Origin of the sequence: Ornithinibacillus bavariensis, from assembly GCF_050433565.1 — a bacterium.
Lineage (GTDB): Bacteria > Bacillota > Bacilli > Bacillales > Amphibacillaceae > Ornithinibacillus > Ornithinibacillus bavariensis.
Genome location: NZ_JBNPWZ010000015.1, coordinates 1 through 50,679 on the forward strand (window position 1 = coordinate 1; position 50,679 = coordinate 50,679).

The 50,679-nt window shown below is 36.6% G+C and carries 56 protein-coding genes and 1 other annotated feature; of the genes, 36 read left to right on the forward strand and 20 right to left on the reverse strand.

Translation table 11 applies throughout. From position 1 onward, the window contains the following. Positions 1-159: 159 nt before the first annotated feature. Complete coding sequence (gene ehuA, locus HNR27_RS16930; protein ID WP_429340565.1) at positions 160-975, reverse strand: ectoine/hydroxyectoine ABC transporter ATP-binding protein EhuA; 816 nt, start codon at positions 973-975, stop codon at positions 160-162. Between the two features lie 315 nt (positions 976-1,290). Here ehuA and ytzI point away from each other — a divergent pair, with 315 nt between their 5' ends. From ytzI to HNR27_RS16975, 9 genes are all read left to right on the forward strand, one after another. Further along, positions 1,291-1,443 carry a YtzI protein gene (gene ytzI / locus HNR27_RS16935; protein WP_212920678.1) on the forward strand — a complete coding sequence of 51 codons (153 nt, stop codon included), beginning with the start codon at positions 1,291-1,293 and terminating at the stop codon, positions 1,441-1,443. Between the two features lie 183 nt (positions 1,444-1,626). Next, on the forward strand, positions 1,627-2,253 hold the full coding sequence (locus HNR27_RS16940) for a glycerol-3-phosphate acyltransferase (RefSeq protein ID WP_429340566.1): 627 nt from the start codon (positions 1,627-1,629) through the stop codon (positions 2,251-2,253). 3 nt (positions 2,254-2,256) lie between these two features. Next, a complete protein-coding gene (locus HNR27_RS16945) occupies positions 2,257-2,742 on the forward strand; it encodes a DUF456 domain-containing protein (RefSeq protein WP_429340567.1) in 486 nt (161 codons plus the stop codon). A gap of 139 nt (positions 2,743-2,881) precedes the next feature. Next, a complete protein-coding gene (locus tag HNR27_RS16950) occupies positions 2,882-3,313 on the forward strand; it encodes a DUF2512 family protein (RefSeq protein WP_429340568.1) in 432 nt (143 codons plus the stop codon). Positions 3,314-3,395: 82 nt separating this feature from the next. Beyond that, positions 3,396-3,615, forward strand: a binding site (T-box leader). Between the two features lie 59 nt (positions 3,616-3,674). Next, the gene (gene proS, locus HNR27_RS16955; RefSeq protein ID WP_429340569.1) at positions 3,675-5,111 is read left to right on the forward strand and encodes a proline--tRNA ligase; all 1,437 of its coding nucleotides are present in this window, start codon (positions 3,675-3,677) and stop codon (positions 5,109-5,111) included. A 166-nt stretch (positions 5,112-5,277) separates the two neighbouring features. Beyond that, positions 5,278-6,438, forward strand: coding sequence for a M20 family metallopeptidase (locus HNR27_RS16960; RefSeq protein ID WP_429340570.1), 1,161 nt, complete (start codon positions 5,278-5,280; stop codon positions 6,436-6,438). A 62-nt stretch (positions 6,439-6,500) separates the two neighbouring features. Continuing rightward, positions 6,501-7,268 (forward strand): substrate-binding periplasmic protein, encoded by a 768-nt coding sequence (locus tag HNR27_RS16965; RefSeq protein WP_429340571.1) that lies wholly within the window; start codon positions 6,501-6,503, stop codon positions 7,266-7,268. Positions 7,269-7,298: 30 nt separating this feature from the next. Continuing rightward, entirely contained in the window at positions 7,299-7,958 is a 660-nt protein-coding gene (locus tag HNR27_RS16970) for an amino acid ABC transporter permease (RefSeq protein WP_429340572.1), read from the forward strand. Further along, positions 7,951-8,673 (forward strand): amino acid ABC transporter ATP-binding protein, encoded by a 723-nt coding sequence (locus HNR27_RS16975; RefSeq protein WP_429340573.1) that lies wholly within the window; start codon positions 7,951-7,953, stop codon positions 8,671-8,673. The genes HNR27_RS16970 and HNR27_RS16975 overlap by 8 nt, the downstream gene beginning before the upstream one ends. Positions 8,674-8,707: 34 nt before the next feature. Here HNR27_RS16975 and HNR27_RS16980 read toward each other — a convergent pair whose 3' ends face one another. Further along, a complete protein-coding gene (locus HNR27_RS16980; RefSeq protein ID WP_429340574.1) occupies positions 8,708-9,184 on the reverse strand; it encodes a glutathione peroxidase in 477 nt (158 codons plus the stop codon). A 175-nt stretch (positions 9,185-9,359) separates the two neighbouring features. Continuing rightward, positions 9,360-10,334, reverse strand: a complete 975-nt coding sequence (trhO, locus tag HNR27_RS16985; RefSeq protein ID WP_212920668.1) for an oxygen-dependent tRNA uridine(34) hydroxylase TrhO — start codon at positions 10,332-10,334, stop codon at positions 9,360-9,362. Positions 10,335-10,581: 247 nt separating this feature from the next. On the opposite strand from trhO, the gene HNR27_RS16990 reads away from it, so the two are divergent. Further along, positions 10,582-10,797 carry a hypothetical protein gene (locus HNR27_RS16990; protein ID WP_429340575.1) on the forward strand — a complete coding sequence of 72 codons (216 nt, stop codon included), beginning with the start codon at positions 10,582-10,584 and terminating at the stop codon, positions 10,795-10,797. Between the two features lie 34 nt (positions 10,798-10,831). Here the strand turns inward: HNR27_RS16990 and HNR27_RS16995 are convergent, their stop codons facing one another. Beyond that, positions 10,832-11,611 carry a helical backbone metal receptor gene (locus HNR27_RS16995; RefSeq protein ID WP_429340576.1) on the reverse strand — a complete coding sequence of 260 codons (780 nt, stop codon included), beginning with the start codon at positions 11,609-11,611 and terminating at the stop codon, positions 10,832-10,834. 300 nt (positions 11,612-11,911) lie between these two features. Here HNR27_RS16995 and cspD point away from each other — a divergent pair, with 300 nt between their 5' ends. From cspD to HNR27_RS17010, 3 genes are all read left to right on the forward strand, one after another. Then, positions 11,912-12,109: a cold-shock protein CspD gene (cspD, locus tag HNR27_RS17000; protein ID WP_188385451.1), complete on the forward strand. Its 198-nt coding sequence runs from the start codon at positions 11,912-11,914 to the stop codon at positions 12,107-12,109. Between the two features lie 115 nt (positions 12,110-12,224). Continuing rightward, on the forward strand, positions 12,225-12,905 hold the full coding sequence (locus HNR27_RS17005) for a class I SAM-dependent methyltransferase (protein ID WP_212920665.1): 681 nt from the start codon (positions 12,225-12,227) through the stop codon (positions 12,903-12,905). Between the two features lies 1 nt (position 12,906). Then, a complete protein-coding gene (locus HNR27_RS17010; RefSeq protein WP_429340577.1) occupies positions 12,907-13,209 on the forward strand; it encodes a hypothetical protein in 303 nt (100 codons plus the stop codon). Here HNR27_RS17010 and HNR27_RS17015 read toward each other — a convergent pair. Further along, entirely contained in the window at positions 13,206-14,174 is a 969-nt protein-coding gene (locus tag HNR27_RS17015; RefSeq protein WP_429340602.1) for an NAD(P)-dependent oxidoreductase, read from the reverse strand. The two genes, HNR27_RS17010 and HNR27_RS17015, sit on opposite strands and share 4 nt — an antisense overlap. Between HNR27_RS17015 and HNR27_RS17020 the strand changes: the two genes are divergently transcribed. From HNR27_RS17020 to HNR27_RS17030, 3 genes are all read left to right on the forward strand, one after another. Beyond that, on the forward strand, positions 14,169-14,618 hold the full coding sequence (locus tag HNR27_RS17020) for a GNAT family N-acetyltransferase (protein ID WP_429340578.1): 450 nt from the start codon (positions 14,169-14,171) through the stop codon (positions 14,616-14,618). The two genes, HNR27_RS17015 and HNR27_RS17020, sit on opposite strands and share 6 nt — an antisense overlap. 95 nt (positions 14,619-14,713) lie before the next feature. Next, positions 14,714-15,385 carry a TraR/DksA C4-type zinc finger protein gene (locus HNR27_RS17025; protein WP_429340579.1) on the forward strand — a complete coding sequence of 224 codons (672 nt, stop codon included), beginning with the start codon at positions 14,714-14,716 and terminating at the stop codon, positions 15,383-15,385. A 90-nt stretch (positions 15,386-15,475) separates the two neighbouring features. Further along, positions 15,476-15,682, forward strand: a complete 207-nt coding sequence (locus tag HNR27_RS17030) for a zinc ribbon domain-containing protein (protein WP_212920660.1) — start codon at positions 15,476-15,478, stop codon at positions 15,680-15,682. Positions 15,683-15,740: 58 nt separating this feature from the next. Here the strand turns inward: HNR27_RS17030 and HNR27_RS17035 are convergent, their stop codons facing one another. Together HNR27_RS17035 and HNR27_RS17040 are read right to left on the reverse strand one after the other, a co-directional pair. Further along, complete coding sequence (locus HNR27_RS17035; protein WP_429340580.1) at positions 15,741-16,619, reverse strand: zinc ribbon domain-containing protein; 879 nt, start codon at positions 16,617-16,619, stop codon at positions 15,741-15,743. Positions 16,620-16,725: 106 nt separating this feature from the next. Beyond that, entirely contained in the window at positions 16,726-18,036 is a 1,311-nt protein-coding gene (locus HNR27_RS17040) for a S1C family serine protease (protein WP_429340581.1), read from the reverse strand. A gap of 162 nt (positions 18,037-18,198) precedes the next feature. Here HNR27_RS17040 and HNR27_RS17045 point away from each other — a divergent pair, with 162 nt between their 5' ends. The 4 genes from HNR27_RS17045 (at position 18,199) to HNR27_RS17060 (ending at position 23,325) form a co-directional block, all read left to right on the forward strand. Next, on the forward strand, positions 18,199-18,885 hold the full coding sequence (locus HNR27_RS17045) for a response regulator transcription factor (protein WP_429340582.1): 687 nt from the start codon (positions 18,199-18,201) through the stop codon (positions 18,883-18,885). Further along, entirely contained in the window at positions 18,882-20,228 is a 1,347-nt protein-coding gene (locus HNR27_RS17050) for a sensor histidine kinase (RefSeq protein WP_429340583.1), read from the forward strand. The genes HNR27_RS17045 and HNR27_RS17050 overlap by 4 nt, the downstream gene beginning before the upstream one ends. A 75-nt stretch (positions 20,229-20,303) precedes the next feature. Beyond that, positions 20,304-22,133, forward strand: a complete 1,830-nt coding sequence (gene typA / locus HNR27_RS17055) for a translational GTPase TypA (RefSeq protein WP_429340584.1) — start codon at positions 20,304-20,306, stop codon at positions 22,131-22,133. 121 nt (positions 22,134-22,254) lie between these two features. Continuing rightward, entirely contained in the window at positions 22,255-23,325 is a 1,071-nt protein-coding gene (locus tag HNR27_RS17060) for a PQQ-dependent sugar dehydrogenase (protein ID WP_429340603.1), read from the forward strand. Positions 23,326-23,371: 46 nt separating this feature from the next. Here HNR27_RS17060 and HNR27_RS17065 read toward each other — a convergent pair whose 3' ends face one another. Together HNR27_RS17065 and HNR27_RS17070 are read right to left on the reverse strand one after the other, a co-directional pair. Next, on the reverse strand, positions 23,372-23,554 hold the full coding sequence (locus tag HNR27_RS17065) for a hypothetical protein (protein ID WP_212920656.1): 183 nt from the start codon (positions 23,552-23,554) through the stop codon (positions 23,372-23,374). A gap of 237 nt (positions 23,555-23,791) precedes the next feature. Continuing rightward, on the reverse strand, positions 23,792-24,226 hold the full coding sequence (locus tag HNR27_RS17070; RefSeq protein ID WP_212920655.1) for a DUF4064 domain-containing protein: 435 nt from the start codon (positions 24,224-24,226) through the stop codon (positions 23,792-23,794). A 148-nt stretch (positions 24,227-24,374) separates the two neighbouring features. On the opposite strand from HNR27_RS17070, the gene HNR27_RS17075 reads away from it, so the two are divergent. Both HNR27_RS17075 and HNR27_RS17080 read left to right on the forward strand, forming a co-directional pair. Further along, a complete protein-coding gene (locus HNR27_RS17075; protein WP_429340585.1) occupies positions 24,375-25,526 on the forward strand; it encodes a thiolase family protein in 1,152 nt (383 codons plus the stop codon). A 184-nt stretch (positions 25,527-25,710) separates the two neighbouring features. After that, positions 25,711-26,886 (forward strand): CapA family protein, encoded by a 1,176-nt coding sequence (locus HNR27_RS17080; protein WP_429340586.1) that lies wholly within the window; start codon positions 25,711-25,713, stop codon positions 26,884-26,886. A 49-nt stretch (positions 26,887-26,935) separates the two neighbouring features. Here the strand turns inward: HNR27_RS17080 and HNR27_RS17085 are convergent, their stop codons facing one another. Together HNR27_RS17085 and HNR27_RS17090 are read right to left on the reverse strand one after the other, a co-directional pair. Continuing rightward, the gene (locus HNR27_RS17085) at positions 26,936-27,628 is read right to left on the reverse strand and encodes a DUF1129 family protein (RefSeq protein ID WP_212920652.1); all 693 of its coding nucleotides are present in this window, start codon (positions 27,626-27,628) and stop codon (positions 26,936-26,938) included. Further along, on the reverse strand, positions 27,625-27,960 hold the full coding sequence (locus HNR27_RS17090) for a PadR family transcriptional regulator (RefSeq protein WP_212920651.1): 336 nt from the start codon (positions 27,958-27,960) through the stop codon (positions 27,625-27,627). The genes HNR27_RS17085 and HNR27_RS17090 overlap by 4 nt, the downstream gene beginning before the upstream one ends. A 182-nt stretch (positions 27,961-28,142) precedes the next feature. Here HNR27_RS17090 and HNR27_RS17095 point away from each other — a divergent pair, with 182 nt between their 5' ends. Both HNR27_RS17095 and HNR27_RS17100 read left to right on the forward strand, forming a co-directional pair. Next, positions 28,143-28,970, forward strand: coding sequence for a DUF368 domain-containing protein (locus HNR27_RS17095; RefSeq protein WP_429340587.1), 828 nt, complete (start codon positions 28,143-28,145; stop codon positions 28,968-28,970). A 56-nt stretch (positions 28,971-29,026) separates the two neighbouring features. Next, on the forward strand, positions 29,027-29,347 hold the full coding sequence (locus HNR27_RS17100) for a thioredoxin family protein (RefSeq protein WP_212920649.1): 321 nt from the start codon (positions 29,027-29,029) through the stop codon (positions 29,345-29,347). A gap of 46 nt (positions 29,348-29,393) precedes the next feature. On the opposite strand, the gene HNR27_RS17105 is transcribed toward HNR27_RS17100, so the two are convergent. After that, positions 29,394-30,035, reverse strand: a complete 642-nt coding sequence (locus HNR27_RS17105) for a VOC family protein (protein WP_429340588.1) — start codon at positions 30,033-30,035, stop codon at positions 29,394-29,396. A gap of 143 nt (positions 30,036-30,178) precedes the next feature. On the opposite strand from HNR27_RS17105, the gene HNR27_RS17110 reads away from it, so the two are divergent. From HNR27_RS17110 to HNR27_RS17120, 3 genes are all read left to right on the forward strand, one after another. After that, positions 30,179-30,865: a response regulator transcription factor gene (locus HNR27_RS17110; RefSeq protein ID WP_429340589.1), complete on the forward strand. Its 687-nt coding sequence runs from the start codon at positions 30,179-30,181 to the stop codon at positions 30,863-30,865. 1 nt (position 30,866) lies between these two features. After that, positions 30,867-32,204 (forward strand): sensor histidine kinase, encoded by a 1,338-nt coding sequence (locus HNR27_RS17115; protein WP_429340590.1) that lies wholly within the window; start codon positions 30,867-30,869, stop codon positions 32,202-32,204. A gap of 90 nt (positions 32,205-32,294) precedes the next feature. Further along, on the forward strand, positions 32,295-33,020 hold the full coding sequence (locus HNR27_RS17120; RefSeq protein WP_429340591.1) for a PepSY domain-containing protein: 726 nt from the start codon (positions 32,295-32,297) through the stop codon (positions 33,018-33,020). Between the two features lie 78 nt (positions 33,021-33,098). On the opposite strand, the gene HNR27_RS17125 is transcribed toward HNR27_RS17120, so the two are convergent. From HNR27_RS17125 to HNR27_RS17145, 5 genes are all read right to left on the reverse strand, one after another. Next, complete coding sequence (locus HNR27_RS17125) at positions 33,099-34,679, reverse strand: bifunctional metallophosphatase/5'-nucleotidase (protein ID WP_429340592.1); 1,581 nt, start codon at positions 34,677-34,679, stop codon at positions 33,099-33,101. 72 nt (positions 34,680-34,751) lie between these two features. Next, the gene (gene phnE, locus HNR27_RS17130; protein WP_212920643.1) at positions 34,752-35,552 is read right to left on the reverse strand and encodes a phosphonate ABC transporter, permease protein PhnE; all 801 of its coding nucleotides are present in this window, start codon (positions 35,550-35,552) and stop codon (positions 34,752-34,754) included. Further along, entirely contained in the window at positions 35,552-36,364 is an 813-nt protein-coding gene (phnE, locus tag HNR27_RS17135) for a phosphonate ABC transporter, permease protein PhnE (RefSeq protein WP_429340593.1), read from the reverse strand. Before phnE (HNR27_RS17135) ends, phnE (HNR27_RS17130) begins: the two co-directional genes overlap by 1 nt. Further along, positions 36,364-37,137 carry a phosphonate ABC transporter ATP-binding protein gene (gene phnC / locus HNR27_RS17140; RefSeq protein WP_212920641.1) on the reverse strand — a complete coding sequence of 258 codons (774 nt, stop codon included), beginning with the start codon at positions 37,135-37,137 and terminating at the stop codon, positions 36,364-36,366. The genes phnE (HNR27_RS17135) and phnC overlap by 1 nt, the downstream gene beginning before the upstream one ends. A gap of 117 nt (positions 37,138-37,254) precedes the next feature. After that, entirely contained in the window at positions 37,255-38,196 is a 942-nt protein-coding gene (locus HNR27_RS17145; RefSeq protein WP_429340594.1) for a phosphate/phosphite/phosphonate ABC transporter substrate-binding protein, read from the reverse strand. 238 nt (positions 38,197-38,434) lie between these two features. Between HNR27_RS17145 and HNR27_RS17150 the strand changes: the two genes are divergently transcribed. The 4 genes from HNR27_RS17150 (at position 38,435) to HNR27_RS17165 (ending at position 41,845) form a co-directional block, all read left to right on the forward strand. Further along, positions 38,435-39,133 carry an ABC transporter ATP-binding protein gene (locus HNR27_RS17150; RefSeq protein ID WP_212920639.1) on the forward strand — a complete coding sequence of 233 codons (699 nt, stop codon included), beginning with the start codon at positions 38,435-38,437 and terminating at the stop codon, positions 39,131-39,133. Continuing rightward, the gene (locus HNR27_RS17155; RefSeq protein WP_429340595.1) at positions 39,130-40,530 is read left to right on the forward strand and encodes a hypothetical protein; all 1,401 of its coding nucleotides are present in this window, start codon (positions 39,130-39,132) and stop codon (positions 40,528-40,530) included. Before HNR27_RS17150 ends, HNR27_RS17155 begins: the two co-directional genes overlap by 4 nt. Before the next feature lie 85 nt (positions 40,531-40,615). Continuing rightward, positions 40,616-40,987, forward strand: a complete 372-nt coding sequence (locus HNR27_RS17160) for a YppG family protein (protein ID WP_212920637.1) — start codon at positions 40,616-40,618, stop codon at positions 40,985-40,987. A 135-nt stretch (positions 40,988-41,122) separates the two neighbouring features. After that, positions 41,123-41,845 (forward strand): alpha/beta hydrolase, encoded by a 723-nt coding sequence (locus tag HNR27_RS17165; RefSeq protein WP_429340596.1) that lies wholly within the window; start codon positions 41,123-41,125, stop codon positions 41,843-41,845. Positions 41,846-41,922: 77 nt separating this feature from the next. Here HNR27_RS17165 and HNR27_RS17170 read toward each other — a convergent pair whose 3' ends face one another. After that, positions 41,923-42,777 (reverse strand): DegV family protein, encoded by an 855-nt coding sequence (locus HNR27_RS17170; RefSeq protein WP_429340597.1) that lies wholly within the window; start codon positions 42,775-42,777, stop codon positions 41,923-41,925. A 70-nt stretch (positions 42,778-42,847) separates the two neighbouring features. After that, positions 42,848-43,756 (reverse strand): DMT family transporter, encoded by a 909-nt coding sequence (locus HNR27_RS17175; RefSeq protein ID WP_212920634.1) that lies wholly within the window; start codon positions 43,754-43,756, stop codon positions 42,848-42,850. A 628-nt stretch (positions 43,757-44,384) separates the two neighbouring features. Here HNR27_RS17175 and cshA point away from each other — a divergent pair. From cshA to HNR27_RS17190, 3 genes are all read left to right on the forward strand, one after another. Continuing rightward, positions 44,385-45,857 carry a degradosome RNA helicase CshA gene (gene cshA / locus HNR27_RS17180; protein WP_244853508.1) on the forward strand — a complete coding sequence of 491 codons (1,473 nt, stop codon included), beginning with the start codon at positions 44,385-44,387 and terminating at the stop codon, positions 45,855-45,857. A gap of 64 nt (positions 45,858-45,921) precedes the next feature. Further along, positions 45,922-46,401, forward strand: coding sequence for a PH domain-containing protein (locus tag HNR27_RS17185; protein WP_212920633.1), 480 nt, complete (start codon positions 45,922-45,924; stop codon positions 46,399-46,401). Continuing rightward, positions 46,391-47,821 carry a PH domain-containing protein gene (locus tag HNR27_RS17190; protein ID WP_429340598.1) on the forward strand — a complete coding sequence of 477 codons (1,431 nt, stop codon included), beginning with the start codon at positions 46,391-46,393 and terminating at the stop codon, positions 47,819-47,821. The genes HNR27_RS17185 and HNR27_RS17190 overlap by 11 nt, the downstream gene beginning before the upstream one ends. A 114-nt stretch (positions 47,822-47,935) precedes the next feature. Here the strand turns inward: HNR27_RS17190 and HNR27_RS17195 are convergent, their stop codons facing one another. Beyond that, positions 47,936-48,694, reverse strand: coding sequence for a rhomboid family intramembrane serine protease (locus HNR27_RS17195; protein WP_429340599.1), 759 nt, complete (start codon positions 48,692-48,694; stop codon positions 47,936-47,938). 138 nt (positions 48,695-48,832) lie between these two features. Between HNR27_RS17195 and acpS the strand changes: the two genes are divergently transcribed. Together acpS and HNR27_RS17205 are read left to right on the forward strand one after the other, a co-directional pair. Beyond that, the gene (gene acpS / locus HNR27_RS17200; protein ID WP_429340600.1) at positions 48,833-49,186 is read left to right on the forward strand and encodes a holo-ACP synthase; all 354 of its coding nucleotides are present in this window, start codon (positions 48,833-48,835) and stop codon (positions 49,184-49,186) included. Between the two features lie 336 nt (positions 49,187-49,522). Further along, on the forward strand, positions 49,523-50,545 hold the full coding sequence (locus HNR27_RS17205; protein ID WP_429340601.1) for a LolA family protein: 1,023 nt from the start codon (positions 49,523-49,525) through the stop codon (positions 50,543-50,545). The last annotated feature ends 134 nt before the right edge of the window (positions 50,546-50,679 follow it).

Consider the following 50,679-nt stretch of genomic DNA (forward strand, 5'->3'; position numbering starts at 1 on the left):
AAGGTGTCCTTTTTGTGTGCATAAAAAGAGTGGTATTCACCTGTTTAGGTAAGTACCACTCTTTTTTTATTTACTGGGGTTTTGTCCCAGCCTCTCTCTTAAAAGTAATATCCTCTATAATTAATTCATTCTTCATTAATCCCATAACAAACAGGTCAACTAGCTCCGAAAACGATGTAAAAATTGTTGTAATCGTTCATTATTCGATTCCTCAAGTACTTCACTTGGTGTTCCTTCTTCTGCAATAACACCATTATCCAAGAATATAACTCGATCAGCCACATCAAGTGCGAAATCCATTTCGTGCGTTACGAGCACCATTGCCATTTCGCCCTCTTTAGCAATATCACGAATAACCTCTAGTACTTCTCCAACTAGTTCTGGGTCAAGGGCAGATGTAACCTCATCGAATAGCATAATTTTTGGTCGCATTACAAGTGCTCTTGCCATAGCGACGCGTTGCTTTTGTCCACCAGATAATTGGCTAGGATAGCTATCTAGCTTATCGCCAAGTCCTACCTTTTCGAGCATTTGTATGGCACGTCTTTTGACACTGGATCTTTCTTCCTTTTTTACATGAACTGGAGCAGTCATACAGTTTTGTAATATCGTCATATGCGGGAAAAGGTTAAAATGTTGAAACACCATTCCGATATCTCCACGAATCGCTCGTAAATGTTTTTCATTTGCTTTGGCAAGTCTACCATTCTTCTCCATCTGCCAAAGGTTCTTACCATCAACGATAATCTCTCCGGAAGTTGGTTGCTCTAGCGTCATTAGCATTCGTATTATTGTTGTTTTTCCTGAGCCACTTGGTCCGATGAGGGCAACCTTTTCTCCTGGGTGAATAGCAAGATTAATCCCTCTTAATACTTCTGTATCACCATAGGATTTACATATATTTTTGTAAGACACAATGGGCTTCTTTTTTGATTTCAACGAGTGGATATGTTCTTTCTCCGTTACCGATACCATTACATGACAGCTCCTTTATATTCCTGTAGCTATGGGCTATTATCATAACGACGATTTATCGTTCTTTTCTTGATTGAAATTGCGGAAGGATAGCTATTACCGGTGCAAAGATGTACCTAAATAATTATCAGCACTATTTTAACATTAATACTGTTAAGATGAAAAGAAAGGCATTATCGTATATGTGTAAAGCGAAAGATTTTTTAAAAACATCCTATAATTATTTGGCTAGCAATATATCTGTTTCGTGTTAGAATATAGTTAATATACTAACAAGGGCTTTTTCTATGGTAGGGGGGGAGAAAGATTATTACGATGATTTGGGTAGTTGCGATTGTATGTATAGTTATTACGATTATCGTCGTTGCCTTATCAATCTTAACACTGGACAAAGGGTATGGGTATAAACATACAATAGATCCACTACCATCGGAAAGTGATAAGGGAAGTAATCGGAATCAAAGTTAATGAGTAGCTGTTGGAATTTAGATAAGTGGACGGAAGCTCGCATGAAATTATGCGGGCTTTTTGTATTTAAAGGTATTAATCTAGTCTTCATTCAGTGCCCTTTTTTCTAAAAATACTGTATCCAATACCACTGTCTTATATTAGAATAAAAATAACAAATGAAGAACATGAAGGGGGAAAAACATGTATTTCCTTATCAGTATTCTAATTGGTTATGCGTTTGGATGTATACATGGTTCTCAATTAGTTGGTAAATATAAAAAAATAGATATAAAAAATTCAGGTGTTAAAAATGCTGGGGCTTCCAATACTACTATTCTATTAGGATGGAAATATGGAATTTTAGTTGCACTTATTGATATTTTTAAAGGTACCCTTGCTATCTTATTCATGCTTTACATTTTAAATGAAAACAGTATAACAGGTGATACTCAAATTTTATTAGTGTATGTTACGGCGATGGCAGTTATACTTGGTCACAATTTTCCAATTACAATGAAGTTTAATGGAGGAAAGGGAACAGCATCACTTGTCGGAATTTTACTAGCAATAGATTGGAAAATTGCACTGATCGGTATTGCCATTCTATTCATTTTTACTTTCGCAACAGATTATCTTGTTATTGGTGTCTTGATGATGTATATTTCTTTTTTAGTAACAACGTATTATTTTTTTGGAGAAGAGCCAACAATGATTGTAGTTCTTCTATCTGTCTTAAGTGTTGTGAAACATTTAGAGAATTATAAACGTATTATTACGAAAGAGGAAAGAAAGCTTTCTAGTATGTTTCAGAAAAGAGTAAAGGAGTAACTGATGATTGAGATCATTATTTGGATTTTAATTGTAGCATTATTTATCCTAAGCTTTGTTGGAGTAATTTATCCAATTATTCCATCTGTACTACTCATTTGGATTGGCTTCTTATTGTATCAATTCGGTATTAATGGGGACGAATTAGGCTTCATCTTTTGGACGATAATGGTTATTTTTACTATTATTCTTTTTGTGGCGGATATTGTAGCAAACAGCTACTTTGTGAAGAAGTTTGGGGGTAGTAAGTGGGGCGAACGTGGTGCGGCTATTGCTGTCATTATTGGCTCATTTGTTATACCACCATTCGGGATAATTATTATACCTTTTGTCGCTGTTCTAATCATTGAAATGCTTCAGAAGCGAACCTTTCAGGAAGCTTTTAAGGCATCTATTGGCTCGTTGTTAGGATTTTTAAGTGGAACATTTGCTAAGGTTTTCGTGCAAATCATCATGATTATTTTGTTTATTATCAATATAATATTTTAAGAGACAAGGCAGCTTTATAAATGACAAAAGCTGCCTTCTGTTTTACCCCTATTTATGTGTATGTAACATTACCTTATAAGTAAATAACACAAATTAGGTCAAAATATAGGTAATGATGTAAAGAAGGGGTGTATGGAATTTGAATCATTTAAAAATCCTTGGAATTAAATTTGGTGCGGTACTTTTTACTGTCTTTGCTCTCTACAGTGTATTTCAAGAGACGAGTCTCATGGATATTATTCTGATTAGCCTATTTACTACAATTGTTTCTTATCTCATTGGAGATTTAATTATTTTAAGATATGCAGGAAATATTAATGCGACGATATCAGACTTTGGGTTAGCCTTTGTGCTATTACTTATTTTCAGCTATGTGTTCATAGGATATGATATTCCATTGATTACATTGGCATTATTAGGTTCTTTTTTTATCTCTTGTTGTGAGCCTTTTCTACATGGATATATACTAAATAAAATCCCCCCAGCAGTTAGGAGGGATCACCGAACATTAAATCAACTACAGACTGAAATTGCAGATGAACCCGATATTCATAAGCTAAAAAAGGAATAAATAGTTGAGAAGACGCGATTCGTATTGGGGATACTTGACATTCGTAAGGAAGCACTTTATATTTAAGTTTAATATAAGAAATATGGAAACGTTGAAAAGGATTAGTACAATTTAAACAGTCTATTCAGAGAGGAAATGGTTGGTGAGAATTTCCATAGACAAAAATTGGAACCTGCCTTGGAGTTCGCCATCGGATGATACGTCATGAAGATGTGCGCGGTCATTGACCGTTATCAAGTCAAGTGTACTACCGGTCTATCGGTAGTAAACAAGGGTGGTACCACCAATCCTCGGTCCCTTATGTGGATTCCGAGGTTTTTTTGTGTTCTCAAAAATTAATTTATTTAAAGAGGTGCTGTTCATGAGCAAGAAAAATAAGGAGTTTGTTGAAAAAATTACAGCCATGGAGGATGACTTTGCCCAGTGGTATACCGATGTGGTGAAGCAAGCAGAATTAGTAGAATATGGTCAAGTAAGAGGAACCATGATTATTAAGCCATATGGCTATGCTATCTGGGAAAATATTAAAAATGAGTTAGATCGTATGATTAAGGAAACCGGTCACTCCAATGTTGCGTTCCCATTATTTATTCCAGAGAGCCTACTACAAAAGGAGGCAGATCACGTAGAAGGATTCGCACCTGAAGTAGCTTGGGTTACTCATGGTGGCAATGAAGAATTAGTGGAAAGAATTGCAGTTCGTCCTACATCAGAGGTTCTTTTCTGTGATTATTATTCCAAAAACATTCATTCTTATCGTGACTTACCGAAGCTATATAATCAGTGGGCAAATGTAGTCCGTTGGGAAAAGACGACCCGTCCATTTTTACGTTCTTCTGAGTTCCATTGGCAGGAAGGACATACAGCACATGCAACAGATGAGGATGCGAAGCAGGAAACAGATCGTATGTTGAATGTTTATGCCGATTTAGTGGAGCACTACTTAGCTATTCCAGTACTTCGTGGTCGTAAAACCGATAAAGAGAAATTCGCTGGTGCTAAGTATACTTTAACAATTGAAGCACTAATGCATGATGGAAAAGCGCTACAATCTGGAACATCCCATCATTTTGGAACAGGTTTTGCAGAAGCATTTAATATTACGTACCTTGATGAAAATGGAAAGAGCCAATTTGTTCATCAAACCTCTTGGGGAGTTTCTACTAGAATCATGGGTGCATTAATTATGGTACACGGTGATAATCGTGGCTTGGTAGTGCCACCAAGAATTGCACCAATTCAAGCTATGATTGTACCTATTGCACAGCACAAAGAGGGAGTTCTCGATAAGGCATATGAATTACGTGACCAGTTGAGATCCCTGGTACGGGTTGATATTGATGCAAGTGATAAGATGCCAGGATGGAAATTTAATGAGTATGAAATGAAGGGTATTCCAGTTCGTATTGAAATGGGACCAAAGGATATTGAAAATAAGCAGGTTGTATTAGTTCGCAGGGATACTGGCGACAAAGAATTTGTTGCACTAGATGACTTACAAGAACGATTACCAGCTTTACTTGAGGAAGTTCAGCAAAATCTTTATGATAAAGCATTGACACACCGCAATGAAATGACTAGAGAAGCTAAGAATATGGATGAATTCAAACAGGCAGTAGAAAAAGGTGGATTTATCAAGGCAATGTGGTGTGGTGACCTTGCATGTGAGGAAAAAATTAAAGAAGAAACAACTGCAACCTCTCGTTGCATACCGTTCGAACAGGATAAGATTGCTAATAGCTGTGTCTGCTGTGGAAAAGAAGCAAAAGAGATGGTGTATTGGGCAAGAGCATATTAATTCGTGGATAGATGAGGGCCTAGTTTTTTTACTAGGGCCCTCTTTTTTATGGATTTAGAGCTGTCGGGTGAATTCGATATTTTTTCAAAAAAAATGTTGAATATTTATTGAAATAATGTTATAAATATACACATGAGTTAATAAATATGCATAAAAGGAGTATACTATGAAAAATTTGTTGAAAAAGGAATTACATAAAATAGAAAATGATTTATGGTCAATTGCTAACAAGATGTATGAAAATCCAGAATTAGGTGACCAGGAATTTGAATCTATGAAACTACTTGTTGATTTATTAAGTAAGCATGAATTTGAAGTAGAGGTGGGCATAGTAGGAAGACCTACAGCATTTCGAGCAGAATACCATAGTGATAAGCCTGGCCCAAAGGTAGCCTTTCTAGCCGAATATGATGCCTTACCGGTTGTAGGTCATGGATGTGGACACAATTTGATTGGCACGATAAGCGCCGGTGCAGGGATAACCTTGAGTAAAATAATCCAGGAAATTGGTGGGAGTGTTGTCGTACTAGGAACCCCGGCAGAGGAAACAAATGGTGCAAAGGTGCCTATGAGTGAAAAGGGGATATTTAATGATATCGATGTTGCTATGATACTTCATCCGGGTGATCAATCCCATATTAGTGGAGATTCCTTAGCAATGGATGCTATTCAATTTGCTTATACTGGAAAAACCTCACATGCTGCTGCTTCACCTGAGGAAGGAATTAATGCACTTGATAGTGTTATTCAATTATTTAATGGTATCAATGCATTAAGGCAGCACCTATTACCTGATGTACGAATTCATGGAATTATCTCTGAGGGTGGGAAAGCTGCTAACGTTGTACCAGATTATGCAGTTGGACAATTTTATATACGTGCAAAAGAACGTTCCTATTTAAATCAAGTAGTAGAAAAAGTGAAAGCTATTGCTGAAGGTGCAGCACGTATGACTGGTGCAATACTAGAAATTTCCAATTATGAGCTAAGCTATGATGAAATGAAAACGAATCAAGCATTATCAGCTGCTTTTACTAATAACTTAGAACAGACTAGTAAACTACCAATATTGTCTGCAAAAGAAACCTATGGATCAATTGATATGGGAAATGTCAGTCAAGTTGTTCCAGCAATTCATCCGTATATTGGAATGAATAAACCAGGACTAATTGCACATACAAAGGAGTTTGCCAATCAAACGATAACAGAAGATGGCTTTGAGGCATTGAGGTCAGGTGCCCTCGCATTAGCATATACAGGCTTTGATGTGATTACAGATACGAAGTTATATGAATCGATACAAGCTGAATTTAAAGGTAAGAAGTAATTTTTATACACCAAAATGAATATTTATTTAATTGCAATTATATTTATAAGGGAGAGTTCAACATGAAAAAAGCGAAAATAGGAATTTTATTTATCTTATTACTGAGTCTATTAGCTGCCTGTAGCTCTGGAGAGGCAAATTCAATGGATAAAGAAGGAAAAAAAATATTAAAGGTTGCAACCTCAGCTGACTTCCCACCCTTTGAATCCTTTGATGACAAGGGTAATATTATTGGCTTTGACGCCGATTTAGCAAAGAAAATTGCTGATGAATTAGGTTATGAAATAAAGATAGAAGATATGGAATTTGATGGTTTGATAGGTTCCTTACAGTCTAAGAGAGTAGATATGGTGCTTTCTGGTATGAGTGCAACAAAGGATAGACGCAAGAATGTAGACTTTTCTGAGTCATATCATCATTCAGGAGAAATGTTTATTACGAAGGCTGAGGACGCTTTTCAGGATTTAGAAAGCTTAAGAGGGAAAATAGTTGGTGTACAGCTTGGAACAATTCAAGAGGAAGGTGCAGAGAAATTAGCAGAAGAATATGGGTTTGAAATAAAGAAAATAGATAATGCTAGTATTCTTATTCAGGAACTAAATACGAATCGTATTGATGTTGCTTATATGGATAAGACTGTTGCAATAGGTTATATCAAATCACAAGGCTTTGTTGGCTTTGATGATCCAACAACTAGCTCACCAGGTATGGCAATAGCGTTTCCAAAGGGAAGTGAATTAGCTGCTGATGTTAACAAAATACTGAAGAAGCTTGAAGAAGATGGAACTATACAGGAACTAAAGGATAAATGGTTATCAGAATATGAATAACTTTATTGCTAGAAGGTGAGGTGTGAAGGCATGAATTTGGACTTTAGCCAAATCGTGCCTTCAATTCCTTTTATTTTAGAAGGAATTGGAGCAACGTTAAAATTTGTCAGTGTATCCATCCTATTAGGTTTAATTTTAGGAACAATATTTGCATTATGTAAAATTAGTAATAAAAAATGGTTAAAGTGGCCTGCAGATGCTTATACTTCGATCTTTCGTGGTACACCATTAATCTTACAATTGATGATTATTCATTATGCAGTGCCACAGCTATTTCAATATGATATTCCAGTGTTTTTAAGTGCTGTATTAGCTTTTGGCTTGAATTCGGCTGCTTATGTATCGGAGATCATTCGTGCGGGAATTATGGCTGTCGATAAAGGACAGGTTGAAGCGGCTGAAGCATTAGGAGTTGCTTATAGACCAATGATGCTGAATATTATTCTGCCCCAGGCAATTAAGAACATCTTGCCTGCATTGATGAATGAATTTGTTTCCTTAACAAAGGAGTCGGCATTAGTTTCAACAATCGGCTATCTAGACATTATGCGAAGAGCAGAGATAGTTGGTTCGCAATTATACCGTAATTTCGAACCGTTACTGTTTGCCGGTCTAATTTATTGGGTGATGGTTTTTATTCTATCTACTATTGGTAGATGGGTTGAACGGAGGATGAGGCATAGTGATTAAGATAAATAATCTTTCTAAAAGCTTTAGTGATAACTTAGTTTTAGAAAATATTACAACAACGATTGAACATGGAGAAGTTGTGGCAGTGATTGGTCCATCAGGTTCAGGGAAATCTACCTTTCTGCGCTGTATAAATTTACTGGAATCCCCGTCAAGTGGTCAAATTTTATTACATGAAATGGACATTACCAAACCCAAGATAAATAAACTTGAGATCCGGAAGAATATTGGAATGGTTTTTCAACATTTTCATTTGTTTCCCCACATGACAGCATTAGAAAATGTTATGTACGCTCCAATGAAGGTAAAGCATCAGAAGAGAGGGGAAGCAGAGAAAATTGCAAAGGAATTATTGATTAAAGTTGGTTTAACAGAGAAAATGGACACCTATCCAAACCGCTTATCCGGTGGTCAGAAACAGCGTGTGGCGATTGCTAGGGCACTTGCCATGGAACCAGAAATCATGTTATTTGATGAGCCGACTTCTGCACTAGATCCAGAGATGGTTAAGGAAGTCTTGGATGTAATGAAGGATCTGGCTAAAAGTGGAATGACTATGGTTGTTGTGACTCATGAGATGAATTTTGCAAAGGAAGTGGCAGATAGAATTATCTTTATGGATGGTGGACAACTGATTGAAGAAGGAGAGCCAATATCCTTTTTCGATAATCCACAAACAAAGCGAGCAGGAGACTTCTTAGCAAAGGTTCTTTGATAAAAAAACTCGATGGCTATCCATCGAGTTTTTTTTATTGGAGAAGGTGTTCAATATCCTTTTCAATTTTGTCTGGAGTGGTTTGTGGTGAATACCGTTTTATTACACTTCCGTTTTGATCAACTAGAAACTTCGTGAAATTCCATTTGATTTCCTTCGTTACAAACCCTTTTGCTTCTTCTGTTAGAAATTTGAATAGGGGATGTGCATTTGGCCCCTTCACGTCTATCTTTTGGAACATCTGAAAGGTAACACCATAATTTACTTTACAGAAGCCATCAATCTCTTCATTCGTTCCAGGGTCCTGATTCCCAAATTGATTACAAGGGAAACCAAGGACTTCAAATCCTTTACCATGATATGTTTCATATAGCTTTTGTAAACCATCTAATTGGGGTGTAAACCCACATTTACTTGCTGTATTTACAATTAATAGTACCTTTCCCTTGTATTGGGATAGATGAATGGTTTCTCCTTTAATTGATCCAACGGAAAAATCATGTACATTCATTAATAATTCCCCCTTTCCACTTGAGAATAGCATAAATTATCACAGGAAACTATTAAATGCTCAAATGCCTACTCGGCAACAATCATACGATAATGGCCATAAAAAAACTGCACCTCCAATTGTTATTTGTGTCTAACAATTGGGGTGCAGTTCAATGATGATCGTCTTTTTTTTCTTACGCTTCTTGAGCAACTTGATTTTCTTTAGCAATAACATCTAATCGATGTTGAATCTCTTCTTGTGAAAGGTTGTGTTCTTTAATATATAAGTTACGTGGGTGTACACGACATTCGTGTGAGCATCCGCGCATATATTTATGTTCATTCTCTTCTGAGCAGAGTATTTGTCGATTACATTCTGGATTTGCACAATTTACATAACGCTCGCAAGGTTTGCCATCAAAGAAGTCTTTCCCTACAACAACATGTTCCTTACGATTTATTGGTACAGAGATGCGCTCATCAAATACATAACATTGTCCATCCCATAGCTCACCCTGTACTTCTGGGTCTTTACCATAGGTTACAATTCCCCCATGAAGCTGTGCAACATCTTCAAATCCTTGCTTAATCATCCAGCCAGTGAATTTCTCACAGCGAATTCCACCAGTACAGTACATCAAAATCTTTTTACCTTCAATCAAATGTTTGTTTTTTTGTACCCATTCTGGTAAATCACGGAAATTATCAATATCCGGGTTAAGTGCGCCACGGAAATGTCCTAATTCATATTCATAGTCGTTACGTGTATCAAAAATAACGACGTCATCACGTTGCATTGCTTCATACCATTCTTTCGGAGATAAAAACTCACCAGTTAATTCCTTAGGATCAACATTCTCTTCTTCATCCAAACGAAGGGTTACAAGCTCTTTACGTGGTCTAACATGCATTTTCTTAAATGCATGACCATCACTTTCGTCTACCTTGAAAACTAAATCAGCAAAGCGAGGGTCGTTGTGCATCATTTCCATATACTTCGTGGTAGCCTCGACAGTACCAGAAACAGTACCATTGATTCCCTCTTTCGCTACTAGAATTCTACCCTTTAAACCAGCGTCTTTACAAAAAGCTAAATGCTCTTTTGCAAAGATTTCAGGATCCTCGATGTCTACATACTTGTAGTACAATAATACTCGATATTTTTCCATTTCATTACCACCTATCATTCATATTTGCAAGATATAAATGTTGGTAGTCGTTATTTACTTTTTTATAATCTTGCAAGAGTATAGTTTAACAAGTTTTTACCAAAAATTCAACAGGATAATGTTAGTAGATAGGAAGAGAATAGTAACTTTTCGAAGTGTTTTAGAAGGGAAAGAAACGATAATAGGACATTTTGCTTTCGGGTATATTAAGAGGGTAGGATATTATGAAAAAGAGGAGGCAGCAGCCGTGACTCAGCGTAATACTGGAAGGGAAACGACTCCCCATTCTGATGGAAAACGGGAAAGCATTATTAATTCTTCTGCAGGAGTTCAATTTGGTATAAAATCTAACGTACAGCATGATGAGAACTCTTCCTCTCATCAGAAAACAAAAGATGATCAGTTAATGCGTTTTGAAAAGCTAATGAGAGGTACCCCAGTTAATCACAAGGACAAAAAATAAAGTTGCTTGGTCACTCTACGAAGACCAAGCAATATTAAAGCTTCTGGAAGAGATTATTAAAATATTTCCCGCTTTGCAGCATCTTAGCCCCGTACCAAAACATTTCCCCATCAACTAATAAAGGGGTAACATTCGGTAGTAACTCTAACCATTCCTTCAGGTGTTTTTCACGAAACGGATACGGTTCTGTAGCTAACAGGACGTAGTCTAGATTTTCCTTTAGAAAGTCCTGTTCAAAGACGGTTGGATATCGTCCGTCATATAAAGTAAATGGGTTAATAAGGCCCATTTTGTCGAGTAAGGATTGAATATATGTATCTCTGCCGACGACCATATAGGGATTTTTCCAAATAACGTATGCGGCCCGTTTGTTATGAACATGAGGTAAATTTTGTAATACGTTTTGGATTTGTTTAGTTAAATTATTAGCTTTAATCTTTGTGTCCGTTAACAACCCTAAATCTTCGATCATACGAAAAACATCTAACGTATTTTGTACCTCAAATACAAAAACAGGATAATACCTTTCCAGTGTCTCTACGATTTCTTTTGTATTTTCCTCTTTCTCAGCAATGATAAGATCTGGTTTTACTTGATGGATACGATCAATATTAATATCCTTTGTGCCGCCAATATTTTTAGCAAGGAGCACTTTATCTTTAGGGTGAATACAAAACCTTGTTCTTCCGACAATCTCATCTTCAAGTCCTAAATAATACATGGTTTCAGTGATTGCTGGAACAAGAGAGACAATTCGTTTAGGTGGATAATCGAATTGAATTGTTCTTCCGAGGTGGTCAGTAAAGGTTTGCATGTCAGTTCCCCCTTATAAAAACCAATAATTGTTATTAGTTTAGTTTACCCTACTGGAGATTACCTGTCATTTCCAAAAGTAAAGCAGAATATTACAAATAAGTTATATTTGTAACACGGAATTTAATTTTTTTCTTAAATATATCTGAGATACTTGCTTTTTTCTTCTTAAACAGGTACATTATAAATAGCAAAAGGAAATTGAAGTTTGTAATACTTTACGATCTCTTTATCAGAGTTTGGGTAAAAGTATTAATGATTCAATTATACTTTGCAAGCTATTGATAAGGAGGTCATATAAATGACTGGTAAAGTAAAATGGTTTAACGCAGAAAAAGGTTTCGGTTTCATCGAGCGCGAAGACGGTGACGATGTATTCGTACACTTCTCAGCAATCCAAACTGATGGTTTCAAAACTCTTGAAGAAGGTCAAGACGTTGAATTTGAAATCGTTGAAGGTAACCGTGGACCACAAGCAGCTAACGTTGTTAAACTATAATTAAACCACAACCACAAGGCTTATCTCATCTGAGATAAGCCTTTTTATGTCTTACACACCATATTTTTACGATTCTTGTGAAGTTTTACTTTATCTTATATTAGGAGGTAGTTTCATGAGTAAGTTTGATTGGGTAAAGAAAGCAAAAACGCAATGGGATCAAACAGCGGAGTTCTGGAGTGAACGCAGTAAACAGATGTGGGATAAGGGAAGCCGGAAAGAAATTATTCCTTTTTTAGATAAACATCTAAATCAAGGCGCAAAAATATTGGATGTTGGCTGTGGTGATGGTTATGGTACATATAAATTACACTCACTAGGCTATCAGGTTATGGGAATTGATTTATCAGAGGAAATGATTGTAAAGGCAAAGGAACGATTACAAGCCATTCCATTTCAGCAGGCAGATGTAGTCGATTTACCAATAGAATCGCATTCCTTTGACGGTGTATTATGTATCAATGTTCTTGAATGGGTGGAAGTGCCATCACTTGCCCTAACGGAAATTCGTAGGATATTGAAACCCAGTGGATTACTTTGTGTTGGAATTTTAGGTCCAACTGCCGGGCCAAGAGGTAATGACTATCGAAAGGTGTACGGTGAACATACAATTTGTAATTCGATGATGCCTTGGGAGTTTCTTCAGCTTGCTAAGGAAATGGATTTTCAAGTGGTTGATGGCTTCGGAGTGTATAAAGAAGGAGTTAAAAAACAACATCATGAAGGATTATCACAAGAATTAAAACAAGCGTTGAGCTTCATGTGGATTTTTTTACTTCAAAAAGTAGGTGACTAAAATGGATAAAAAAGCAATGGAAGATTATATTATTGAAAAATATCAGCACGATGAAAAAATGATGATATTAGTTTTTGCACAGTGGTGTATCAATCGTGATTTAGACCCAATGGAACTATATCACGCTGCATATCCTAGTCAGGGAAAAAAAAAGGTGTTGGAAGAAATGATAGAATTAACCGTTCCCAAAAAGGATTCTGAAGAAATAGCAGATGAGACAGTGTTAGCGGTACTTCAGCTTTTCGGGAACGATAGCCTAGCATTTGTCGTTCAACAAATAATTGATAACCAGAAGAATAATTAAAGTGTAGCTGCAAATAATTTAATCAATGCTTGTGTTCCACTATCAGCTTCACCTTTCTCGGCAAGCTCTTGATAGAGCTTAAGTGATAATTCTAAGCCTGGAGTTGATAATCCTAGTTCCTTTGCTGATTCAATTGCAATGGTCATATCCTTGATGAAATGCTTCACATAAAAGCCAGGTGCAAAATCTCCCTCAATCATACGGGGTGCAAGCTTGGATAAAGAGAAGCTCCCAGCTGCGCCAGTCGTAATACTGTCTAAAACTCTTACTGGGTCAAGTCCAGCTTTTTTCGCATAGGCAATAGCTTCACAGACACCAATCATATTGGAGGCAATTGCTATCTGGTTACTTAGCTTTGTATGTTGTCCTGCACCAGCCTTTCCTTGAAGGATAATGTTGCTACCCATCACTTCAAATATCGGGAAAACTGTATCAAAGGCTTCCTGTTCCCCTCCAACCATAATGGCAAGTGTACCATTTTTCGCACCAATGTCTCCTCCTGAAACGGGAGCATCTAGGGAGTATAAGCCCTTTTCTTTTGCTTTCTTAAAAATCTGCATTGCTAAAGACGGCTTTGAGGTTGTCATATCTATTAGGTATGCACCCTTTTTCGCGTTTTCAATAATTCCACCGCTTCCTAGATATACTTCCTCTACATCCTTTGGATATCCAACAATGGAAATAATAACATTCGCTTCTTGAGAAAGCTCTTTAATGCTATCCTTCCATAACGCTCCATTGTTCAATAATTCCTGAGCTTTTTCTTTTGTACGATTAAAAACATGAACAGAATAACCAGCCTTTAGCAAATTCAGGGCCATACTTTTTCCCATTACACCTGTTCCTATAAAGCCGATTTTTGTATTTTGTGTAAGCATTATGTAGCACTCCCTTCCTGATTCTACTATATAATTATTTTCAACATTATAAAAGCAAATTTGCAATTGGAGTGATAGTGCATGCATTGGCAGTTGAAAAGCTTTAATGAATTGACCGTCCAAGAATTATACGCAATTTTAAAGGCTAGAACAGATGTATTTGTTGTTGAACAAGAATGTCCATATCCAGAGTTAGATAATTATGACCAAAAATCATTACATTATTATTTAACGGTTGAGGGGGAGATTGCTGCATATGTTCGACTTCTCCCTAAAGGACTTGTCTATAAGGAGACTCCAGCAATTGGGAGGGTCCTGGTAGTAGAAAAGTTTAGATCACGTGGCTATGCTCGAGAAATCATGGAAAATGCACTCCATATTATTGATGAAAAGTGGCAAGAAAGCACTGTTAGAATTCAAGCACAGGCTTATTTAAAAGGATTTTATGAATCCTTGGGGTTTCAGCAAATCTCTTCTGAATATTTGGAGGATGGTATTCCACATATTGACATGTTGTTAGAAGGAAATTAAAGAATCAATATAATTCTATTACACATAGTAAGATTAGCTACCTTTTATCACAGGTTCAGGGGAAGTAAAACCCCAACGAATAAGGAGGCTAATACATGTTATCGAATGAACAGAAAAGTGAGTGTAAAAATGCATTGCTACTGAGGCAGAATGAATTAATTGAACACGTTCAGGATCATTTTGGTCTAAATTATGAATTAATAAAGGAATCGATGAGTGAGCTATCCAATTACGATAATCATCCAGCTGACCATGGAACCGAGCTTTATGAACGAGAGAAGGATATAGCACTTAATGAGCATGCTGAAAAGGAATTAGAAGAAATAAATAAAGCATTGCACGCTATTGAGGAAGGAACGTATGGGATTTGTAAGGAGTGTGGAATGGACATTCCTTTTGAGCGACTACAAGCAGTGCCTACGACTGATCGTTGTATAAACCACGCAAACAATATTACGTTTGAGCGAAATAGAACGGTTGAAGAGGAAGTATTCAGTCCGAATATTAACCCTGATGAGGCTACCGATGAGACTCAGGTAGGCTACGATGCAGAAGATGCTTGGCAGGAAGTAAGTAGGTATGGTACTTCTGAAACAGGTTCAGACCTATATGGAGATCAGGAAAATTATGATGAGATGTACCCAAACAGCGACGAAAATATTAGCAGTGTAGAGGATATAGAGGAATTTGTTGCTGCTGATGAACGGGGGTATTTTACTGGAGTAACACCAAATCATAACCGCTATGAGAATGAGTTAGAGGAATAAATTGTACACAGCCATTTTAGCTATGGCTGTGTTATTTTTTGAAACATTATAGTTAGGCAAACCGTAATAAAATGAAGGAGCGTGATGAAGATGAGTGAGAATAGAGGCTGTATGAAATGTGGTAGTATGGATGCTTCAAAGAAAGAAGTAGCGATGACAGGAACAGGGCTATCAAAAATGTTTGATATCCAGCATAATCAATTTGTTGTTGTCTATTGTAATAACTGTGGATATTCCGAGTTCTATAATAAAAATAGCTCAGCCGGAATGAATATACTTGATTTATTTTTAGGTTAATAAAAAAGCGGGAACCCGTAAACGAATTAAGTTTGGTCCCGCTTCTGTAATAATTTACCTATCTTAGAAAGTAGAAGACATCTCTCATAAATGCACCGATTAAAGAATTTGCCACAAGGAAGATAAATAAGAAGGATACAAAATACTGACCAAGTAATGTATAAATTCGATCTAATCCAGTAGCCTCTTTTTCATATAATATACAAGCTGGTATTACAAATATAGGTCCCATAATACTAATGGTAAAGAGAATTGTAGGTAAAAATGGTAAATGTCCAATCGACAGTACAGCACCTACTAAATATAGAAGGGCATATGGTAATAAATACGCTCCGTACTTACCAATTACGTCTAAATATGTAAAATCTACTTTAGTAATTTTAGCTGCTACATAGGTTAATGAAGCAATGCCGGCTAATAAAATGATAACTAATAATAATGGCATAAATAATTCATAAAATATAGATGGTGCAGGCATGAACCATGTACTTCTTGCAATAAAAGCATGTGGTAAGAAGAGTGTAAATGCAACAATTAATGCGAAAGCAACAATTGTAATAAGTGATGAAAATAAATCTTTATGGTTTGCCTTTCGCGCCATAGTTGGTTGCTTTACTAATGTAAGGAAAAAGTGTCCAAAGTTAGCAAAAACTAAAGTAAGCTGATCTGTGAAATCTGATTTGTTCTCTTGCTTCTTCGTTTGTTCTTTTTGAGATTGATTAGAATTCGTATGGAGAGCAGTTAGGGAACCCGTTGAATCATTTAATTCAACTTGTTCGTTAACACTTTCAGTCTGCTCTATCTCCATTGATTCATATGGAACCGTTTCTTCAACTTTCGGCTGTTCTTGTACCAGTTCGCTATGCTCCAGCAATCCCCCACAGTTGGAACAGAACCTGCCGCTCTCTGATTCATGGCCACAATGCTGACATTTCATACTAACACTCCTTTAAATCATACAGTTAAATCATATTATATATAATATCGATAAAAAAGAGCAATGAATAAAAAATAGGAAGGGGGGATGTCCCTTCCTATTTAGATTAATCGTTTCTTTGTGTCAGCTTAAGTTCAATAATCTGTTTTTTACCATTACGATAGATCTCTAGTTTTACGGAATCTCCTACTTGCGTTTTTGTATACATATATTTTCTTAGCTCTAATGCTGAAGGAGTATCATGACCGTCTATTTTAGTAATGACATCAAATTGCTGTAAGCCTGCCTTATCAGCTGGTGAGCCTGCCTCTACACTTGCAACCACCATACCATCCTCTACTTCTTCAGGGAGGATGATGTTGTGACGGTATTGCATTGGTACTTGATTAATGGAGGCCATGCTAATTCCGATAAATGGTCGCTCTACTTTGCCATTTGATTCTAATTGTTCAACAATAGGAAGTGCTGCGTCTATCGGGATTGCAAACCCAATTCCTTCTACCTGTGTCATAGCAATTTTCATAGAGTTGATTCCAATAACCTTACCGCTAGAATCTACTAGGGCACCACCGCTGTTACCAGGATTAATAGCGGCGTCTGTTTGAATAACCTCAGTAACCCAATCTTCTGCACCATCTCCATCCGTATCCATTGATACAGAGCGATTTAATCCGCTTATAATACCTTTTGTTAAGGAATTAGCAAACTCCATACCAAGTGGGTTTCCGATGGCATACACGGTTTCTCCAACTTGTTTTCCATCTGTCGTGCCAAGTGTTGCAACTCGGTCGATTTTGCTACCGTCAATTTCAAGTACTGCTAAATCAGATAAGTCATCAGAGCCAAGAACCTTTGCTTTCATTCGTTCATCATTGGATAAGACAACTTCAACCTCTTCTGCTCCTGCTACAACATGATGATTTGTAATGACATAAGCCTTGCCATTTTCTTTTTTATAAATAATACCCGAACCAGTTCCGGTCTCCTCACTTTGCGTCCAAATACTTTGTCTCTTCATATTTGAAACACCAACAACTGCTTCGGAAACCTCGGCCAAATTAGTAGATGCCTCTGCATCATCTGTAGCCATTGTTGTCACTACATTTTGCTTATTCGTATCACTTTTATCAGCTATAGCTCCTCCTGATGTATCATTCTCGAAAGTTGGGATGAGATTATTCATGATTAGTATTAACACAATTACTGCAGGTATTAGCCCCCCTAACATACCGGCAAAAAATGCCCGTATGCTTGATGGGCTTTTTCCTTTAACTCTTTTCTCTTTAACGACTTTATTTGGTTTTGTTAAGCCAGGATCCTCACTTTCTTCTGAAAGATTGGTTATTGCTTCAGAAGTTGAAGTACTATCATTTTGAGTTGTTTCCATTGTATCGTCGTTTCGCTCATTATATTCCATACGATTCTTCCTTTCATAAAAGGTTATTTATAGCATATCCTAAAGCCTCGGAATAGCTTTGGTATAAATGTGGAATAAGTGTGGAATTAAGGGAAATATATTGTTTCCTAACTTATTTTTTGTGAAAATAGAAGCAAAGAAAATAGCAAAGCGGTGAGATGTATGAATTATCATATTGCTGTTATTGAGGATGACCCTAACATTCAAAATATTATTTCTGCCTTCTTAAAAAAAGAGGGCTATCAGGTTTCTGTAGTAGAAAGTGCTGAAAAAGGTCTATCACTTTGGAAAACGAATCCACCTGATATGTGGATTGTAGATATAATGCTTCCCGGTATGGACGGTTATGAATTTTGTAGGCTGGTACGAAATGAAAGTGATGTTCCAATCATTATTGTATCTGCTAAGGATGAAGAGATTGATAAGATTCTAGGGCTTGAATTAGGTGGAGATGATTACTTAACGAAACCATTTAGTCCTCGGGAGCTTATCGCCAGAGTGAAAAGAGTATTTAAACGATATCGTCCAGACGAAGTGAAACAGGAAATTACAGAACAGGTTGTAGTGGATGGACTCGTTATTAATAAGAGTGACCGTAGGGTCTTTTGGAATGGAATAGAACAAGATGTAACCACGAAAGAATTTGATATGTTAATTCTGTTTGCTGAAAATGTAAATCGAGCTTTTTCCCGTGAAGAATTATTGATGAAGGTTTGGGGGGAAGACTACTTTGGTAGTGACCGGGCGGTAGATGATTTAGTGAAAAGAATTCGAAAAAAATTTCAAGAATTACCACTAGAAACGGTATGGGGGTATGGTTACCGTTTACGAGATAAAGAGGAATCATGATGAAACTTCAATATCAATTAAATGCTGCCTTTACTGCTTTACTATTAATAATTATGGCTGTCACAGGCTATGTGATATACTCACTAATTTTGAATTTATTAATTCAGGATGAACAGAGACAGCTGGAACAAAAAGGTGAGATTTTAGTTAACGTTTTAGACGATGCATTTATTTCAAGACAGAATCTCATTGGCTTTAATGAGTTTCTACAGGACCAGGATTTACAATTGTTTTTATATGATAGGGAACAAAATACAGTACTATACTCCACTTTACCAAAGCAAATAGTAACCGGATTATTCATGAATAATGATTTTTCGAATAACGATGAGGAGCTTTGGGAATATGGGAAGGAGAAGTATGTAACTTCTAGAATTTTATTTGTCCCGAAAAGTCTTGGGTTAGAATTAATTCTCTTAACCCCACTTGGCGATCTTCAGGTGGTTCAACATAATTTTATTCAACGAATGCTAATTGTATTTGCTGTTGGAGCAGTAGTGGTTATTGTTCTTAGCTATTTTTTAACGAATAAGCTTGTGACCCCGCTAACTAGGCTTAACTATCAGTTAAAGAAAATTGAAAAGCGGAAATTTGACGAAATTGAACCGATTCAAGCGACTGGTGAAATAAAGGAAGTGTCGCAAAGCTTTTATGATATGGCAAATGAACTACAGCGCTACATCAACACACAGCAAACCTTCTTTCAAAATGCTAGTCATGAATTAAAAACACCTCTTATGACTATTCAAGGATATGCAGAAGGAATAAGGGAGAAGGTATTTGATGAGAAGGAAGAAGAAAAAGGTCTTGAGGTCATTGTTACGGAGGTTAGCCGCTTAAAGAAAATCATTAATGAAATGATTTTACTTGCTAAATTGGAGAGTGAGGAGGTCACCTATCAAAAAGAATTATTCGGAGTAAATTCTTTGTTTGATAAGGTAATGGAACGTGCATTACCATTAGCTACAGAAAAAGAAATGGACTTGAAGCGGAATATAGATGACACGATACAAATATATGGAGATGAGGAAAGGCTGTTACAAGCACTATTAAATCTCACCTTTAATGCACTCCGACATGGAAATAAACAGCTTCTTTTGACAGCTAGGCAGGAAGATAATCATGTGATAATGACTATTGAAGATGATGGAGAAGGGATTGAGGATGAGCTCAGACCGCATATTTTTCATCGATTTGTGAAAGGTAAGAATGGGGAGACAGGTCTTGGACTGGCAATTTCTAGAGCAATTGTTGAGCAATTTGATGGAAAAATTGAAGCAGGAAAATCCACGTTAGGTGGAGCGAAGTTTACGCTAACTTTTCCAATCACATCCAGTAAATAAAAACAAGACAAAAAAGACATATTATGATATAATTGTCTAGTTTGATTCTACTCGGAAATAAGAGGAGCGTACTTTATGCAATTTAGAGAAGATGTTCGTAATATCGCAATTATCGCTCACGTAGACCACGGAAAGACTACCTTAGTGGACCAATTACTAAAATACTCTGGTACTTTTCGTGAAAATGAGCATGTAGATGAGCGTGCCATGGACTCAAATGATATTGAGCGTGAACGAGGAATTACCATTTTAGCAAAAAACACAGCCATTAGCTATAACGATACAAGAATAAATATTTTAGATACACCTGGACACGCTGATTTTGGCGGTGAGGTAGAACGGATAATGAAAATGGTTGATGGTGTTGCTCTAGTGGTTGACTCCTATGAAGGGACTATGCCACAAACACGGTTTGTATTAAAAAAAGCCTTAGAGCAAAAATTAACACCAATAGTCGTTTTAAATAAAATAGACCGTCCAAATGCTAGACCAGAGGAAGTAGTGGATGAAGTACTTGATTTATTTATTGAGCTAGGAGCAGATGATGAACAGCTAGAGTTTCCAGTTGTGTATGCATCTGCATTAAATGGTACTTCTGGATATGAGCCAGATGAACAAAAAGAAACAATGGATCCTATCTTTGAAACCATCATTAAACATATTCCAGCACCAATTGATAACCGTGAGGAACCATTACAATTTCAAGTTACTTTGCTTGATTACAATGATTATGTTGGGCGTATTGGAATTGGGCGTGTTGTTCGTGGGAAGATCCATGTTGGCCAACAAGTAGTAGTCCTCAAAAAGGACGGCTCACAAAAATCATTCCGAATTAGTAAATTATTTGGTTTCTTTGGCTTAAAGCGATTAGAAATTGAAGAAGCATCTGCTGGGGATATTGTAGCTATTTCTGGTCTAGATGATATTAACGTGGGAGAAACAATCTGTCCACAGGATCATCCGGATGCATTACCATTATTGCATATTGATGAGCCAACCCTGCAAATGACTTTTGTTGTTAATAATAGTCCTTTTGCTGGCAGAGAAGGAAAGTACATTACTTCTCGTAAAATTGAAGAGCGTCTAATGAAACAGTTAGAGACAGATGTAAGTTTACGTGTTGATCCAACGGAATCACCAGATGCTTGGGTCGTATCGGGACGTGGCGAATTACACTTATCCATTTTAATTGAAAACATGCGTAGAGAGGGCTATGAATTACAGCTTTCCAAACCAAAGGTTATTCTAAAAGAAATTGATGGCGTTCTATGTGAGCCGGTTGAACGTGTTCAAGTTGATGTACCAGAGGAACATACTGGAGCTGTCATGGAATCACTTGGTCAACGTAAAGGTGAAATGTTGGATATGGTGAACTTTGGTAATGGACAAGTTCGCTTAGAATTCAAGGTTCCTTCCCGTGGATTAATTGGGTATACAACTGAATTCATGTCAGAAACTCGTGGATATGGTATTTTAAACCATACTTTTGAAGCGTACGAGCCAGTAATTAAGGGACAAGTTGGTGGAAGAAGACAGGGTGTACTTGTAGCACTGGAAAATGGAAAAGCGTCAACCTATGGAATTATGGGTCTAGAGGATCGCGGAATTATTTTTGTTGAACCAGGTACTGAGGTTTATGCAGGTATGATTGTTGGTGAACATAACCGTGAAAATGACTTAACAGTTAATATTACAAAGGAAAAGCATTTAACAAACGTTCGTTCTGCAACGAAAGACCAGACAGCAGTTATTCGCAAAACACGGAGCATGTCGTTGGAAGAAGCGCTCGAATATTTAAATGAAGATGAATACTGTGAAGTAACACCAGAATCCATTCGCTTACGTAAGAAAATTTTAAATAAAAATGAACGTGAAAAAGCAGCAAAACGTGCTAAAATGATTTAGAAAGATCTTGGAGGAAGTATCCTCCAGGATTTTTTTTGTATTCAATAGTTTATTCACTTATAAAAATTCCTAAATTGCATTAGAATGAAGATAATAAACTAATTGTTAGGAGTTGATTTGTATACGAATTCTTTATCCCCTTATTGCCCTAGTTATCCTCATTCTAACTGGTTGCTCACAGGCGCAAAATACGCTTACTGGTTCCAAAGAACAAGCAATGAATAATAGCGAGCAGATAAAATATGAGATAATTGCTACAAATCTTCAAGTGCCTTGGGAAATTGTGAAGATTGAAGAGAAATTGTATATTAGTGAGCGAACAGGTTTTATTGTGGAAATCGAAGAACAAAAGATAAGTCGAAAGCGGGTTCAATTAGAGAAAGATTTATCCAATCAACCTGAAGCAGGTTTATTAGGTATATCATTTCCGGAAGGCTTTACTGATACAGCATATGCCTACTACTCCTATGTAGAACGAGGTCATTATTTTCAACGAGTTGTGGAAATAAAGCAAACAAATGATTCGTGGAAGGAAACGGCAACATTACTTGATCAAATACCAGGAGGTAAGTTTCACCAAGGTGGAAGAATTGAGATAGGACCTAACAAGAGACTTTACATTACAACTGGTGATGCTACTGTTCCTGAATTAGCTCAGGACATAAATAGTTTAGCTGGAAAAATTCTAAGAATGAACCTTGATGGTAGTATTCCAGATGATAATCCATTTGAAAACAGCTATGTATATTCTTATGGTCACCGAAATCCACAAGGTCTAGCTTGGGATAATGAAGGTCAATTATATGCTACGGAACATGGTGCCAGTGCTCATGACGAAATTAATCGGATACAAAAAGGGAAAAACTACGGCTGGCCAACTATTCAAGGTGATGAACGACGGGAAGGAATGGAGGCTCCTATTATTCATTCAGGTGAGACGACATGGGCGCCATCAGGAATGACCTTTTTAACAGGGAAGTTCTATTTTGCTTCTTTACGTGGAGAGGGGATTCGAGAATTTGATCCAATTGCGAAGACAGAACAACTAATCATTTCCGATGTAGGACGAGTTCGAGATGTACTATCTACTCCAGAAGGACTTTATGCAATCACGAATAATACGGACGGAAGAGGAAATCCAACTAATCAAGATGATATATTACTTTTTATTCCGATAAATAGCCTTAAATAGTAGCTTTATCAGTACCAAACAAAAGAAGGAAGTAAGCCTCTTAGGTTTACTTCCTTCTTTTCGGAGTTTTCTCATCAGGAATATATTTCGTAAAATAAGCTGCGAAGATGAGGCATATTAAAGTTAGCCCCCAAGAGGCAGCTCCAGTCCATTGGGAATCAATTCGTAATCCCAAGACTAATATTACTACACTTATGGCAATGAAAACTGCCGTTAAATATCGCTTCATGTTAACACCTCAAAGGAGATATCTTGATTCACAAGTAAAATAGGACGAAGCTTTATTTTATCTCGCTTGAATACCACATAGCTACTTGTCTTTTGATTTTTAATGTAGAATTCATCCCTTATAATACTCTTTAAACGAAAAATATGGGAATAAGAATCCTACAGATTATAGATTCACTTTATTATATACTACTTTATCAAACGTGTGTGAGTAGTATTTCCTATCATTTTGGACCTATTACTCCTCGATTAGTGTCTTTGGCTTTCTAGCCAAGCATAGGATACCGGCAATTAGGAATAAGATTCCACTTAGTATACCTCCACCAAGTGTTACGATGACATAAATGACTCCAGTTGCAATAAAAATAATACCTGCAGCGATTGGATTTTTATTACCCTTTAGTAATACCATGGCTACAATACCTAAAATGATTGCTAATATCGGCATGATAACAAGTAATGGTCCGCCACCTGCCAAATTTAAATTAAATGCTTCCTGGATGATATCCATATCATCCGCTGTGAATTCCATCTCGTTTTGGTTTTCGGTAATAAAATCATAAAGATAATCCTTGTTATTCTCCATCCAAAGACGTAATGCTCCAATTAAGACAGAGAATACATAAAAAACAGTTCCGATAATACCGAGTGTTACTTCAGCTGTTCGTTTCATACCATTTCCCCCTAAATTATTTTGATACTTTAAATACGATTTTACCTTATTTTGGTTTCAATTATAAGTATATTTTCACCAACCCTCAAATTTATAGAATTGTATGAAAATACTTCGTATAATGGGAGGAAAGGGTAGGAGTGATGAAATGCGAGAAGTTGTAATCATAGATGGCGTTCGTACAGCGGTGGGTCGTAAAGGAGGTGCGCTAGCTAATGTTCGTTCAGACGACTTGGCAGCACTTACGTTAGAGGCATTAATCGATCGAACAAAATTAGATAAAAGTGAAGTGGAGGACGTTATATTAGGGTGTGTCACACAGATGAATGAGCAAGGAGGAAATATAGCAAGGACAGCAGCTTTAATTGCAGGTTTTCCAATAACAGTTCCTGGTGTTACTATTGATCGTCAATGTGGTTCAAGTCAGCAGGCAATACATTTTGGTTCGCAAGCGATTGCGGCAGGTGATATGGATGTCGTGATTGCTGGTGGTGTAGAAAGTATGTCTCGCTCACCGATGTTTGCGAACATGGGCACAAGCAAACCAAGTCCGAGACTTATGAGTAAATATGAAATTGTTAATCAAGGTGTTTCCGCTGAAAAGATTGCTGATAGATGGGGATTTACAAGAGAGGAATTAGATTTGTATTCCTTAAAAAGCCATGAAAAATCATTAAAAGCATTAAGGGAAGGGCGATTTAATGCTGAAATAGTGCCTATAAGCATTGACAATGAGGAGGGTGTTAACCTTATTTTTTCAGAAGATGAGGGACCTAGAATGAATACTTCTTTCGATGCTCTCGCTCAGTTAAAACCGGTATTTCAGGAAAATGGAAAAATAACAGCAGGAAACTCGAGTCAGATGAGTGACGGTGCAAGTGCGGTATTGCTTATGTCGGGAGAGAAGGCAAAGGAATTAGGTTTAAAACCAAAGGCAAGAATTGTCGCAAGATCTGTTATCGGTTCGGATCCGACTCTTATGCTAACAGGACCGATAGAGGCGACAAAGCTAGTGTTACGGAAAGCAGGGCTTACGATTACAGATATGGATTGCTACGAAGTAAACGAAGCATTTGCACCAGTGCCGATGGCATGGTTGACAGAAATAGGGGCAGACCCCGATAAGCTAAATGTAAATGGTGGAGCAATTGCACTTGGGCACCCACTAGGTGCGACTGGTACAAAGTTAATGACGACCTTGCTATATGAATTAGAACGGATAAATGGGAGATATGGTTTATTAGCTATATGTGAGGGAATGGGAATGGCAAATGCGACGATAATCGAACGGATTAATTAAGTATGAACGACCACTCAAGGGTAAGGGTGGTCGTTTTCTAATGAATGTAGAAAAGGTACTTATGCATATTAATATTACTGGTGTTGGACTTGCTGTAGAAATTTGAGGATTTTTAAGACATAAGGAACTTTATCTTACAATACTATGGTATGATTTAGTAAAAAAGAAAGAGGAGCTTTTGCCTATGTTCAGGGGGAAAATAAAAGGGCTAGTTGTAATTTTGTTTTTAAGTATATTTGTGGTTTCCTGTGGTGATCTTGAAGGGAATAACGACCATGGAAGAACTGCAGGCTCCCATTCAAAGAAAAAATTGGAAGTAGAAGAGCCAAAAGAACCTATCAATATAAAACACGAGATAACAATTTCGGCAATCGGAGATATTCTTATCCATAACAGTGTTTATGAGGATGCCAGAAATGATGATGGCGGATATGATTTTAAACCTATGCTAGAGCGGGTAAAGCCTTTCCTAAGTGATACAACCATCACGATAGCTAATCAAGAAACGATGATTGGAGGAACGGAGCTAGGATTATCCTCCTATCCATCCTTTAATAGTCCTATTGAGGTAGGTGATGCCCTGAAATGGGCTGGAATCGATGTCGTTACTTTGGCGAATAATCATACATTGGATAGAGGAGAAGCGGCAATCCAAAATGCCATTAAGCATTGGGAAACAATTGATATGATGTATACAGGTGCCTATAAGAATGAACAAGATCAGAAAACAATAAGAATTTACGATACAGAGGAAGGGATTTCGGTTGCTTTCTTATCGTATACTTACGGAACGAACGGGATTCCTGTGCCAATCGGAAAGGATTATTTAGTTAATTTAATTGACCAAAAGCTAATCGAAATGGATATTGAGGAAGCAAAGGAAAAAGCAGATGTAGTCATTGTTAGTCTTCACTTTGGAAATGAATATGAACGAATGCCTAACCAATCTCAAAAGGATCTTGTCCAATTTGTTGCAGATCTAGGGGTAGATGTCGTATTAGGACACCATCCTCATGTTCTACAGCCAGTCGATTGGGTTACCGGTGAGCAAGGAAATAAGACCTTAGTAATTTATTCTTTAGGTAATTTTCTATCTGGTCAGAATGAATATTATCGCCAAGTTGGTGGAATCGTAAAGTTTACTGTTACCAAAACCATGGAGAATGGAGAAGCATCTGTAAGGGTACACACACCTAAATTTCTCCCAACCTATGTGAAATATAATAATTGGCAGGATTTTGAGGTTATTCCAATGTATCAATTGGCAGATAGTGATTTACCTAATGCAGATCAAAGATATAAAGAAATAAAAGCACATATGTCTCAGTGGATACCTGATCTAAAATTTATAGAAAAATAGTATAAAATATGGAAGGGTAGAATAAAGGGAGCTAACTTATTAGTTCCCTTTATTTTGTAATTCGGTACTTTTTATTTAACACCCATGAGATGATAAGCAGGATAAAACCGATACCCGCGAATAGTATGACCGGTATTCTCATCTCAAGGCCAAAAGTAGGCATAAAGACATTAATCATCACCATTATCCCTATAAAGAGAGTACAAACAATCCATATTTGTAGGAATTCAACCCATTTCTTTTTTACTTTTTCATTAAAGGTAGAAGATTTAATCCATTTTAATATAAGTTTTACAAAACAATAGATGAGAAATAAGTCAATTAGGATATTAACAATGGCAGAGCCTAAAGAGATTTCTACATCATTTGAACCCATATGAAATACATTATTAAAGAAGAATCCTAATGTACCATAAGTTAAACTCATTATTCCTAGTAGATTTATTAGGAGATAAGCTCCAAAAACCAATGAAACGGATTTCTTTTCACCCGGAATTTCTTCAATGATTTCATCGCAGTATTGTTTAATATTATCACCGAAAATATCGTGAGCCGACTTGCCTTCAGATTGTGCAGCTACAAAATGCTCCAATAGTTCCAGTAACACCTCTTCGGTTTGTTGCTCAGATTTATTTGTGTTTGTTCGAATATAGACAAGCATGTCCTCATATATTTTTTTGTTTTCTTCGGTTAATTTTTCTCGTAATCGGTTATTTATCTTTAAAATATCCTTCGCATTCATGATAATGTTCCTCCTTTTTTTAAGATACTATCAACTGGAAGCTTGATACTTTCCCATTGCATAATAAACTGTTTTAGAGCTCCTTTTCCTTCATCTGTTAGGTGATAATATTTTCTTTTTGGTCCTACTTCTGAATGTTGCATCGTGCCTTGTATGAGCTGCTCTTTCTGCAAACGCAACAACAATGGATAGATGGAACCCTCACTTACATCGGATAGCCCGAATTCTTGTAATTTAACGGATAGCTCATAGCCATAAGTTGGTTGTTGATGAATTATTGCTAGGATGCAACCCTCCAAAACTCCTTTAAGCAATTGACTTCTTAATGACAAACTTCTCACCTACCTTGTAAAGCAAGTTACTAATCAAATAATATTGCTACCTTGCTATGCAAAGTAGCCGATATTTAAAGTATAAAGCTTTTTCTATAAAATGCAAGAACTTTTTGGTATGCTTATAAATAAGTGATTTAGTAAAGCATAAATAAAACGTAAAAACATGGGAGAATTTAATTATGGAATGGAAAAACATTTACCGAGGATTGATTATGGGAGCTAGCGACGTGATACCAGGAGTGAGTGGTGGAACTATCGCTGTGCTTTTGGGAATATATGACAGATTGATTGCTGCTATTAATGGAATATTTAGCAAGGATTGGAAGAAGCATTTTGGTTTTCTTATTCCGTTAGGCATTGGAATGGGTACAGCTGTTCTGTTGCTAAGTAGAATAATTGAGTGGTTATTTGAACACTATCCAGATCCCACGAAATTTTTCTTCCTAGGACTTATTATTGGGATATTACCATATTTGTTTCGACAAGCAGATGTAAAGCTGAATTTCAAAGTGAATCATTACATATCACTCCTTGTGGGCGCTGTAGCTGTTGGTTCGATGCTATTTCTTAAGGAAAGAGAAGGTATAATAATTGAAGAGATGACATTACCGATCTATCTACTATTGTTTTTTTCAGCATTTATTGCGAGTGCTGCTATGATATTACCGGGGATAAGTGGCTCCTTCATTTTGCTCGTAATTGGAGTATACCCAGTTGTAATTGGTGCAATAAGTAATTTACAGCTTGATATTCTTGCTGTTGTTGGTATAGGGATTGTAATTGGGATTCTTACAATGAGTAAAATTATTAATTATTTTTTAGAGCATTATCGCAATGCAACATTTGCAATCATTATTGGCCTAGTCATTGGTTCAATTTTCGTTGTATTTCCAGGGTGGCCATCAAGTACTTCCATTGTACTTTTAAGTGTTGCTTCGTTTGCTATCGGCCTATTCGTGGCATATATTTTAGGAAAAGTAGAGTATACGGATGAAAGCAAACTATAGGACAAACGTTTGTATTATGGATACAATAAGGCTAAGTGAAGAAAGGAGAGTTACACATGGAATATATTCAAACAATGGACAAGTTTAATGAAGTAATTAGTAGTGATAAGCCAGTTATTATTAAGTTCTTTGCAGATTGGTGCCCGGATTGTAAGCGCATGGATATGTTTATTGATGGGATATTAGAAGAATTTAAGAATTATGAGTGGTATGAAGTAAATACAGATGAGTTAAAGGGAATTGCAGAAAAATATGAAGTAATGGGCATTCCGAGTATTCTTATTTTCCAAAATGGTGAAAAGCTAGCACATCAACATAGTGCATACACGAAAACTCCTGAATCAGTAACAGAATTCTTACATCAACAATTAGGTTAAGTATTTAACTTACTAAAAAAGAGAATGTTCATGAACATTCTCTTTTTTATATGAGCTGAAAGGATAATGGGCCACTTTCTTGAAAAACAATTTTTGTATTTTGTAAGGTAAATTGGTTGGTAAAGCTCCTTCTATTTTTAAGTTGATATATAGTTGAGAAGGTTGCTTTATCTACTCCACTATAATTTATATTCATGATAGCTTGCTGGTTAGCTAGACTATTTGCTGTAGGAGCAGGTCCATTCCATTCAATGAGAAAAGGTAGCATTGTTTCTTCTACATTATAGGAAGGAAACAGCATACGCCAGGACAGCAAACTACCATCGGGTTTCTTCCTTTCACCGTGAAAAGGCCCAGAAAACGGAATTTGATTATCGTTGAAATGCTGAATATAATCATCCATCTGATTTGTCCTAAGGGCAAATTGAAAAGGTCCGTGTCGCCCCTTATCGACCATATATACTAAATGTTGTATTAAAGGGTTATCACTCTTCTTCGCCTTATCATAATCACGAATACCTAACCATTCGATATAAGCTTCATTAGAAAAATATGCTAGATAATTATAGGTTCCCCAATTTTCGTGTTCCCCACCCTTAACGGCTTTTATGGCAAATTGTTTATTGTAGGCAACACTATCTTTTTCGGCGTTTCTTCCTGCAATAACAATATGATCTAGTGCTAGCATGTTGATCCCACCCCAATTTTTTATTCTTTCATTATTTACTTATTCATTGGAAAAAGCAATTAATTGAGCAGGTATTTTTCTCATTACTTTTTAATGTTTCGGTGGTATAGTAAAACCAAAAGAACGGATAAGTAGGTGTGCATATGGGACAACCAACAATTTTAATAGTTGAAGATGAGGAAAAGCTAAGCCGAGTCTTACAGCTAGAGTTAGAATACGAGAATTATCATACAGCAATTGCGAATAATGGAAAAGATGCTCTTCGTTTAATGGAGGAGAAAGACTGGGATTTGGTGCTTTTAGATATTATGATTCCTGAATTGAGTGGATTAGAAGTACTACGAAGAATAAGACGAACGGATGAAAATACTCCAATCATTTTATTAACAGCAAGGGATGCCGTTCATGATAAGGTAAGTGGACTCGATTTAGGGGCGAATGACTATGTCACGAAACCATTTCAAATTGAGGAATTGCTTGCTAGAATTCGTGTTCATCTAAGAAAACCGGTTGAAAGGAAAATGCAGAAGGATATGCTTTCAGTTGGTGATTTGATGGTTGACCTTGCAGGGCATGAGGTAAGAAGAGATGGCAACCTATTAGAACTGACTCCTAGGGAATATGATTTACTCGTATGTTTGTTAAAAAATAAAAATATCGTTCTTACACGTGACCAATTAATCGAACAGGTTTGGGGATACGACTATTTTGGTGAAACGAATGTAGTAGATGTATATGTTCGTTATTTAAGACAAAAGGTTGACAAAGGATATCCTAAATCCTACATTCAAACGGTCCGTGGCGTTGGATATACGATAAAGGATCAGTAATATGAAACTACGGACGAAAATTCAATTATTCACTAGTATTTTCATGCTAGTATTAATCTTATTAATCAATACATCCATTTATTTTCTGTTTTATAAAAACTCGGTGGATAGTGAAATCAAAGAGCTAGCAGAACAAACGGTTACAATTGTATCAACCATAAATAATAATCCAGATATTCCACCAACAGAGCTACTAAAAGCTTTCTTGCCTGCCGATGGAATGATACGGGTTTTTCCTAAGGAAGGAGATCCTTTAGTTCACACAAAAACCAAGGAATATATTGATTTGCCAGGCAGCTATTCAAAAGCTGAGAAAAGGGAAGTAATAACCATTAACGGAAAAAGGTTTGCTACTGTGTCTAAACCAATCATATGGAATACAGGTGATGTGGTAACCATACAAATGACGAAGGAATTAGTATCGTTGTCCGAAAATATGAGAATCCTAATTTATGTACTTAGCATTGCTTCAGTGATGATTATTATTCCAATAGTGATTGCTGGTAATATTTTAGCGAGATTTTTACTACTTCCTATCAAATCTCTTATCAGTACGATGAAGGAAAATATGAAACATGGAAAGTGGAAGAAAATTAAAGTAAAGAACCGCTCCAAAGATGAATTACATGAAATGGAAGAGACCTTTAATGATATGATTGATTACTTAAAAGAGAATTATGAAATGCAGGAAATTTTTGTTTCCGATGCATCTCATGAGTTAAAGACCCCAATTTCGATTATTAAAAGCTATGCACAATTATTAGCACGTAGAGGTAAAGATAATCCTGAGCTTATACACGAATCGGTTGAAGCGATTGGAACAGAAGCAGATAGAATGCAAAAGCTAGTTGAACAATTACTTGCATTAGCTAAAAATAAGGAAGTCTTACATCAAGAAAAAATTAACTTGTCAGTGCTGTTAGAGGATTCAATTGGGGTTTTTGTCAGAGCATATCATCGTGAAATACCATTTCAATGTGAAAAAGCTTTATTTGTAAATGCCAATCGAGACCAATTAAAGCAAGTATTTTATATTTTGATAGACAATGCACTTAAATACAGTGAAGAACAAGTAGATGTAAGCATAGATGAAATAGGAAATAATGTTGTCGTACAAGTCATTGACTATGGTACTGGAATACCTGATTCAGAGCAAGAGCGGATTTTCGAACGTTTCTATCGTGTCGATAAGGCAAGAAGCCGCAATACCGGTGGAACAGGCTTAGGTCTTGCAATCGCTAATACCATCATAACAGCACACGGCGGAACACTCTCTGTAACAAGTAAACTAGGAGAGGGATCAACTTTTTCAGTTATACTTCCGGCCTTTGATGAATAATTTTTTCTCACCAAATTCTAATCTTTCTCTCACAAGGATTTCATTCTAGTTGGTTATGATGGATATAACAAAGAACGGGAGGTAAAGGCAATGAAAAAGAAAGTAGTAATAACAATAGCAAGTGTTGTGGTTGCGTCCTTATTAGGCTTTGGTTTATACCATACAAATGCAGCGCAGGCTGACCCGAAATTGACAAGAGCAGAGATTGAAGAACTAGTTTCTGCACAGTATCCTGGAACAATTACAGAAATTGAATTAGATAAAAGCTTTAATCGTGTAGTTTATGAAGTGGAAGTAGAAGGAAATGGTAAGAAATACGAGATTAAATTAGACGGTAATACAGGTGAGATCCTTCAGTTAGAAGAGGAAGTGCTAAAAGTAACTACACAAAATTCAACCGACTTATCCATAAAGGATAAAGCAAATACAGAAGATAGCAAATCTGAAAAGGGTGAAACTAGTACGGATGTAGATAAAGATAAAATAAACGGGAATGATTCCAAAGCAGAAGAGCAGAAGCAGGATGATACAAAATCCGAAGAAAAGCAGCAGGATAACGGGATAAAAGTGGCGATTGATTATCAAACAGCCAAAAAAATTGCTCTTGCTGAGTTCGATGGAATAATTACGGAGCTGCAATTGGATGAAGATGATGGTCGTTATATTTATGAAGTCGAAATTGAGGGACCAACTGGTGAAGCGGAATTAGATATTGATGCTAACACTGGAGAAATCATCTCCATCTCCATTGATACCGAACTTGGGGACATTGGTAAAAATGGCAATTCAAATGGTCAAAGCGATGATTTAGATTAATGGAAGTTTTTAACTAAACAAAAAGGGTCATCTTGGTACAACGAGTATCTGTTGTACCAAGATGACCCTTTTTATTTATTATAAATTAGGCTTTACCGAGAAATTACGAATAACTTCTGCCTTCACTGTTGGATGCTTCTCAAAATAAGCAAGAATTAATTCGACCATGTCTTGTTGAATCTCCTTTATGATAGGTCTATTCTTAAACATATCATAGTCTCCTCCACCATTTGCGCGGTAATTATTCATTACGACATGGTACCTGCCATCCTCCTTCAAAGCATCCCCCTTGTATGTGATATTCTCAATCCTGGAACCTAGTGGTTTGGATACATTGATAGTGTAGTTTATTCCTTCCCACATATCATAGTTATAATGCTGTGGCTTTGGTGTTACATAGGTTGGATTTACTGTAATGGTTCCATCCTCATCCAAAATGAAATAATCGGCACTCTTTTCTAGAGCTAATTTAATGTCCTGACCACTTAGCTCTAATACGGTTAACGTATTCGGATACATATAATTAGATACAATATCACGCATGGTCACAACCGGTTGAAAGCCTTTGGAATCATTATTAAGTAAGGCTGTAACTGAAATATCCGCACCGCTTGCTTCCATCTGAACGTTTTGAATAAATTGGATGAAAGGATGCTTATCAACTCTCGCTTTAAATGGATCCTTGATGGTCATATCGCCATCCACATATCCTGTTGGTTGATCTAGCCATTCCTGAGTAGATGCCTCTAGCTCAGACATATAGGAAATTATATCTTCATCTGCTGGAACATCACCAACTTCATTAATATTTGCTATCTTTTTGATTACCTTCCATGTATCATCAACTTGCGCGAACTCTACGTCGATTGCTCCATACATAATTCCGTTATTACCAGGCTGAGCAACGAGAACGCCATTTATTTCACCAGTTAGAATACGATGCTGGTGGCCGGTTAATAGAATGTCGATTCCTTCTATTTCCTGGCACATAGCATAGCCCTGATTTTCACCTGTTAATGCCTCAGTTGGTTCACCAGATTCGATATCCCGTTCGAAACCCCCATGATAGGACGCAATTACTAAGTGTGGCTTTTCAACCTGTTGGATATACTTAACCCAATATTTTAACGTCTCAAGTGCATCTTTAAATTGTATTCCCTCGATATGTGCGGGGGATTCCCAATTTGGAATATAATGTGTCGTTACGCCAACAATTGCGATTCGTAACCCGTTTTCAAGTGTTTTGATGCAATATGGCTTGCCGAAATAAGGTTCATCATCTTCATTTACCAAATTAGCTGACAGCCATGGATAATTCGATTCATGAATCGCATCTAATAGAACTTTCTTTCCAAAGTTAAATTCGTGGTTTCCGATAACACCTGCATCAATTCCTATTCGATTCATGATTCCAATCATCGGATTTTCTTTGTCAGTATGTGATTTTACATAATGAGTCATAAGTGGTGTGCCTTGAATGAGATCGCCATTGTCCAGAACTAAGACATGTTGATTTTCCGCGCGCACTTGTTTCACAATAGAAGCGTATTTAGCCAGACCCAGATTACTAGGAGCATTTGTCCCATATAATAGTGGCATCGCATTTCCATGAATATCACTCGTATAGATGATTCTTAATGTTGTCTGATTTTTCACCATGTACATCCCTTTCTACATAGAAGAAACGAAATTAAAGAGGGTACCTTCTTCAATTTCGTTTCCGTAAAGTACTTATACTATTTTACGTCTAATTTTTGCAGATGCAAAGTCAATAATCGTCACGACAATGACAATTGCTAATAAGATCATTCCCATCTCATTCCAATTACGGTTACTAGAGGCGAATATAATCATGGTTCCTATCCCCCCAGCACCTACAATACCGAGAATGGAAGAAGCACGAATATCTACTTCAAAGCGATAAATCGCATAAGATAAAAATTCCGGAGTGATTTGTGGTAAAACACCATAGAAAAGTATTTGGATTTTATTTGCTCCGTTTGCTTCCATTGCTTGAACAACTTCCATGTCAATCGATTCAATAATCTCGGAGAACATTTTTCCGAGCATACCAGTAGAACCAATGGCAATAGCTAAGACCCCAGCAAATGCATTTGGCCCTACAGCAACTACAAATAGAATAGCCAAAATTAAATCCGGAAAAGCACGGATTGCAGATAATATCCATTTGCCAACCGTTGAAACTGCTTTACCGCCCATCATATTTTTTGCTGCTAAGAAGGATAATGGAATAGCCAGGATAGCAGCCATCAATGATCCCGCAAAGGCGATAAATACCGTTTCTAGCATGGCAAGGCCAACCTTACCTGCAGCAGCCCAATCTGGACTAAATAATTTCGGGATGACACGATGGAAGTTGTCAATTGAGCGCTCTATGGCACGACCCCAATCAATATCGATATTTTTAAACGTCCATACATATAGTGCAATTACCAAGATGGTAATTATAATTGCTCTAATTTTTTTGAATAACGACTTTTCCGGCTTTGGAGGTAATTGAAGCTTTTCCATTAGAGCAATGCCTCCCTTAATTTATTGCTTATATATTCAATAATTAGTACGGTCACAAATATTACAATGATAATCGTCATTGCATTCGGATAGTTATAGAATTTAAGCTGTTGGTTCAATACTAAGCCAATTCCACCTGCCCCAACCATACCAAGCACAACTGATGCACGAATATTAATCTCAAAGACATAAAGTACTAAGGATGTAAATTGTGGCAGAACCTGTGGAACTAGCGCATACCAAATCACCTGAAATACGTTGCCACCAGATGCGCGCATTGCCTCTAAAGGATTCATGTCTACTGATTCAATTGTCTCGCTAATTAGCTTTGCAAGAATACCAAGTGAGAAAACGGTAAGTGCCAATATTCCTGGAAAAATACCAATACCGAATAAGCCAACGAAAATAACCGCTAATACTAAATCAGGAATCGTACGCAATAGGTTCAAAATAGTTCTTGTTAAATAATACAATGGCTTAAAGGTTGTGATATTTTGCGCAGAAAGCACGGCTAATGGAACAGTTAAAATAGCTGCAATGGTTGTTGCAATGATAGCCATTTGAATAGTTTGCATCATGGCCTTCCATATTTTTGGTATTACGGAAAAGTCCGGTGGGAAAAACTTTTCCATAACGCGATACATATTTTCTAGTGCACCACCTAATCCGCCGACCATATCCCTTTGTGTCCAGACCATGCTAAATATATAAATTCCTAGAACTACAAAAAAGATAATGGTCACTTGCAGCTTTGTTTTAGCGGGGTATAGCGGTATGGATTTATTTGTTAAGGAGTGTGTTTCGTTAGTCACTATTCCTCTGCCCCCCCACGCAAGTCATCCTCACGAATAGAACGGCCATAAATTTCTTCAAATGTCTTTTCAGATACTTCAGCAACTGGTCCATCGAAAACAACTTCACCTGCACGCATTCCGATAATACGGTCAGCATATTCCATGGCCATATCAATGAAGTGTAAGTTTACAATGGTGGTAATATTATCTTCCTTATTGATTTTTCTCAAATAAGTCATCACCTGATGGGAAGTAGGTGGGTCAAGTGATGCAACAGGTTCATCCGCTAAAATATATTTTGGTTTTTGGGTTAGAACTCGGGCGATACTAACACGCTGCTGCTGACCACCACTCAATTCATCCGCACGATTATAAATCTTTTCTTCAATATTAACACGCTTTAGGCTTTCATATGCTAATGCTTTATCCTCATTGGAGTACAAGTTAAAGATCGAACGTAATGTTCCTGTATGTCCTAAGCGACCTGCTAGCACGTTTTTAAATACATTCGAGCGTTTTACTAGATTATAGTTTTGGAAAATCATTCCGACTTTTGTGCGGAGCTTGCGAAGATTGCCACTATGATAGTTTAAGATATCTTCACCATCTACTAAAAGGGAGCCAGAGGTAGGAGTTACTAAACGGTTAATACTACGGATAAACGTAGACTTGCCTGCACCTGATAATCCAACTATAACAACAAATTCTCCGTCATTGATTTTCACATTTATATTTTTTAAACCTTCTGTTCCATTGGGATAGACAAGGCCTACATTCTTAAATTCTATCATTCCAAATCCTCCATTATAGGCGTGTAATTTTCTTTATTGTATCATCCTTAAGTGCTATCTAACATGATAAAAGGGAAGTTACGTACCCTTCCCTTTTATTTCTATATATCTTGTATATTAGTCTAGTTCAACAGAATCTTTGAATTTCGCATACGTATCTTTAACAACCTGATATTCCTCATCGGAAGCTTCATCAATTGCGTTCCAGTTGTATACATCATTCATGATTTTAATCATATCAGGATCATCATTAAAAGATAGGAAAGTATCCTTTACTTTTTGAACAAAATCTTTATCAAGTTCTTTTGTAACAGAAATCGTGTCATTTGGAATATCATCGGTATAATCTAATACTTTTAACTTTTCCATGATGTCTGGATATTCCTTCTCAAGGTCAGTACGAACATCGTCAAATGTAGTTGCGACATCAGCATCACCCTCATAAACGGCGATTGCTGCATTATCGTGTCCACCCGTAGGGGTTGTACCTCCAAAGAAATCTGCTAATTCTTCTGGAGATTCAAGATCAAATTTTTCCATCAGCTGGTTTGCAGGGAATAGATAACCAGAAGTTGAACCTTGGTCAGCATATGCCCAAATTTTACCTTTTAGGTCCTCTAGACTGTTGATACCGGAATCAGCACGTACTAGATACTGTGCTTTGTATGTACCTGATCCGTTACGCATAGATTTTAAGATTACTTCTACATCGTATTGTTCTTTTGCAAGCACATAACCGAATGCAGGGATGAAACCGATATGTACTTGATTGGCACCCATTGCTTCAACTAGAGCATTGTAGTCAGTCATTACTTGGCTCTTAACCTTGATACCTAGTTTTTCACCTAAACGATCTGCTAATGGTGCTACAGTATCAGCAATTGTATCAGAATCTTGAGAAGGTACAAAGCCGATTACGAGTGTATCGGGAATCATTCCTTTACTTGAGTCTCCATTAGATGATTTGTCTGATGATTTTTTGTTATCATCAGCACCTCCACATGCTGCCAGTACAAGTGCTAAACCAAGGATAAGCACTAGACTATAAAGTTTCTTCATTGTGACCCTCCTATGAATAATTAAGTTATAATATTTACCTTTCTCTATAATTAAATAACAAATTGCTAGAAAATGCTAGACTTTTTTTAATGAATTTACACCTTTTTTACATTATTTGAAGAAAAAAATACTATTTTTGAGTATGTATCATTCGGATTTTTCTTTAATTAGTATGTATTAATTACTATTTTGAAACCTTTTTTGGGGAAATTACGTAATTAAGGTGGTGGTGATTAGGATGAAGGTACTAGAGGTTAATCAATTAGATGTCCAAGTGAAGACTACAAAACTGTTAGAACAAATAACATTTTCAATTGATGCCGGTTCTGTTGTGGCACTTCTTGGGCATAACGGTGCAGGTAAATCAACATTAATGAAAACTATCATGGGAATACAAGAAAAATCAGCGGGAGATATCGTGGTACAAGAGGCATATAATCAGGATATCGACTTTTTGAATTACAAAAAACAAATTGCTTTTATTCCTGAAGAACCAATGCTGATGTCTGAGCTTACAGCAATGCAGCATTTTCAGCTATATGGAAAAAGCTATCAGCTTGAGGAAAAAGAGCTAATGGCGCGTGTTGAACGATATGTAAAAGGGTTTGAGCTACAAGACAAGCTAAATGAATACCCAGAATCTCTTTCAAAGGGAATGCGACAAAAGGTGCAAATAATTTGTGCCATGTTACCTGATGTTCCTTTATTACTAATTGATGAACCATTTATGGGTCTTGATATATATGCGGTTGACTTTTTTGAAGCGATGATTGAGGAAAAAATGAAGAACGGAGCCAGTATACTACTTACGACTCACCAGCTTGATCGAGTCAAAAATCTTGCAAATCAATTTATCATGCTACAGGAAGGTAAGTTATTACATAAAGGTCAGGCACAGGAATTTGAGACAATAACAAGGAGAAGTGGAAAGCGATGAGAGGTTTTTCTTCTTGGCATGCCTACTGGTTTATTCGTTTAAATCGTTTCCGAAAGAAAAAAGAAATTAAAAAAAGATTAGTGGCCATGTCCATTGATAAGACAACTGCCTTTTATTTATTGGTTGTTGGGGGCTATTTATTTGCAAGTATTTTTATTTTCAATGACTATTTAGCTATGTATCAAGATGAATTTCTTTTTATTGAGCAGCAAGCAGAAATGCGGTTCTGGCTAATCTTAATGATTGTACCTATACGATATGTTTTTCAAGCGTTTCGATTTCCTGGGCTTTTCATTTCTAGCTCGGAATACCAGTTGGGAATGCTCCCATTTTCCATGAGAAGGATTACCTTGTATATTGCTTTGGAGAAGTGGGTGAAACAGTTTATAAGGTACTTAATGATTGGGGCAATTGTCGTACTATTAACACCAATCAATCCAATTCTGATCTGGTTATACTTTTTTATATTTTGGTTTATTGAAGTTTTAATGACTATCCCACAGTGGAAGCTATTCCAAATGAAATGGTATGTGAAGTTATGTGTGATTAGCGCTCTGCTTCTAATAAACATTGTAGGGACTTTAACAGGCACAACTATTCTATTTAGTGTTCTTATTTTAATTGTAGTATTGCTAAGCAATTTCTATTGGTATGGAAAAATATTTACTAATATTAATTGGGGAAGAGTGACTGAGGTCAACGACTACCTTATATGGAGTATGCCATTAGTAGCTCGGGCAACAAAAACTAAGTTTAAGAGGCAAAGAAGATACAATATATTCCTGAACAGTGCTACGAGGAAAAAGCCTTTCTCCTATACAGAAAGCGCTATTTATAAAAGGCTTTGGCTACAGTACTTTAGGGAAAATATAGAGCTAGTGGTGAAGGTGATTGGTGGTTTACTGTTAGCAATCATCGTCTTGTTCTTTGTCCATGACCTAGCTGTTTTAATAGGAATTGCAATTAGTATTCATGTATTGACAACCTTTATCGCTAGCCTTTATGTGGATAGATTCCATACAGGAATTGTTCAAGTATTACCGTGGAATGTAGATAGTTTTAAACGAACAGTAAATCGCTGGGTTTTAATTGGCTGTATTCCACTGTTTATTCCTATCTTTATTTATTCTTATGCTCGTTTTTCCTGGCATGGAAGCTTATTTATTTTATTACTAATTAGTTTGTTTTTATTTAACTATATCGTTAAGATGGAGAATGCTGCAAAGGTATTAGACAAAAAGCTCGATTCTTCATTAAAGGGCTTTCTATCTTTCCTATTATTAGGGTTTATCTTATTGTGTGAGATCAACCCATATTTTTCACTGGTTTCAATAGGGATTTTTAGTTGGATCTATTTTGAGAAGCGATACTTTGTCAGAAAGAGGTACGGTGTTTAATCGTACTTCTTTTTTTGGACTAAACACATAATAATTAGGAATTGCATAAAGTGAAGTAAAAAGGTAAAAGGAAAGGGTGTGTCATATGAGGCAATTTGGGCAACCTCCATATCCTTATCAAAATTATCAGCAATCATACCAGGATTTACAGCAGCCTTTCCATCCAGCGCAACAAATGCATTTTCAATCGATGCTCCAGCAGCCTAAAACCCCTTTTGAACAATTTTCTAAGCCGAAGCAACCCCAAGATTGGTACGCTAATAACCAAGCTTTACAAGGGAATCTTCAACAAGCCCAAGGATTTCCTCAACCAATTAAAAAGTCGCAGTTCCATGATCAAAATGGTCAGTTGAATTTAGATAAGGTATTGTCCACGGTGAGTCAATTAGCAAATACGTATCATCAAGTATCCCCAATTGTTAAACAGTTTGGAGACTTTATGAAAATATTCCGTTAAGTCCAGATTATGTATAGAAATAGCAAAAGCGGGAATAGGAGAGTTAAGGTAATATTTCATGCAAATTAGGGAAAAAGAAAAAAGACTATTGTACCCAACGCTCTTACGATAGATTTTCATAAAGGAGATTACAACATGATAGGTTGCTTAATTATTCATGGTTTCACTGGAGGACCTCATGAATTAGAACCACTGACGGAGTATTTAAGAGAGAAGACGAATTGGCATATAGCAGTTCCAACTTTACCAGGACATGGAATTAAATTAGCTCTTGAAAATGTTACGTATAAGAGCTGGATTGAAACCGCTGAAGCTTCCTTACAACAATTAAGGGAAAAATACGATGAAATCTATATTATTGGGTTCTCGATGGGGGGAATGATTGCAGCTTATTTAGCTGCAAAATATAAGGTGGATAAGCTAGTATTATTAGCTACAGCTGGTAAATACTTATCATTGAAGCAAATTAGTGTGGATATTGGAACGGTAATCAAGGATGGAGTAATGGGAAGGCTTAGCGAAAATAAGCTATACCGGCACTATAGGCGTAAATTGAGTAGTGTACCACTAAAGGCAAATTTGGAGTTTCTAAAGCTAGTGAGATTGACAAGAAAGTATTTACGTAAGGTGGAATCTCCTGTATTAATTGCTCAAGGTCAGCAAGATAATATGGTACCTTATAAGACTGCCTATTATTTAGATAAGGAGATACCTTCAAAGCGGAAAGAAGTTGTATTTTTTGAGCGATCAAGACATTTAATTTGTCTCGGAAATGACAAAGACACATTAAATAAAATGGTTTATGAGTTTTTGGAAAAGCCAATAGGGATAAAGAATAAGCATTTTGATATGGTATAGGAAAGGGCCCTCCCTATGTCTCTTTAAACCTTTACGGTTATTAGATTTGGGGATGACCCTTTGATTTCGTTATCGATTTAATCTTTAAAGAAAGCAATAACAAGTGCACCTTCTCCACCATAGGTGGAAATTAGTGGACCCATTTCGGTTAAATATGTGCTTTTGAACGTATACTTTTCCTTTATTTCTGAGAGAACAGCTTTTGCTCGTTCCGATGCATTACAATGTGTCATGACTAGAATTTTATCTTCGACTGATTTGGCATATTCTCCTATTTGTTCCACAAATCGCCTTATTGATTTCTTGTCACCACGTACTTTTTCGGAAACTTCAATCGTCCCCTCGTCGCTTCCCTTCATCAAGAGCTTGATGTTTAGAGTTTTAGCAATCGTTCCTTTTACTTTATCCAGTCTCCCACCGAGCACAAGATTTTCCAATGTTTTTAAAACGAAGAGTGTAGCAGTATGTTTAACCATTTTATTTAAATGGCTGACAATCTCTTCGAATGAGAAATTTTCTTGTATCTTTTGATAAGCTTCAAATAACATTAATGCTTGGCCACAGGAGGCTGTTTTTGTATTAATCACTTCTATTTTTCGATTGGGCTCTTCTTCTAATAGTAATTTTTTCCCTGCAACAGCGTTATCATATGTGCTACTTAACCCGCCTGATAGACTAAGCATAATAATAGGTGTAGAAGGATCTACTTGCTTGTAGGCCACATAAAAATCATTTGGACTCGGTGCCGCAGATCGGGGCAATTCCTTTGTTTCTTCGATTTTTTTGTAAAAGGTAGCTAGGTCTAGATCGACACCGCTTTTATACTGCTGATCTCTAAAATTTAAATATAGTGGGATAGTTTTTATATCAATAATTCCGGATAGCTCTTTCGGGATATCTGCTCCACCATCGGTCATTAATTGAATTGTCATGGACTCACCTATTTCTAAATTAGTTGTCTCCTTATTATAACGTGTATTGAATAGTAAAAATAGTTTCAAGTTAGTTATTTTTTTTATGTAGGGTGACATTTGCCTTTCTAGTGGTGCTCATAATAAATAAAAATAAACCAAAAATAACGATAGTACCACCAAGCCACTGAGACCATGTAATTTTTTCATCAAGTATAAAATAAGCGAGTATTGAAGCACCAATTGGCTCAAAAACAATCGCCATACTAATGGTAGATGTACTAAGCCATTTAATCGCCCAGTTGAACAAGCTATGTCCTAGGAAGGTAGGGAATATAGCTAAAGCCAAGAAAATAATCCAATAGTCTACAGAGTAACCTGTAAAGGAATTTGTTAGCAGTAGGTTATATAGAAGTAAGGTAATGGAACTTACTCCATAAACCACAAACGTATATGTCATCAGAGATAGGCGTTTTCGTGCATTTTGACCGGCTAAAAAATATGCTGTGATTGCAATCGCTCCAATAAACGCTAAAATGTCACCGAATAATGCCATTCCACTAATTTGAAAATCACCCCAGCTGATGATCACACTTCCTAAGAGAGCAATCACCATACTAATTATTGCTCCTGGTGTAAATCGCTCTTTAAAGAATAGGTACGTACCGATAAAGGCAAAAATAGGCTGTAGGGTAACTAATACAACAGAGCTAGCGACCGATGTATAATTTAAGGATTCAAACCAAAGTATAAAATGAAAGGCAAGGAAAATACCAGCAAATATCGAAAGTATCCAATCCTTTTTTTCAATACCCTTAAATTCATGGCGATATTTTAGTAACATAAGTGGTGCCATTAGAACGACTGAAAAAAACAGACGATAAAAAGCAATAATAGCTGCAGGTGCATTACCAACTAATTTCACTAGTATTGCTGAAGTTGATACCGAGATAACTCCAATTACAACTGCTATATATGGGTTAAATGGAGGGACTCTCATCTTACTAGCCTCCTAAAATAATATGTATCATTGTAATAAGCTATATTTACTTATCATACCATGTTCAAATCGAAAAATCATATTGCAACTAGCTTGTATGATTCTTAATGTGTTATCATTAAATGACGGTTAATTTGCCACGGTGCTTTATGGTCTTATGAAGTTAGACTACATTAAGTCATTTATATAGACTTTTTGGCAGATAGGAAAGTATAAGGAATTTCCACTGCATAATAAAATCTAACACAAATGTACTCGTCGTACCTATATAGAATACTCCTTAGAAAACTACAAGTAGTACTTCCAGGAAATTTACAATGTAATACAAGTAGTTGCTGAGCAATAAGGGTGGACGAATGCGTTTATTCAAAATACATTCCGGTGGAGCTGTCCATAATTATAGGGCTTTTCCCTTGTAACAAAAAGGACAACCTCTTTTCCGCTTTTAGCTTTTGAAAAATGAAGAAATAATTCCATTTCTTAAATTGTAAAAAGTATTCATTAATCAAACACTAAAGATAAAAAGAATGGATAAAATACTAAATAAGTTCATGTTTTTACGGAAAAAGCATCACGGCAAGTATAAGCGCTAATACAAAATAATTTGCAAAAAGGAGAAAAAAAGAGCGTGACAACATTCAATGAATTAGGTATTTCAAGCCCGATAATGAAGTCGTTAGAACGAATGGGGTTTGAAGAAGCAACACCTATCCAAGCACAAACTATTCCACTAGCAATGGAAGGAAATGATGTGATTGGACAGGCACAAACTGGTACTGGGAAAACTGCAGCATTTGGAATCCCAATGATAGAAAGAATTGATACAAAACTAAGAAAGGTTCAGAGCCTTGTAGTAGCACCTACAAGAGAATTGGCTATTCAGGTGGCTGAAGAGCTGAATCGCTTAGGTAAAAATAAAGGTGTTCGAGTCCTGCCTGTTTATGGGGGACAACACATGGACCGGCAAATTCGTTCTCTAAAAGACGGTCCCCACATAGTAGTGGCAACACCAGGAAGATTATTGGACCATTTTAGAAGAAGAACAGTAAGAACCGATTTAGTCCAAACGATTGTTTTAGATGAAGCCGACGAAATGCTTAATATGGGCTTTATCGATGATATTCGTGAGATTCTTAAACAGGTTCCGGCAGAAAGACAAACCCTATTGTTCTCTGCAACTATGCCTAAAGAAATTCGTGAAATAGCAACAACGATGATGAAGGATCCGAAGGAAGTTAAAGTTAAAGCGAAGGAAATGACTGTTGAAAATATTGAACAGCATTTTGTGGAAGTTCCTGAAAAATATAAGTTTGATACACTAACTAACCTATTAGATATGCAAAATCCAGATCTTGCAATCGTGTTTAGCAGAACGAAAAAACGTGTCGATGAAATTACGGAAGGATTGCAGGCAAGAGGCTTTCGTGCAGAGGGTATTCATGGTGATTTAACACAAGGTAAACGGATGTCCGTACTAAATAAATTTAAAAATGGACGTGTTGATGTACTGGTAGCGACAGATGTTGCGGCAAGAGGGCTTGATATTTCTGGTGTTACTCATGTGTATAATTTCGATATTCCACAGGACCCAGAAAGCTATGTCCATCGCATTGGTCGTACTGGTCGTGCAGGTCGTACAGGAGAAGCCATTTCCTTTATAACACCAAGAGAGATAGCCCATCTACGCCTCATTGAAAAAATTACGAGAAGTAAAATGAAGCGGATGGTTCCTCCAACTAATAAGGAAGCTCGCCGTGGTCAACAGCAGATTACGGTTGAAAAAATGCTAAAGACAATTGAAAGCAATGATTTAGAGGCTTATCACGAAACAGCTAATCAGCTACTTGACGAGCATGATTCTGTTACGCTAATAGCAGCAGCATTAAAGTTACTGACCAAAGAAAGAAGAGATGTGCCAGTACAAATTTCATCTGTTGCGCCGATAAGTATTAAGAAGGCAGAAAAAGAAAAATCTAGAGGAAACAACAAGCGATTCTATGGAAAACGAAACCAGAGCAGCGGTCGTAATCAATCTGGGAGAAACCAAGGTGGTCGCAACCGAAAGGGAAATTTCCAAAAACGGAGAAATCGTGACTTTTAGATATTAACACCTAAAGAAAGCTCCTAAAAGCGGGAGCTTTTTCCTTAGGTAAGGGGGAGAGATTGTGAGAAAACCACCAGAACATACCATTTCAAAAGATGCTATAAAAGCATGGAAAATCACTGCAATTTTGTATGAAGCGATAGCATGGGTCCTAACTATCGTAGGGTTTATTTTATTTATTACGATTGATTTTCCATTGTGGATTGTTTTAATTGTTGCTGTATTAACGGCTATAAGTACATATTTTTCTATTTTTATGCTGCCTAAATTACGTTGGAGAAGGTGGCGTTATGAAGTTTTTGAACAGGAAATATATATTCAGCATGGTATTTTAGTAGTTTCAAGAACGTTAATACCGATGATTCGAGTACAGCATGTGGAAACACAGCAAGGTCCAATCCTTAAAAAATTCGGATTAGCAAGTGTGTCGATATCGACAGCGGCGACAACGCATGAAATTCCCGCATTGTCCAATGAAATAGCCTCTGATTTAAGGGACAAAATATCAGCACTAGCTAAGGTGGATGAAGATGATGTCTAAGCCTAAGCGACTACATCCCGCTGCTGTGATTTTACACATTGTGATAGGAATTAGGAATTCTCTATTTTTTTTCATTCTTCTGTTTGTAACGTTATTTGATGATAAGTTACTATATGCCTTTTTAGCGATGTTAGCCTTGTTATTGTTAATCATTATTACTAGTGTATTAACTTGGCAACGGTTTACATACCGTGTGGAAGAGGACGAGCTTCGATTAGAATATGGGATTATCATTCGAAAAAAGCGGTTTATCTCTAAGCATAGAATTCAATCCATCGATTTAACCCAAAATATTCTCCATCGAATATTCAAACTAACGAAAGTAGAAATTGAGACCGCTGGAACAGGGGCAGAGGCGGAGGCATCCTTAATTTGTGTAACGCTAACAGAAGGTGAGGCGCTAAGAGCGGAACTAAAATCCATTTCTTCTAGAGAACAACATGAAAATGAAATAGAAGAAGAAGCGTATTTAGCGCAAACCATTACTAGAAAACAATTATTACTAGCAGGGGCTACATCTGGTAGTATTGGAGTCCTTTTGGCTATTGCGGGGTTTGCATTTTCTGAAATAGAGCGATTTATTCCAGCTAACTTTTATGACGATGCATATCGATGGATAATTGGCCTAGGATTGTTAATAATGGTTTTGTTTATAGTCGGCACATTATTGCTGTTATGGTTGTTGGGTATTATAGGCACGATGATTAAATATTGGAATTTTACCATAACAAAGGTTGATGAGGATATTGTCATAACTAGGGGTCTTCTAGAAAAAAAGCAAATTACTATACCTTTAAAACGAATACAAGCTGTTGGTTATGCAGAAAGTGTTATTCGACAACCCTTTGGATATGCTACAGTAATTGCAGAAATAGCAGGCGGATCCAATGAAAAAGGGGAAGATTTCTCCACGGTGCTATTCCCTATTATGAAGGTAGAAGAGGTAGAGGCATTTTTAGAGAAGTTTTTACCGATGTATGTCAACAAGCAGAATAATATGCAATCATTGCCAAAGCGAGCAAGAAAGTATTATATAATTCGAATGACAATCCCAGCATTGCTATTACTTGGAGTTGTATTCTTTGTATTTCCACATCTTAGCTGGATTCCGTTAATACTTCTTGCGGTTTGTGTGGGATTGAGTTTGTTGCAACATAAGGACGCTGGTTATTTAATAAATGGTCAAAAATTACTTATTCGCTACCGCAATATTAATAAAGTGACCATGGTGCTACATCATAAGCGAATACAAGCATTCAATAAAAAACAAAATTGGTTCCATAGGAAGGAAAATCTTGCTAGATTAAAACTATCCATAATCGGTAAAATGGGACTAGGAAAACATTATACGATTAAAGAGTTAGATGTGACTGATGTAGACGATTTGTCAGATTGGTATTCATATAGAAAGAAGGGCTGAATGTAAGTTCAGCCCTTCTTCTAATTAAGTCGGCTATTATCGGGTTAAATGTCTGAAAAAAAGAGGATTGGATTGGTCAACACACGAACGCCACTGATCTATTCTATTTAGTTTTTAAAAGAAATTCTGTACGATAAAGATTATTAGAACAATAATAAAGAAAATGAAAAAAGGATTTAGTCTTAGCCTCTGGAAGAAGTTTTTTTTCTTCCAGCGGTTAGGATTAAATTGTATATCTTTCGGACCGTTGGAATGAGGGTTCTTCCATGGGTTAAATGGTCTTGCTTTTGTTAGTAAAAGAGGGGCAATTACAAACCCAGAGACAAAGCCTAAAACATGGCCATATTCATTAATACCAGGTCTGATAAAGGTCATGATTAGACCAATAATAAAGATAATAACAATAATTTGTGCGCTTTGAGCATCAATTAAATGCTTGCGAAATACGACCATAAATACATAGATACCAAATAATCCGTATATGGCACCAGAAGCACCAACATGAGCAAATCCTAGATCTGGATTTAGAAGGAATGTAGCAATATTTGCTAAGACTCCTGCTCCAAGATAGGCTAGGATAAATTTTAGTCTGCCTAACATTTGCTCAAGGGCTGGTCCAAATAAAATGAGAGAAAATGAATTAAATAGCATATGTGTAAACCCACCATGTAGAAAAATAGGGGTTAGAAAACGCCAATATTCACCGTTTTGGATATCGAAATGACTCCCAACACCTAAATCATAAAGACGGTCAAAGAAAGTAATTGGTAATAGACCTAATATCCATATACTGATATTAATGATGACTAAGGTGGAAATAATAGGGTAGGATTGGATAAATTCTTTTACACTATTTTCCGTTCGTAGAAACATGCTATCCCTTCTTTCAAAATGGGTTTGTTTACTAACTTCTTTTGGCTATGATAATAGTATGTACAATATTAGATTACTATAATAATAAATGAAGTGATATTAAAATGTAGATTGATTTAGTTAGCGAGGGGTACGACAATGATAAAAGGCATTGGGATTGATATTATAGAAATAAATAGAATTCGAAAAAGTATAGAGAATGAGCGTTTTCTTGAGCGGGTGTTGACGACAAATGAAAGAATGTATTTAAAGAGGCTTCAGGGAGAAGCTAGAAAAGCAGAATTTGTTGCAGGGAGATTTGCTGCTAAAGAGGCGTTTGCCAAGGCGATGGGAACTGGTATTGGAAAGTTAAGCTTTCAGGACATAGAGGTTGTGAATGATGAAAGAGGAAAGCCTATGTTGTCTGTATCTTTACCAGATAAGATGAATATTTTTGTTTCCATTTCACATAGTAAGGAATATGCAGTAGCACAGGTTGTTTTAGAAGGATAAATTAATAGTTTAACGGATATCATCTGCATAATTGCTAAGGTTGTCTCATATATTTTAGTGCGGGCAGGAGGGAACAAGCTATTTAAACACCGCATAAGAAATATACGAAATTGACCATTAAACCATAGGTGCAACCGAGGGCAATTTAGGAGTGGAAAAGAATATTCAAAGCGTAATCCGAAAAATCATTGAAAGGGTGGAATATGGAGGATGTTCGTGTTGTAAGTAGCTGGAGAAATGGTCAGCTCGTACTTTCTTAGGTGAAATGTTCCCTTTGTATAAATCGTAAAAGCTTAACTGTTAGGCTTGGTAAATTTAGACAAGGGAGATATGTCCATGATAAAAAAATCACGTATATGGATGATATTCGTATTTGGCATTATGTTGGTCCTAGCTGCATGTGGTGAGAAGTCACAAGAGGATGTCGTGAAAAAGCTTGGTGAAAGTGTAAATGGATTAACAGGTTATAAAACGAATGTTGAAATGAAAATGACAACTGGACAAGAGGAACAAGTATTTAAAATTGATGTCTGGCATAAGAAAAAGGACTTTTATCGAGTGGCTCTTTCTAGTAATAAAGAGGACAAGGGTGGCCAAGTAATTCTTAAAAATATGGATGGTGTATTTGTCTTAACACCGGAGCTAAAGAAAAGCTTCAAATTTCAATCAGATTGGCCGAACAATAGTAGCCAGCCATATCTATATCAATCCTTAGTAGAAGATATTAAGAATGATAAAGGGGCTGAATTTACTACAGATGACAAGTACTATATTTTTAAAACAAAAACTAATTACCAAAGTAACAACAACTTACCGCATCAAGTGATATATATTGATAAGGAAAGCTATACACCTGTCATGGTAAAAGTATTAAACACAGATGATAAAACTGCTGTGGAGGTTAAGTTTACTAGCTTTAAGTTAAACCCTACCTTAAAAGATGGGGATTTTGCAATCGATCAAAATATGGCAAAAGTAAGCGAAGAGGAAGATGTTCCAACATCGGGAGCTGGAATGCCTGAGGATTTGCGGGTGATGATTCCAGTTAACACAGTTGGTGCAGAGTTAGCAGATCGTGTTGAAGTAAAATTAGCAGATGGGAAGCGTGTTATTTCCACTTTTACTGGAGATCGAAATTTCACTCTAGTTCAAGAGAAGCGTAATGCTGTTGAGACCTTATCCTCTCCAGTTGAAGTGGATGGTGATATTGTAAACCTAGGATTTGCTGTAGGGGTACTCTCTGAGAATGCTGTAGAGTGGGATTATGATGGGATGAGCTTTTATTTAGCAAGTGACCAGTTGACACGAGAAGAACTAATTGAAGTTGCGCAATCTGTTCAAGGTCAAGAAGTAAAGTAAAAAAAGTAAAAGTTGGCAGGCTCCATGTTAAGGGTCTGCTTTTTATTAATGCTTTTAAAACCACAGGCTCTGCCTGTGTGAAAATAAACCTTCTAGGGATGTAACAAAAGAATCTCCAATCGTATAATAGAGAT

Coding starts and splice junctions, on each gene's coding strand:
- ehuA (WP_429340565.1), bottom strand. CDS start 975: ATGGTATCGGTAACGGAGAAAGAACATATCCACTCGTTGAAATCAAAA.
- ytzI (WP_212920678.1), top strand. CDS start 1,291: ATGATTTGGGTAGTTGCGATTGTATGTATAGTTATTACGATTATCGTC.
- HNR27_RS16940 (WP_429340566.1), top strand. CDS start 1,627: ATGTATTTCCTTATCAGTATTCTAATTGGTTATGCGTTTGGATGTATA.
- HNR27_RS16945 (WP_429340567.1), top strand. CDS start 2,257: ATGATTGAGATCATTATTTGGATTTTAATTGTAGCATTATTTATCCTA.
- proS (WP_429340569.1), top strand. CDS start 3,675: ATGAGCAAGAAAAATAAGGAGTTTGTTGAAAAAATTACAGCCATGGAG.
- HNR27_RS16960 (WP_429340570.1), top strand. CDS start 5,278: ATGAAAAATTTGTTGAAAAAGGAATTACATAAAATAGAAAATGATTTA.
- HNR27_RS16965 (WP_429340571.1), top strand. CDS start 6,501: ATGAAAAAAGCGAAAATAGGAATTTTATTTATCTTATTACTGAGTCTA.
- HNR27_RS16970 (WP_429340572.1), top strand. CDS start 7,299: ATGAATTTGGACTTTAGCCAAATCGTGCCTTCAATTCCTTTTATTTTA.
- HNR27_RS16980 (WP_429340574.1), bottom strand. CDS start 9,184: ATGAATGTACATGATTTTTCCGTTGGATCAATTAAAGGAGAAACCATT.
- trhO (WP_212920668.1), bottom strand. CDS start 10,334: ATGGAAAAATATCGAGTATTATTGTACTACAAGTATGTAGACATCGAG.
- HNR27_RS16995 (WP_429340576.1), bottom strand. CDS start 11,611: ATGCAAACCTTTACTGACCACCTCGGAAGAACAATTCAATTCGATTAT.
- cspD (WP_188385451.1), top strand. CDS start 11,912: ATGACTGGTAAAGTAAAATGGTTTAACGCAGAAAAAGGTTTCGGTTTC.
- HNR27_RS17005 (WP_212920665.1), top strand. CDS start 12,225: ATGAGTAAGTTTGATTGGGTAAAGAAAGCAAAAACGCAATGGGATCAA.
- HNR27_RS17010 (WP_429340577.1), top strand. CDS start 12,907: ATGGATAAAAAAGCAATGGAAGATTATATTATTGAAAAATATCAGCAC.
- HNR27_RS17020 (WP_429340578.1), top strand. CDS start 14,169: ATGCATTGGCAGTTGAAAAGCTTTAATGAATTGACCGTCCAAGAATTA.
- HNR27_RS17015 (WP_429340602.1), bottom strand. CDS start 14,174: ATGCATGCACTATCACTCCAATTGCAAATTTGCTTTTATAATGTTGAA.
- HNR27_RS17025 (WP_429340579.1), top strand. CDS start 14,714: ATGTTATCGAATGAACAGAAAAGTGAGTGTAAAAATGCATTGCTACTG.
- HNR27_RS17030 (WP_212920660.1), top strand. CDS start 15,476: ATGAGTGAGAATAGAGGCTGTATGAAATGTGGTAGTATGGATGCTTCA.
- HNR27_RS17035 (WP_429340580.1), bottom strand. CDS start 16,619: ATGAAATGTCAGCATTGTGGCCATGAATCAGAGAGCGGCAGGTTCTGT.
- HNR27_RS17040 (WP_429340581.1), bottom strand. CDS start 18,036: ATGGAATATAATGAGCGAAACGACGATACAATGGAAACAACTCAAAAT.
- HNR27_RS17045 (WP_429340582.1), top strand. CDS start 18,199: ATGAATTATCATATTGCTGTTATTGAGGATGACCCTAACATTCAAAAT.
- HNR27_RS17050 (WP_429340583.1), top strand. CDS start 18,882: ATGATGAAACTTCAATATCAATTAAATGCTGCCTTTACTGCTTTACTA.
- typA (WP_429340584.1), top strand. CDS start 20,304: ATGCAATTTAGAGAAGATGTTCGTAATATCGCAATTATCGCTCACGTA.
- HNR27_RS17065 (WP_212920656.1), bottom strand. CDS start 23,554: ATGAAGCGATATTTAACGGCAGTTTTCATTGCCATAAGTGTAGTAATA.
- HNR27_RS17070 (WP_212920655.1), bottom strand. CDS start 24,226: ATGAAACGAACAGCTGAAGTAACACTCGGTATTATCGGAACTGTTTTT.
- HNR27_RS17075 (WP_429340585.1), top strand. CDS start 24,375: ATGCGAGAAGTTGTAATCATAGATGGCGTTCGTACAGCGGTGGGTCGT.
- HNR27_RS17080 (WP_429340586.1), top strand. CDS start 25,711: ATGTTCAGGGGGAAAATAAAAGGGCTAGTTGTAATTTTGTTTTTAAGT.
- HNR27_RS17085 (WP_212920652.1), bottom strand. CDS start 27,628: ATGAATGCGAAGGATATTTTAAAGATAAATAACCGATTACGAGAAAAA.
- HNR27_RS17095 (WP_429340587.1), top strand. CDS start 28,143: ATGGAATGGAAAAACATTTACCGAGGATTGATTATGGGAGCTAGCGAC.
- HNR27_RS17100 (WP_212920649.1), top strand. CDS start 29,027: ATGGAATATATTCAAACAATGGACAAGTTTAATGAAGTAATTAGTAGT.
- HNR27_RS17105 (WP_429340588.1), bottom strand. CDS start 30,035: ATGCTAGCACTAGATCATATTGTTATTGCAGGAAGAAACGCCGAAAAA.
- HNR27_RS17110 (WP_429340589.1), top strand. CDS start 30,179: ATGGGACAACCAACAATTTTAATAGTTGAAGATGAGGAAAAGCTAAGC.
- HNR27_RS17115 (WP_429340590.1), top strand. CDS start 30,867: ATGAAACTACGGACGAAAATTCAATTATTCACTAGTATTTTCATGCTA.
- HNR27_RS17120 (WP_429340591.1), top strand. CDS start 32,295: ATGAAAAAGAAAGTAGTAATAACAATAGCAAGTGTTGTGGTTGCGTCC.
- HNR27_RS17125 (WP_429340592.1), bottom strand. CDS start 34,679: ATGGTGAAAAATCAGACAACATTAAGAATCATCTATACGAGTGATATT.
- phnE (WP_212920643.1), bottom strand. CDS start 35,552: ATGGAAAAGCTTCAATTACCTCCAAAGCCGGAAAAGTCGTTATTCAAA.
- phnC (WP_212920641.1), bottom strand. CDS start 37,137: ATGATAGAATTTAAGAATGTAGGCCTTGTCTATCCCAATGGAACAGAA.
- HNR27_RS17145 (WP_429340594.1), bottom strand. CDS start 38,196: ATGAAGAAACTTTATAGTCTAGTGCTTATCCTTGGTTTAGCACTTGTA.
- HNR27_RS17150 (WP_212920639.1), top strand. CDS start 38,435: ATGAAGGTACTAGAGGTTAATCAATTAGATGTCCAAGTGAAGACTACA.
- HNR27_RS17155 (WP_429340595.1), top strand. CDS start 39,130: ATGAGAGGTTTTTCTTCTTGGCATGCCTACTGGTTTATTCGTTTAAAT.
- HNR27_RS17160 (WP_212920637.1), top strand. CDS start 40,616: ATGAGGCAATTTGGGCAACCTCCATATCCTTATCAAAATTATCAGCAA.
- HNR27_RS17165 (WP_429340596.1), top strand. CDS start 41,123: ATGATAGGTTGCTTAATTATTCATGGTTTCACTGGAGGACCTCATGAA.
- HNR27_RS17170 (WP_429340597.1), bottom strand. CDS start 42,777: ATGACAATTCAATTAATGACCGATGGTGGAGCAGATATCCCGAAAGAG.
- HNR27_RS17175 (WP_212920634.1), bottom strand. CDS start 43,756: ATGAGAGTCCCTCCATTTAACCCATATATAGCAGTTGTAATTGGAGTT.
- HNR27_RS17190 (WP_429340598.1), top strand. CDS start 46,391: ATGATGTCTAAGCCTAAGCGACTACATCCCGCTGCTGTGATTTTACAC.
- HNR27_RS17195 (WP_429340599.1), bottom strand. CDS start 48,694: ATGTTTCTACGAACGGAAAATAGTGTAAAAGAATTTATCCAATCCTAC.
- acpS (WP_429340600.1), top strand. CDS start 48,833: ATGATAAAAGGCATTGGGATTGATATTATAGAAATAAATAGAATTCGA.
- HNR27_RS17205 (WP_429340601.1), top strand. CDS start 49,523: ATGATAAAAAAATCACGTATATGGATGATATTCGTATTTGGCATTATG.